Source organism: Pseudarthrobacter sp. PvP004, from assembly GCF_017876035.1.
Taxonomy (GTDB): domain Bacteria; phylum Actinomycetota; class Actinomycetes; order Actinomycetales; family Micrococcaceae; genus Arthrobacter; species Arthrobacter aurescens_A.
Genome location: NZ_JAGINL010000001.1, coordinates 3,781,009 through 3,836,387, shown reverse-complemented (window position 1 = coordinate 3,836,387; position 55,379 = coordinate 3,781,009). Strand labels below are relative to the sequence as shown.

The following is a 55,379-nucleotide window of genomic DNA, read 5'->3' as shown; positions in this document are numbered from 1 at the left end:
TCGCCTCTGGTACGAGCTCCTGTCCTCCTCTCAACTGCCTGCTGACGATAACGGCCAGAGCCCGCACCGCTTCCTGTACTTCCCGGACGAGAACCACTGGGTGCTGCAGCCACAGCACGCGAAGGTCTGGTACGGCGTCGTGGAGAGCTTCCTGGCAAAGCAGGTGCTGGGCGAGGAGGTTTCCTTGCCGGAGGAGCTGGGAGTGTAGGTCGTTGCTGGCTGCGGCGCTGGACCTGCGCCATTCGCCGCGTGCTCGCTCGTTCCTCGCTTAGACGCACGCTATGCACAAGTCTCAGGTCCAGCGCCTCGCGGGTGGGACTCGCTCACGTCCGGGTGTAAGTAACGGGGCGCATGGCATCTGTTTGCCTCGTTAGGATGGGGGAGTGGATTCGACCTTCAGCCTTCGCCCTGCCCGCACCAGTGATGTGGCGGCTATCAAAAGGCTTGTGGCGCCCTTGGCTGAGGAGCGGATTCTCATGGCCAAGGAGACTGTGGCGTATTACGAGAGCCTCCAGGAATTCCGGATTGCCGAGTCTGACGACGGTGAAGTCATTGGTTGCGGTGCCCTGCATGTGATGTGGGAAGACTTGGCCGAGATCCGCACGCTGGCCGCTGCTGACTCTTGGCGTGGGCGGGGAGTGGGGCATGTTCTGGTCGAAAACCTCTTGGAGGAAGCGCGGGCGCTTGGCGTGAGCCGCGTGTTCTGCCTGACGTTTGAAGTGGACTTCTTCAAGCGCCACGGATTCGAAGTCATGGCTGACCAGTCGGCCGTGGATCCGCAGGTGTACTCCGAGCTGCTGCGCTCGCATGACGAAGGCGTTGCCGAGTTCCTGGACCTTGCCCGCGTGAAGCCCAATACCTTGGGAAACACCCGCATGATCAAGCAGCTCTAGCAGCCTAAACAGCACTCTTACTGCCTTGGGCAGCGTCTATCCAGGTGCGTCGATCAAGCCTGCCCGATTATGAGTGATTTATTAGCTCTTCTCTTATATCCAGTTGATGGATAAACTGATTGAGGCTTGCTGGGGAAGCTTCCACCACATCGGTCAATTGAGAGAAGATCATGCAGTCCCACGCCTCTTTTTCAGATGTTTCAGAACTCCAACTCAGCGTGCGCGGTCCCGTGTTCACGCCTGCCGATCCGGGCTTCGCTCCGGAAGTAGCGGCCTTCAACCTCTCCACACAGCACCAACCTGATCTGGCCTTTGGCGCCCTCGACGCAGAGGACGTTTCCGCGGCTATTCGCTGGGCGGCCGAGCGCGGAATGCCCGTCTCTGTCCAGTCCACCGGACACGGCGCTACCAATGCCATTGAAGGCGGCCTGCTCATCAGCACCCGCCGGATGTTGGAACTCAGCATCGATCCCCTTGAGAAGACGGCCCGCGTCGGTGCAGGCGTCCGGTGGAAGGCCGTGGTGGAACTCGCCGCGACGTTCGGCTTGATGGGACTTTGCGGTTCAACCACCGATGTCGGCGTGGTGGGTTACACGCTGGGAGGCGGCTTGCCGATCCTGGGGCGCAAGTACGGCTTCGCATCAGACCACGTGATTGCTTTCGAGCTCGTCACCGCCGACGGCACACAGCGCCGGGTGACCAAGGACGAGAATTCGGAGCTGTTCTACCTCCTGCGCGGCGGCAAGGGGAACCTGGGCATCGTCACTGCCATGGAATTCCACCTGTTCCCGGCAGCTGATCTCTACGCAGGCGGAATGTATTTCGACGGCGAGCATGCGCCAGAGGTTCTGCGGGCGTTCAGGGAATGGGTGCCGTCGCTGCCGGTGGACGCATCAGCGTCCATGGCCTTCCTTCGCCTTCCGGATATGGAAATGGTTCCGGAACCACTCCGCGGAAAGTTCGTCATCCATCTCCGCTACGCCTACCAGGGTGATCTGGCAACCGCGGCGGAAGTTCTTGAGCCCATGCGTCACTGTGCCCCGTTCATGATGGACGCCACCGGACCTTTGGACTCCACCCAGTTCGACACGATCCACCAAGACCCGGACCAGCCGGTACCCGTGCGCGAGCACGGTTTCCTGCTTGATCGTTTGGACGACCAAGCCGAAGACGCTTTGCTGCGGCACTTTGGTCCCGGCGTCGAAAGTCCTGTGTTGTTGGCAGAACTTCGACTCCTGGGTGGCGCCTTGGCCAAGAGCACGGACGGGGAGGACATTGTGGGCGGCCGTGACGCGGCGTTCAGCTTCTTCATGGGCGCGATCGCCGTCCCGCCGGTCCTGGACATTCTCCCCGGTGTGTTCAGCGCAGTCCACGAAGACCTCCGACCTGCTGCGAATGCGGGCACGTTCGTGAACCTGCACGGCCATTTTGTGGATGCCGAGGACAGGGAGCGGCCGTGGCTGCCCAGTGCGCGGGAACGGCTCCGGAAGGCGAAAGCCGAGGTGGATCCGAAGAACATGTTCAGCTTCGGGCACGTGGTGGGGCTTCCGGTCATCGATCAGACCGTGTTGCTCGAGGATGTCGTCACGGCCGGCGGCGACGCCGTGCTGAACAACTAAGGAACGCGCCATGCTTGATCGGGTGATGTTTCCGGATTTCTCGGCATTCCAAATAGATATTCCCCACGGATCATGGCCGCACGAAGCGTCATGGCAGGACGCGGGGCACTCGAACCCGGACCTGTACTCAGCCTTCTGGCCCGAGTACCAGGCAAGGAATGAGCCCGAGGCGGTGACAACACAAGCTGCTGAGGAGTGACGGATCACGCGGATCCAGCGGAAGGGACAGTCATTGGGGGCTGTCCCTTCCGCTATTTAAGGACTGCTGCCACTGCAAGGCCTACCGTGGCCACAGTCGCCGGTAGTAGGGTCAGAGCACCAGCCACAGCACGCCCAGGAGCATCACATGAAAAAGCTCATTAATGATCCACGCGCCGTGGTGGACGAGTCCGTTGAAGGTTTCGGCATGGCGCATGCCGACATCGTGGACGTCCATCCCGAGCCTAAATACGTCATCCGGAAAGGCGCTCCGGTAGCGGGCAAAGTCGCCCTGATCTCCGGCGGAGGCAGCGGGCACGAGCCGCTCCATGCGGGCTTCGTTGGGCTCGGAATGCTCGACGCCGCCGTCCCCGGCGCAGTCTTCACCTCGCCTACACCCGACCAGATCATTCCGGCGACTGTCGCAGTGGACTCAGGTGCCGGCGTCGTCCATATCGTGAAGAACTACACCGGCGACGTCCTGAACTTCGAAACCGCGGCGGAGATGGCGCAAGCTGAAGGCGTACACGTGCGTTCGGTGTTGGTGAATGACGACGTCGCGGTGGAGGACTCCTTGTATACGGCCGGCCGACGCGGGGTGGGCGGAACTGTCCTGGTGGAGAAGATCGCAGGTGCATCCGCACAGCGCGGCGACGACCTCGATGCCGTCACGGCCATCGCCGAGCGTGTGGTGGCCAATGTGCGGACCATGGGTGTTGCCCTGTCTGGCTGCACGGTTCCACACGCGGGGACGCCCAGCTTTGAACTCGCGGACGATGAGATCGAGATTGGCATAGGCATTCACGGCGAACCCGGCCGGCACAGGATCGCGATGGAAAGCGCTGACGCCATCACGGATCGCCTGCTGGAGCCAGTACTGGAAGACCTCGCGTTGGCGTCCGGCGACAAGGTGTTGCTGTTCGTCAACGGCATGGGCGGAACTCCACAGAGCGAGCTGTACATCGTGTACCGGCGCGCGGCCCAGGTCCTGGCCGAGCGTGGTGCCACCGTGGAGCGCTCGCTGGTGGGGAACTATGTGACGTCTTTGGAGATGCAGGGCTGCTCAGTGTCCGTGCTGCGGCTCGATGATGAGCTGATCAGGCTCTGGGACGCACCCGTTCACACCGCGGCCTTGCGGTGGGGAGCCTGAGCATGGGGCTGGACGTTGACTGGGCACTGGACTGGTTGAAGCTCTCCGCCAAAGCCATGGCCGAACACCGGGTGGAGCTGATTGAGCTGGACAGGGCAATCGGCGATTCGGATCACGGCGAGAACATGGACCGCGGTTTCCAGGCCGTGCTGCAGAAACTCGATGAGACCCCGCCGGAGACTCCGGGCGCGGCGTTGAAGGCTGCGGCGATGGCGCTCATGTCCAAGGTGGGCGGCGCTGCCGGACCGCTGTACGGCACGGCGTATCTTCGGGCAGCAACCTCCTTGGGGGACGCCGGCGATATTGATGCGGAGGCCCTTGCCGCAGCCCTGGCAGCCGCCCGAGATGGCGTGGTGGCCCGGGGCAAAGCCGAGCTCGGCGACAAGACCATGATCGACGCGTGGACGCCCGCGGTTGAAGCGGCCCAAAAAGCCGCGGCGAGCGGCGCTGATCCGGTTGCTGTGTTGGAAGCGGCTGCGGAAGCTGCCGAAACCGGCGCCATGGCCACGGATCCGTTGGTGGCACGCAAGGGCCGGGCCAGCTACCTGGGGGAGCGCAGTGCAGGGCATCGCGACCCCGGCGCCGCTTCCACCGCGCTTCTCCTGAGAGCGGCCGCAGCAGCTGCTGCCGGTTCCACGGCTGACAAGGGAGCCGACGCCGTATGACAGTGGGGATTGTGGTTGTATCGCACAGCAGCAAGATCGCCGAGGGGGCTGTGGAACTTGCCGCGCAGATGGCTCCCGACGTCGACCTCGTCGCCGCCGGGGGAACTGACGACGACCGCATCGGAACCAGCCTGGAGAAGGTGCTGGCCGCCGTCGAGCAGTCCCTGGTTGATTCCGGGGGCGATGGCGTGGTGGTGCTAACCGATCTGGGTTCAGCTGTGATGACCGCAGAGTCTGCGGTGGAGTTCGCCAGCGATCCGGACGCCGTCCTCCTTGCCGATGCGCCGCTGGTTGAGGGACTCGTGGCCGCAGCCGTCGCCGCCCAAGGAGGTGACGGCGTCGAAGATGTTCGCAAGGCGGCCGAAGCCGTGGCCTTCGGCAACGTACCCGCAGGCGTAGGGGGTCCGGCAATCCCTGAGGATAAGGATGAACCGGACGCAAGCGGAGATTTTGAGCTCATCAATCCTTTGGGAATGCACGCCCGCCCTGCCGCGAAGATCGCCGGGGGCCTATCCGGGCTGGACGCTGAGGTAACCGTCAACGGCGTCGATGGCATGTCCATCATGGCGCTCATGGCGCTCGCCGCGGGTAAAGGCTCTACCCTGCGAATCGAAGCCCGCGGCAAGGATGCGTTGAAGGCCGTTGAGTACGTGGGACGGCTTGTGGAGGAAGGGTTTGGCGAGCTCTAAGTTCCAAATTTCCATCCCAGATATTGCTAAGTATGCTGATTAGTGATGTTGTAGAGGTACAGGTTCACTACAAGGAAGAGGTGCGAAACATGGGTGCTGACGACAAGATGGAGAACGCTGGCGAGAAGCTCGGTGGCAAGGCTAAGGAAGCTGCCGGAAAGCTGACGGACAACGAGCGCCTGGAAGCCGAAGGCAAGGGCGACCAGACCAAAGCCGACCTCAAGGGTGCCGGCGAGAAGTTGAAGGACGCCTTCAAGAAGGAGTAGAAGTCCACACAGGGCCGCTGCATTGCAGCGGCCCTGTCTTGTTTTGACCCTTGCGAGGCGCCCTTCAGGGGCGCGCTATCTTATGGAGGATCTTCGTGAACATACTGGTAAAACTTTTCGGCCTGGCCGTCAGCCTCGGAGCTGGCGCGCTCGCAAACAAAACGCTGGAAGGCCTCTGGGAGAAGAGAACCGGTAAGCCCGCCCCCAAGGACGGTACAGACCTCAACGACTCCCTGCCCGGCGTGCTCGTCTTCGCGGTTGTTTCCGCAGGCGTTGGCGCCGTAGTTCACGTGCTCACCCAACGGGGCACCAAGAGCGCCCTGGCCCGCATGAAGAAGACTGCTGACGAGGTTTAACACATGGCAATAGCTAAATTCCCCAGTGTCGTCATCGATTGTCCGGATGCGGCTGCTTTGGCTGCCTTCTATGGCGAGCTTTTCGGCTGGGAGATCGAGGACAAAGGCGACTGGTTCGACATCCGTCCCAGCGATGGCAGCAACTGCATCTCCTTCCAACAGGTAGAGGTGTACCAGCCGCCCAAATGGCCCGGCCAAACCATCCCGCAGCAAATGCACCTGGACATGGTGGTGGAGGACCTGGACAAGGGCGAAGAAGTTGCCTTGTCCCTTGGGGCAACCAAAGCCGACCATCAGCCCGGCGAGACGTTCAGGGTGTTCCTTGATCCGGCGGGCCACCCGTTCTGCCTCTGCCTGAGCTAAGGCCTCCCGGCACCTAGCCTTGCTTCGCCGCCCATTCGTCCACGCGGCGGTTGCTCTCTTCTTCGGAGAGGTCCTCCACACGGGTCATGATGGACCAGCGAACGCCGAAGGGATCGCGGATGCTTGCGTATCGGTCACCTGAGACGAAAGTGGACAGCGGCTCGCGGATGGTGGCTCCCGCTTGCTCAGCCTTCTTCACGAGTCCGTCCGCGTCCGGGCAGTAAAGGCCGAGGGAATAGCAGTCGTCCTCGCCGCTGGGCGCCGGCACCAAGTGGTACTCCGGGTTGGGCTCGCCAAGTTGGAGGCGGCCATTGCCGAAGTCGAGTTCGGCGTGGACCACCATCCCGCCCATCTCCGTTTCACCTACAACCCGGGCACCGAACACATCGCGGTAGAACGCGATGGCTTCCCTGGCTTTGGGCACGGCGAGGAACGGCGTGAGGCTGGTCAGGCCGTTAGGGATGCCGTGGGTGGTGTGTTCACCGTGGGCTGCGGTGGTGGGCTCTGTGCTTGTAGTATCTGTCATGGTTACGACGCTACGGGCCTTCTGCCGGGTGGCGCTTGGAGATTTGCGACAGCTTTGATCCGCTTGTGGAAAGGCTCCGATGGAGGGTTCGTTCAAGGGCATCCTGTATCCGGCGCGACTCCCCACCTTCCATCGCTTTCCTGCACCGGCGTCCGTTGCAGACCTGGTGCAGTGGTTCTGGATTCCGGAGTGGAACATCGAACCCGGCCGGTCATCCCGGCAACACGTGATCGCCTACCCGGCGTCCAACCTCGTGGTGCAGGGCGACGTCGTCGAGTTCTCCGGGCCGACCACCCGGGCCGCTTACCGCGACCTGACCGGTCAGGGCTGGGCGGTTGGCGCGTTACTGCGCCCCGCGGCTGTGCCGCTCTTTACCGATCATCCGGGGGCCCTCCGTGACCAGGGAGTTGTGATGGCGCTGGAAGGCCTTCAGAGGGCCGTCTCGGCAGCCATGACCACGCCTTCCGTTGAGATCACGCACGACGGCGGCACGCACCGCGAGCGGGCAGTGGAAGCCTTTGTTGCGTGGCTGGTTTCCCTGGAATTTGTTGCCTCCGAGGAGGCGTTGCTCGCGAACCGGATGGTGGACGTGATTACTTCCGAGCCGGACATGATCCTGCTTGAGGACGTGGCATCCCGCCTGGCCGTGTCGCCGAGAACCCTGCAGAGGATCGCCGGAAAGTACGTCGGACTGAGCCCTTCCGCACTGATCCGGCGTAGAAGATTGCAGGACGCCGCCGAGCGTACCCGGTCCAACCCAGCAGCGGACCTTGCCGCGATCGCCGTCGAACTCGGCTATGCAGACCATGCGCACCTGACGAACGACTTCCAGAAGTATCTGGGGTTCACTCCGAGTGGCTACCGGAAGGCCGTTGGGGGAAACCCGGGCTAGCATTCACCCGGTCCCGGCTCGCTCAACCTGCGGTAGCAGGCGGGTTGCGGATCGAAAGATGCCCCTCCATCTACCAGTTGGCGCCGGTCCAAAATAAACTTGTGAGTGGCACCGCACTGGACGCGGGAACCGTGTTCAGCGTGCTTTCGGAACGGAGAGCGCCATGCTCGGCAAGCTGATGTGCAAACTCAATCTTGGCCACAAATGGCATGTGGAGCGCACCGAGGACGGCACCCGCTACAGGCGCTGCACGCGTTGCGGCAAGGACGAAGACGACTCAGGCGGCTCGAGGCTCATTATGGATGCGGGTGGATAGCCACTCCTAGTGCTGCCGCAACCCTTCCTCATCCAGTATCAGGGCCGCAGAAATCATCCGGCCGCACTGTTCGCCGTACGGATAGGCGCCCTTCGGCGTGAAGGTCACCGTCCTCGCGGGTAACGCCGCGCCGGAAGGGGAAGTGCCGGTCGCGGTCGCCTCAAGGGAACTTTCGGAGAGGGCGGGGAGCTCCAGGAAACCCTGAAGAGTTCCATCCGGCGACGACGTCGCTGAGCACACGCCATCCGGAGTGCAACCTTGGTCAACGGCAGTCGCGCCGGGATTCAGCAAGAGGTCTTTTTCGGTGCAGATCCCATCCTGGCAGGCCTTCAACCGAAGCGAAGCAACGTCGTCTGCGTAGCCGGCTGCGACGGTCAGGGAGATGCCGGCTACATGTCCGATCGCTGGGCAGGCCACAGGTTCGGCCAAGCATCCGGGAAGCAGTGCGGCGGTCCCGGCAAGGGTTAGTGCCAATCCGATTCTGCCCATGCTTCAGAGTAGGGCTGCACGCTGCCGGTGTCGCCGGAATGTCGCATCTGCAGGGCAAAAGGCGCCTGCATCGTTATGGATCCGGGAAGGCTGTTGCGGAACCGATACGCGCGTACCGTCGCTACGCTGGAAGCCGCAATCCGCCGTCGTGCATTTCTGCCAAACCGTCCACCAAGAGGCCGTCCAATGCACGCTCGAGCTGCTCAGGTGCCGAGTTGAGCCGGTGCAGGGCAGCGAGCGGTATTCCGACGCCGGACGGTGCGAATCCCAGATCCGCCGGCGCCTGCTCGAACATCTCGCGGGGCACAGGGGTGGCCGCTTCACGGAGGACAGCCATCACGGCACCGCGGACCTGGCGGTCCGTGCCGTGCCAGGACTGGCCCTTTGGGGTGTACGACGGCGGCGGTTCACCGGCCGCGAGCCAGGCGCAACTGGAGCGCACGGGACAGTCAGCGCACTTGGGACTGCGGGCCGCGCAGACCATGGCGCCGAGTTCCATGACGGACGCGTTCCAACGGACTGAAAGTTCCTTGTCGAGCGGCAGGAGGGCGTCAGCCAGCCGCATTTCACCCGCGGTCAAGGCAGGAGCTGGCAGTGCGTCGCCGGATATGAGCCGCGCATGGACGCGCCGGATGTTGGTGTCCACCACGGTTTCGCGGCGTCCGAAAGCAAAAGCTGCGACGGCGGCCGCTGTGTAGTTGCCGACGCCCGGAAGGCCGAGGAGTTCGGGATACGTGTCAGGAACCTTGCCGCCGTGCTGCTCACGGATTGCGACGGCGGCAGCGTGCAGCCGCAGGGCCCGGCGGGGATAGCCGAGGCGGCCCCAATGGCGGACGGCAGCCCCCGACGGCTCATCTGCGAGGTGGGCGGGTGTGGGCCAGCGTTCCATCCAGTCTCGCCACACCGGCAGCACCCGGACAACGGGTGTTTGCTGAAGCATCACTTCGCTGACCAGGATGCCCCAGGGGCTGCAATCCGGCTCGCGCCACGGAAGGTCACGGGCAGTCCGGGCGAACCACTGATCAAGGGCTTGGTGGAGGCCTGCCAATTGGCCTGAATCGGGAAGTGTCATGCTGCCATCCACTGTAGTGGAATTCGGGCGGCCCGCCGCCAAGGAGGTATCCCATGGCCGACGTCACACAGGCCGGCATTAGGCCCTTTCGGCGTGGAGGTTAGGTGCCCAAGCGGCCGCGAGCCTAGCCTAGAACCATGGCCAACAAGGGTAAGCAGCAGTCGACCGCGCGCGCATCAGCGTCGGCGAAGGGTGCTGCCCGTGGCTCATCCCGCGCCGGTGCGGCGGGCAAAAGTACCTCAACGAAAAGGCGTCGACCGAGCCCTGCCGTGTATCGGCGTCGTCGGCAGGTGGTTTTTGGCGCCCTGCTGCTGGTTATCGCTTTGGTGATCGGCGGCGTCGTGGCACTCACCGGCGCATTGGCCGGGAACCCGGAGCCGCAAGCCGTGAGCACTGCCGACGCCTCAACGGCACCCACGCCGGGGACTACGCCCACAGGAACAGCGGCGCCGTCACCGTCGGCCTCGCCCGTGTGCGACCTCAACCTCATGACCGTCGCCGCCAAGACCGACAAGCCCGCCTACGGCGCCGAGGAAAAGCCGCTGCTCACCATGACCATTACCAACGGCGGCACCGCCCCGTGCGAGGTCAACGTGGGCACCTCCCAAATGGAGTACCTGCTGATGAGCGGCTCGGACCGGATTTTCTCGTCAAAGGACTGCCAGACGGGCGGCGAGGACCTCATCAAAACCATCCAACCCGGCAAGAGCGAGACTGCGAACTTCCCGTGGCAGCGCAACCGGACGTTGGAAGGCTGCGCCGCGATCACTGCCAAGCCGGGTGCTGGCGGCGCTTACTACACGTTCGAGGCGAGACTCGGGAACAAGTCGAGCCCCAAGGTCGCCTTCCAGCTGAACTAGCGCTCGCCTTTAGAGGAACCGGTCCAGCAGGCTCGCTTCGGCCATGCGGCTCAATCCTTCGCGGACTGTGCGGGCTCGCTGATCGCCGATGCCGTCCACGGTCATGAGGTCGTCGATGGTGGCTGCCATGAGGTTCTGGAGCCCGCCGAAGTAGTCCACCAAACGGTCGGCCACTGCCTTGGGAACGGACTTCAAACCGGACAGCAGACGGTACCCGCGCGGCTGAACCACGGCGTCCAGCTGCTCTACTCCGCCGGCGAAGCCAATGATGTGGGCAATGCGGCTGAGGTCGATCAATTCTGTGGGGCCAAGGTTGAGGAGAGCCTGGACGGCTTCCTCGATCTGCTCAGGAGTGGCGTCGGGATCGGAGTAGTCGCGGATGATGACTTCGCTCCCCGGGCCGCGGCCTACCGTGAGTTCCTCCACCTGGAGGGAGAGCAGGCGGCCGTCTTCACCGAGTTCCAGCACGTACTGGGCGATTTCCTCGGAGATACGGCGAACCATCTCCTGGCGCTGCAGGGTGACCGCAACGTCCCTGACCGTGACCAGTGCTTCGATCTCCAGGGCCGAAAGTGAGCTGGTGACCTGGTCCAGCCTGGCGCTGTACCGCTCCAAGGTCGCCAAGGCCTGGTTGGCGCGGGCGAGGACCTTTTCAGAGCCCTCCAGAACGTGGCGCAAACCGTTCACATAGAGCGCGATGATTTGCATGGACTGGCTGACCGAAATAACGGGAACGCCGGTCTGGATGGCGACACGCTCGGCCGTGCGGTGCCTGGTGCCTGACTCCTGGGTTTCGATGCTCGAATCGGGCACCAGCTGGACGGCTGCCCGAACAATGTTGCTGGCATCCTTGTCACAAATGATGGCGCCGTCCATCTTGGCCAGTTCGCGCAGACGCGTTGGGGAGAAATCGATGCCGATGTCGAATCCGCCCGAACAGATGGAATCGATGGTGCGATCGTAGCCCAGCACAATCAAGGCGCCGGTGCGTCCACGGAGGATGCGTTCGAGGCCATCGCGCAATGGAGTTCCGGGTGCGACTCTGGCAAGGGTCGCCTTGAGCGACTCTTCCGGGCTCCGGGCCATAGGGTTTCCCTTCGAAGGTGCAAGCCATGGCTCACAGACAAGCTGAATCCGGCGTCAGCGCGCACTACCAAAAATGCCCACATGACGACAAGCACAATGATAGGGCTTCCGGACACCGTTAACCGCACCAGCAAGCCCCAAAGTGGGTCATTTCGTGATGTTCGGTGCTGCCTCGAAAGTGGTTTGGCGGCCGATTGATGAAACCCTATTTCCTTCAACCGACCGCCGACCGCGCTAGCGCTGGCCGCGGCTAAGGCCAGTCAGCAAGGCGCTGCCCGCCTCCCGCCACAGTGGCTGGTTACCGGGGCCGGCGGTACTTTCTTCCAGATATTTAATCCAATCGCCGTATTCGCTGATGTCCCGCGCGCTTGCCGCAGCTACGGCATCACATGCGAATCCCACTGCCGTGCTCCCATCGTCCAAGGTGATGGACCCCAGCAGCATGGGTTCGGGCAAGTCGGCGAGGAAAGACCCCAGGGCGGACTCGGAAAGCAACCACCGCTCTGCAACCAGCCCGGTTCCCTGTTCAGATCGAACCACGCCAGGCTTGGGAGGCATGGTTTCCAAGGCCACCATCCGGTACCGTGACGCAGTGACCACTTGGCCGTCCCAGAAAGCTCCACGCCGCTCAAGTTCGGCGGCCAAGGGCTGGCCTTTCCGGTGGGCGCCCACCACCACCAGCGGAACGACGCCGGCGCCCGCGGCAACCGGCCAGGGAGCCATTGGCGCGGCAGTCCTGGCACCGGCAGCTCCGGCGGCGAACAGTTCGGGGTGCTCGGGGGTCAGCTCGATCCGCCGTGCAATATCCGCCGCCACCCCATCCTGGAACGTCCGACCAACCACCGTCAGGCCGAACTGGGAGATGCCGTCTGTGTCACGAACAGTTCCTGCCGGAACGGCGACGGCACTGAGGTCGAAGAGGTTGCAGAAATTGGTATACGTACCCATCCGGGAATTGACCCCCACGGGATCGGCCGCGACCTCTGCCAGCGTCGGATGGAAAGGTGCGGTTGGCACGATCAGGGCATCGAAGCCGGCCAGCCGCCGCATGGCCTCTTCGCGGAGCCGCTCCAATGCTGCGGAGTCTGCGACGTACTGGTGTGCGGGGACCTTGCCGGCGGCGGTGATGATCCCCGCCACAGTGGGGTCGAGCGTGGCGGAAACCCCTCCGGCTTGCACCGTGTCAACAAAGTTCCCAACGGCGGCGTAGCGTTCGGCCACCAATCCGCCGTCGTACAGCAGCCGTGCAGCCTCAAGGAAAACGTCCAACTCGATGGCTTCGGCCACCACGCCCGTGGAGCGCAGCCGTTCGATCTGCGCCTCGAACTCGAGCGCCCACGCGTCCGGGAGGGCCGGCAGGGTAGCTGGGTAAGCCACCCGCGGCGTGGCAGGCGCAGCGAGCTTGACGTCCGCGGGCCAGCTGCGGCACTCACCGGCCATGATGCCCATGGCGAGTTCCGCAGTGGCGAGGTCGCGCGCGAAAATCGTGGCGGTGTCCCAGGAACGGCACGCCGGAACTACGCCATCGGTGGACACCACGCCCAGGGTTGGTTTGATCCCCACAATTCCTTGCAGCGCCGCGGGAATCCGGCCCGAACCGGCGGTGTCCGTCCCGATGGCAAGGTCCACGAGCCCCAAGGCCACTGCCACGGCAGAACCCGAACTCGAACCGCCGGAAATATGGTCAGGACGCCGCGAATCGCGCACAATTCCGTAAGGGCTGCGGGTACCCACCAGTCCCGTGGCGAACTGGTCCAGGTTGGTGGCCCCCAGCACCAACGCCCCCGCAGCGCGGAGCCTCGCAACCGGCACCGCATCCCGGGCGGGCGCTTCACCAAAGCCGGGGCACGCGGCCGTCGTGATGAGACCGGCCACGTCCACGTTGTTCTTCACGGCGAGCAGCAGACCCGCAAGCGGCAGGTCCTCCCCGGCGGCAGCCGCCGCATCGATCCTGGCCGCCTCTGCGAGTAGTTCCTCCCGCCCGCGCAGATGGATCCAAATTTCAGGACGGTGGACGGCGTCAATCGCCTCAAGAGCGGAGAGGACGCGTTCCACGGTGCGCCCGCTCATGACGCGCTTCCTTCCAGCACGAGTGCGGGTTCCCGGATGTCCACAGGCTCAAGCACCACAAGGGCCTCGCCTGCTACCACCTGAGCACCGGCCGTGGGCAGGACTTGTTGGACCACACCATCCACCGGAGCCTGGATGACCGTCTCCATTTTCATCGCCTCGAGGGAAACCAACGACTGGCCGGCCACCACCAGGTCACCGGGTTCCACGTCCACCTTCCACACACTCGCGGCGAACGGGGACGTGACCAAGGTGCCGCCGTCGGGAACCACTACGTCGTCGGCCGGCGGGGCCAAGGACACAGCCTGCTCGGCACGATCGAACTCGCCGGCTTCCTCCCAGGCATGGCGTTCCACGGCGAAAGCAACGGACTGGGTTTCCCGGAACTCGGCAATGGAGACACTGTTGCGTTCCAGGAATTTCTCATGCTCCGCGAGGGAGAACGTACCTTCCTCAATTTCCACGCCCCGACCCCTGCCAGCAGCCATGTCAGCCCGAAGATCCAGGAGTTCCTCAGGGTTGACCGGGTACCAGGAAATGCGGTCAAAGAACCGGAGAAGCCACGGGGAGCCCGGCTCAAAAGGCGCAGCGTCCGCATAGCGCGACCATACTTGCGTGGTCCGTCCAACAAACTGGTAGCCGCCAGGACCTTCCATGCCGTAAATGCACATGTAGGCACCGCCAATGCCCACGGCGTTCTCCGGGGTCCACGTGCGGGCGGGGTTGTATTTGGTGGTGACCAGCCGGTGCCGCGGATCCAAGGGCGTTGCCACCGGAGCTCCGAGGTATACGTCGCCCAGTCCCAACACGAGGTACTCGGCGTTGAAGACTGTATCGAAGACGTCATTCACGGAGTCCAAGCCGTTGATGCGGCGGATGAACTCGATGTTCCACGGGCACCACGGGGCGTCATCGCGGACACCTGCCATGTAACGCTCGATTGCTTCACGGGTAGCGGGATCGTCCCACGACAACGGGAGGCGGACGCTGCGGCTAGGCACCACCAACTCCGAACTGGCAGGGAGCGAAGCATCCACCTCGCGCACCAGGCCCAAAAGCTTGGGAGTGGGCAGGACGGATGGATCAGCCTTGATCTGCAGGGAACGGATGCCCGGGGTCAGATCCACGATGCCCGGGATGCCCAGACGCTCAAGTTCCTGGTGCAGGGCGTGGACGCGGGCACGGAGGCCCAAGTCCAGCACCATGTCCCCGTACTCCACCAGAAGATTGTCATCACCGGAGCGGCGGAAGGTGACCGCCGGCCGTCCCTCGCCTTCAGGCACCCGGCCAAGCACGCCGTCGTCGCCGTCCCCTCGCAGCAGTCCGGCGGCGCTGCTGCTGAAGTCCGTTCCGCCCGGGAGTATCAGCTGCCGTGCAGCGCCGAGTTCCTTGACGGAAGGTGCCTCAACCGAGCGGATCGGCACGAAGCGGACCTTGTCACCAGGCCGCAACTGCCCCAGCTTCCAGCGCTCGCCGGTCACCACGGTGACGGGGCAGACGAAACCGCCAAGGCTGGGACCATCCGGACCCAGCAGGATAGGGGTATCGCCGGTGAAGTCCAAGGCACCCACCGAATAGGCGGTGTCGTGGATGTTGGAGGGGTGCAGCCCGGCCTCACCGCCATCATTACGCGCCCAGCGCGGCTTGGGCCCGATCAAGCGGACGCCGGTGCGGGCGGAGTTGAAGTGGACCTCGTATTCGGCGGCATAGAGCTCTTCAATGTCTTCGCGTTGGAAGAATTCCGGTGCGCCATGCGGCCCTTCCACCACTTTCAGCTCCCAGTCGGAAGTGAGTGCCGGGCGGCTCTCCTCAGGAACTACGCCGGGGACGGTTTCGGGGAGGTGGTCGCTGACCGTGCGGAGCACATCGCTGGTCCGCAGCACACGGCCGCCGTGGCCGCCGAACTGGCCCAAGGTGAAGGTGGACGCACTGCCGAGGTATCGGGGAACATCCAGCCCGCCTTCAAAGAGAATGTAACCTCGCAGCCCGGATCCGTCTGCTGACCCGACGTCCAGGAGGCCGTTTTCGGGGACTGTGATGGGCTCCCAGGTGTTGGCCGTGTTGCCGTTGACCGTCACGGTAACGTCCGCGCCGGTGACGCACACCGTTGTGGCGTGCGTGAAACGGAGCGCCGGCCCGGCCATGGTGAATTCCAGCCCGGGTGCCCCCTCCGGGTTGCCCAGCGCGGTGTTGCCCAGCCGGAACGACAAATCATCCATGGGTCCGCTGGGGGGCACGCCGATCTGCCAGAGACCCGTCCTGCCCGGCCAGTCCTGCACGCTGGTTTGGAGGCCGGGCCGTTCAACGGTGATCCGGGGCTCAGGATCGCCCACGGTGTTCAAGGTTCCAGTGGAATGTTCTGCTGCGCGGACTACCTCCATCCCGGCCACGGCACGCAGCATGCCCAGATTCGTTTCGATACCGTCGATCCGGGTCTCTGCCAGCGCAGCGGCCAGGGCGTCGAACGCGGCGTCGCGGGTGGTACCGGACGTGATGACCTTGCCCAGCAGGGGATCGTAGCTGGTGGAGACTTCGCTGCCGGTCTCCACCCAGGCGTCAATGCGTACGACGTCGGAGGCCGGGTATTGCGCGTTGGTGACCGTTCCGGCGCTGGGCTGGAAGTTCCGGGCAGGGTCTTCTGCGTAGATGCGGGCTTCCACTGCGTGTCCTGAGACGGGCACACTGTCCGGCACTCCCTGAAGCACTGGCTCCTGCTGGGCCAAATTCAGCATCCACTCCACCAGGTCCACTCCGGTGATGGCTTCGGTGACGGGGTGCTCAACCTGCAGCCGGGCGTTGACTTCCAGGAAGGATGCCTCCCGGCGGACGGGGTCGTAAACGAACTCAACCGTTCCTGCAGAGCGGTAGCCCACGGAGGCGCAAAGCGCACGGGAGCTCCGGTGTAGTTCCTCCCGCAAAGCGTCCGGGAGATCTGGTGCGGGCGCTTCTTCAAGTACTTTCTGGTGGCGTCGTTGCAGTGAGCAGTCGCGGTCGCCGAGGCTTACTACCCGGCCCTCACCGTCCCCGAACACCTGGACTTCCACGTGGCGGGCATGCTCGAGGTACCTTTCAGCGAAGACGCCGGCAGTTCCGAAGCTGGAGCTGGCCAAACGGGCCACCCGGGAGTAATTGTCGCGGAGTTCGGCTTCGTCGCGGCAAACTGCCATTCCGATGCCGCCGCCACCGCCGGTTGCTTTGAGCATGAGCGGGTAGCCGATGGTTTCCGCCGCTGACACGGCTTGGTCCACGTCGTCAAGCAGGCCGGATCCCGCGATCATGGGAACGCCTGCACGTTGCGCTGCATCCCTCGCTGTGTGCTTGGTCCCGAAGATTCGGAGCTGTTCGGGGGTGGGCCCCACAAAGACGAGCCCTGCTGCCTCCACCGCTTCGGCGAAAGCAGCGTCCTCGGACAAGAATCCGTAGCCGGGGTGAATGGCACCGGCACCGGTGGCAGCCGCCGCACTGAGGATGGCCTCTACCTTCAGATAGGACTCCTTGGCGGGTGCAGGTCCCAACAGGACGGCCTCATCTGCGAGCTTCACATGCTTGGCGCCACGGTCAGCCTCGGAGAAAACGGCAACAGTGCGCAGCCCCGCCTTGCGTGCCGATTCGATGATCCGGCAGGCGATCTCGCCGCGGTTGGCAATGAGAAGGGTGTCGAAACGGTTCATGCGCGGGCCTCCGGGCGTGTGACGATCATGCGCACCGGCGTGGGGTTGAAGCCGTTGCAAGGGTTGTTGATTTGGGGGCAATTGGACACCAGCACCAGGGTGTCCACTTCGGCACGGAGTGCCACGCGCTTGCCGGGTGCGGACAACCCGTCCACAATGCCCAGGGCGCCGTCCGGATCCACCGGCACATTCATGAACCAGTTGATGTTGGACACCAGGTCCTTCTTGCCCAATTCCCACTTGGCGCCTTCAATAAGGAAGTTCTCCACGCAGGCGTGCTGTTCATGGGTGTGCTGGCCGTAGCGGAGGGTGTTGGATTCCTGCGAGCAGGCACCGCCAATGGTGTCGTGGACGCCAACCTCATCAGCCACCACGGTCATGAGTTCCCGGCCGCTGTCTGCGCGCAGGATGGAGCCGGTGGTGAGGAAGATCGAGCCCTGACCCGCGATGGTCGCCGCTGCTGAGTACCGTGTCCCAGTGTCATGTGCTGCGTAGAGGATGCAATCCACGGCCTGGTTACCGTCCAGGTCCACAATGGTGAGTACGTCTCCGGCCTCAACCACGGCGGACCACGGGCCGCGTGCTTCCACCAGTTCGTCCAGGACTACTTTCCCGGGGACCAGTGCGGGGCTGTTATCTGCGACTGCATTCATGCTGATGTCCTTGCGTTGTAGTCGAGTTCTGTGTTGTGGAGGGCCAGACGCCCTTCCGGGCCTAGGTCAACAGTGAAGTTTCCGTCTACGAGGGCCGCGAGGTCCTGCGGAGCCCGCCACGCCACGATGTCCACGGCGCTGCCGGTGAAGTCGGGGCGCGGGTCCAGAGGGTGGGCGGTATTGGCCAGTACCAGCACCGCGTCCATGTGGAGGAGAAGTTCGACGGCGGCCCCGGCACCGGCGCTGCCGGCAAACTGCGTGCGGCCATTCCGGTCCACGGTGACGCCCTTGAAAAATGACAACGACGGCGGCAGTTCCCTTTGGCCGACCCCGTGCTTCATGCCGCCAAGAGTGAGGAGTTCGCGGCCTGCCGGTGACGGGCTGTGGGCTGAGCCGGCACCGTACTTAGCCGTGTTACCAGCCAGGTTGGTGGTGCCGGTGAGGGCATCGTGATTGCCGGAGGAATCGGCCACAACGGTTGCCATGAGCCGTCCGGCGTCGGAAAGAAGCGGGTGGCCCGTGGTCATGTAGGCCTGCCAGGGGACTTTGACTGTGTCCGCAACGTTGAGCCGCTCATGCTGGGCACCGCTTCGGATGATGACAGCGTGAACGCAAGCATCGCCGTCGAGGTCCGTGAGCCTCAGGCGCGTCCCGCGGGCCAGTTCCAGATGGGTGTAACGGCCGAAGGCGAGTGTTTCCGCCCAGGTCAGGGAGTCCTTCGCCTCCGCGGGGAGGTTTTGGGTCAAACGTGCAGGGGCCGAAGCTGGCGGGACGTGGATCATGGTTTCGGCTGCGCGCCCGTGCTGGGCCCGTGCATGCAGCTTGGCGCCGGCAGTCGTGGCGGTGCCGGGAGCGCTTTCAAGAGTCTGAGTCATGGCAATCATTTCTGTACTGGTGTTGGACCTGGTGCTGGAGCTGGAACTGGCGGTGGCAGGGGTCAGCCGGCGGTAGCGCCCTTGTTTTCCCGGACCCGGATGTTCCGCCGGACCCAGATGCCCAGGAGGAGGACGGCGCCAACCATGATGGGGGCGGAGAAGAGCAGGATCCCGTGTTCGCCGGAGGGGTCGTACACTTCGGGGCGTGGCCAGGAAAGGTTGACGACCATCAGTGCGCCATACAGCACGGCCAGGATGTTGACCGGCAAGCCCCAACGGCCCAGTGAGAAGAGCCCGCCCGGCATGGTCTGCCCTACCCTGCGCCAATCGCCCCTGAAACGGCTGAGCAACTGCGGCACCGTGACCATCAGGTACGCCAGGTACACCATCACGATGCACACACTGCAGAGGGTGGTGAAGAGTGCTGAGTTGCCGATGTTGATGGCGAGGATGCCCACAGCCAGGGCGCCGATCGCGATGGACGGCCACATCGGGGTTCCGCGCTGGGGGTGGACCCGCGAGAGCAGGGCGGAGGCTGGAAGTTTGCCGTCGCGAGCCATGGAGAACACCAGCCGCGAACCTGCCGTTTGGATGGCCAACGTGCAGACGAAGATGGCGATTGCCACGTCAACCAGCAGCACTTTGCCCCAGAACGTACCCAGCACGGCAGTGAGTACGTAGGGCAGTCCCTCGGTGGCGAGCCGGCCGTCGTCGAGACTTGGCGCTGCCATCAGTGCGGCGATGATCATGAGTCCGCCGCCAATACCGGAGATAATCAGTGCGGAAAGGATGGTGCGCGGGGCCGTCTTGCGGGGGTTCTTGGTTTCCTCCGAGAGTTCGCCGGCGGAGTTGAAGCCCACCATCACGTATGCGGCCATCAACCCGGACACCATGAAGGCACCCACTGCGCCGAGGTCCGAGGTTGTGACAACACTGACGTCCGCTACTACCCCGGGGCCGCGCTGCGCGGCCGAGAACAGGGCAAGGATCACCGCGGCGACGCCCACAATCTCGCAGGTGACGCCGATGGAGTTTACGTGCGACATGAGCTTCACGCCCAGGCAGTTGATCACCGTGGTGATCACCAGGAGTACGGCGCCAAGGATGACTGCGTTCGCCGCACCAGTGGGGGACGTCAGTGAGGGGTCGCCGCCTACCACTTGGAAGCCATCCCACAACTGGGGGAGGACCACCTGGAGCGCGATGGCTGCGGCGGCAGCAGTGATGACCTGGGCGATGGACATGAACCAGCCGGCGAACCAGCCCACCACCTCGCCGCCCATGCGTCGCGACCATTGATAGACGGCCCCGGACAACGGGTAACGGGCGGCGAGCTCCGCGAAGTTCAATGCCACAAGCAATTGGCCCACCAGTACCACCGGCCACGTCCAGAAGAAGGCCGGACCGGCAAAGGAGTAGCCGAAGGCGAAGAGCTGGAAGATGGTGGTGAGGATGGAGACAAACGAAAAACCTGCGGCGAACGATGCGTAGCGGCCCAGCTTGCGGTGCAGGGTGGGCTGGTAGCCAAGTGCTGTCAGGTCTGCATCGTCGGTGCGGCTGGTCGCCGTCGAAAGGGTGGAAGTCATCGGGTTTCTCCGTGTCTGGAACGGGATGTGGAACCAGCCCGGAGAGGTTTCTGACCACCCGTCCGGAATATCGGTCACTTGATAGTTTTCCAGCGCGGTGTCCCCGCAGCGTTTCGCCTATGTAAAGCCTTGGTTACCGCGTATTTCCGGGGTGTAAATGAAAACTCACCATCTTGGGAGCACCTAATGAAGGGGCCCTTTGCAGGCGCCGCGATGCAAGAATGAAGGGTGACTACAGCCGGACCGGGACGCCCCCGCAAGCAGCAGGCGGTGCGCCCTGGAGCCACCGCCCGTGACGAAATACTGGACGCGGCAGCCGAGCTTTTCACGGGGCAAGGGTTCGCGAACACCTCCACGCGGGCCATCGCCGATGCCGTGGGAATCCGGCAATCGTCGCTGTATCACCACTTCTCCACCAAGGACGAGATCCTGGGTGAACTCCTCGGCGGGACGGTATCCACCAGCCTGGACTTCGCGCGGGCGATTCGTCAGCACTCGGCTGACGCTGTGTCGGCTGTGGCACGACTGCACGCGGTGGTGCTGTTCGACGGCTCCCAGCTCTGTAATTCCCGCTGGAACCTCGGGGTGCTCTATCACCTGCCGGAGGCGAGGGCCGAGATCTTTCAGCCGTTCATGGCAGCCCGAAAAGAACTCAGGACCATCTACTCGGAGCTGGGTCGGGAGCTCGCGCGCGTCTCCGATGCCGACCAGGGCCTGGGAGATACCGCATTCCGGCTTGTGGAGTCCCTGATCAACCTCCGCGCGGACGGACTCATCTCAACGGACTCGGCGTCCACCACGGCAGATACGGTCATGATCCTCGCCGGCCTCAAACGGGAGCTTCCGGCCGTGAGGACTGCCAGTAGAGATCTCATCAGCCGGTTTGGAGACGTACCCGAGCGGGTGCCGTCCATGAAAAGCGCCTAGTAATCAACCTGCCGCTTCAACTTGTTCCCCAGCCACAGCATCGCCAAGCTCACCAGCAGGAAGCCGACTGAGATGGCCACGGCAAACACCACCACGCCGCCCCAACCGCCGGCCCGGGCGGGATCGATGAACCAGTACGGGTACCAGTTGACGAACGCACCGCGAATGAGGCTGTAAACCAGGTAGCCAATCGGGTAGAGCAGCCAATACCAAATGTGCTTGGGGCGCAGGGTGGCCCTGGGCGGTTGAAACAGCCAGTCCGCAACCATCACCACGGGCATCAGATAGTGGACCACAAAGTTGACCCAGGGGAGCAGGGATCCAAGGTCTTCGCCAGCCAGAAGGGCACCAAATACCAGGCCCACCACGGCCATGGCGATGGTGGCAGTGCCCCGAGTGACGTCATCAAGCTCGCTGGGGCGCTTCCGGACCAACACCCTGTAGCCGCTGATCAGGAGCACCAACGCGGCGAAGATGTTGGACAGGTTGGTGAAGTAGCTGAAGAAGTTCCAGAAGTCGTAGCCCATGCCCAGATGAACCGTCAGCTGTGTTCCCACCGCCACCAAGGTCAGAAGGCCAAAGAAAAAGCGTCCCCCGATAAGCACATTCCGTTTGGTCATGCCTCTCATCCTCGCTGAACACCCGGCTCTGGAGGCACCCGACACCCCGGCAGGATTACGTGATCAGCAGTTCCAGCGCCTCAGCCAGATGACCCACTTCGCGCACAGAGAATCCCTCCGGGATAACACCGGCACCGGCCGGGCTCGCCGGAACAATGGCGTGCGTGAAGCCAAGCCGGTGTGCTTCCTGGATGCGCTGGTTGATCCCCGGCACGGGACGCACCTCGCCGGCCAAGCCAACCTCGCCGAAAGCAATCAGCCGTTGGGGGAGTGCCTTGCGGGACTTCGCCGACGCCACAGCCAGTGCGACGGCCAGGTCCGTGGCCGGTTCGGTGAGCTTCACGCCGCCCACGGTTGCCACATAGGAATCATCCTTATGAAGCATGCAGCCCGCCCGCTGCTGAAGTACCGCGAGCAACATGGCGACCCGGGAGCTTTCCAGCCCGCTGGTGGCACGGCGCGGCTGCGAGTTGGCGCTTTCGGCAAGGAGGGACTGAACCTCCGCCAGCAGCGGCCTGCGACCCTCCATGGTCACTGTGATGCACGTGCCCGAAACGGGCTCACGCGTGCGTGAGACGAACAGCCCGCTGGGATCAGCCAGTCCCTCGATGCCGGCCTCATTAAGATCAAAGCATCCGACGTCGTCCGTGGCGCCATAGCGGTTCTTGACGGCCCTCAGCAGGCGCAGACGGGAGTGGCGCTCGCCTTCGAACTGGCACACGACGTCCACCAGGTGTTCCAGCAAACGCGGGCCGGCGATGGTGCCTTCCTTGGTCACGTGGCCCACCAGCAGCGTGGTCATGTTGCGTCGCTTGGCTGCGGCAATGATTGAGGCAGCTACCTCGCGCACCTGGGATACACCGCCGGCGCTGCCCTCCACATCCGCGCTGCTCAGCGTTTGCACGGAGTCCACAATCAGCAGCTTGGGTTCCAACTTCTCCACCTGGCCAAGCGCCTGCCCGAGATCAGTTTCGGCAGAAAGATAAAGAGTATGGGCGACGGCGTCGATCCGCTCAGCGCGCAGCTTCACCTGTGCCGCGGATTCTTCGCCGGTGATGTACAGGACATCCTGCCCGGTGCGTGCGAACTTCGCCGCTACATCCAGCAACAGCGTGGACTTCCCGACGCCGGGCTCCCCGGCCAGCAGGATTACGGCACCTGGAACGAGCCCTCCGCCGAGGACGCGGTCCAGTTCGTCCACGCCGGTGGGCAGGAACGCCGCGGTGGTCCCATCCACCTCAGCGATACGGCGGGCCGGCTCCAAAACCGTTGCCGCCGCCGTCGTGCGCGCTACGGTGGCGCCGTACTCCTCAACCGTTCCCCAGGCCTGGCACTCACCGCAACGGCCCACCCACTTGACGGCCGTCCAGCCGCATTCGGCGCACTTGTAAGCGGGTGTTTTGGATGCGCGGGAGGTCTTGGAAGCCATGGGTTCAAGCGTAGTGGCGGGGACTGACAGTATTAGCCGCTAAAGCGCCGGCAGGACCGCCCGGGCCTCTTCCGGCTCCATCCCGCTCGCCTCCAGCAGGTCCACCATGAGCGGACGGAACAGCATGACCACGGTTTCGCCCTCGAGCCTCTGGACGTCGAGCATCTTGGGATGCAACCGGGCAGCGATGTCCGCGAGCTCGTTGCGGGCACGGCGGAGGTGAACCCTGCGTGTCCCTTCGCTCTGCTCGGAGAGGCCGATGGTCATCTCATCGATCGCAGCAGCGGTTTCCTGCAGGACTTCGGAGATACTGTCGATCGCTTCGTCGGACAACGCGGCATGGTTGATCGCACTGGTGAGGCGCCGCGCAAACACGCGGCTGTTACGCAGCGCAAGATCGATGTACTCCAGCGAATGCTCCAAACCGGCGAGTTCGTCGCGATGCCTCCTGTGGGCTGGTGCCAGCGTCGCAACTTCACCGGAAGCCCGCAAAGTCTGCCGCATCCGGTCCACCAGCGGCTGGCAGTTTCGGCCACGGATCAGGGCATGCCAGGCCTGGGTGGAATCGCTGTCGATCATGGCCTTGGCACATTCACGCAGCACTTCCGCGAGCTCATACAAGATTTTCTGTACGTCCTTGCGGGGCTCCCGCCGCGGATCCTTCGGCACCAGAATGGTCACCAGCAACGCAAAAACGCCGCCGATCACGGCGTCCAAACTTCGCGTGAAAGGCCCGCCGGCCGGCGCCGGCAGCAGCACCACCAGCAACGACTGCAAACCCAGTTGGGTGGTGAAGATCGTGCCGCTGTCCAGGAACCTGGCCAACAGGATAGAGAAGAGAAGAACGACGGCGGCCTGCCAGATCCCGGCGCCCAGCCAGTGAAGCAGCAGGTCGCCCACCACGATGCCCAGTGTGCAGCCAAGGCCTACCTCGATCACGCGACGCAGACGCGGATCGCGGGAGAAGCCGAGCGCTATCAAGGATGAAGTAGCTGCGAACAGCGGCCCTTGATGACCGAGCACGTACTCAGCGAAAGCGTAGGCGCCCACAGCACACACCGTCATCTGGATGGCCGGCGTCAGGGAATTGCGGCTACGGACCAGGCCCGTCCGGACTCTGGCACGCAGGAACCTCTTGCTTGCAGAAAATCCCTTCGCGGCGGCCATGCGTTCCAGTCTATTTGCCCGGCTGGCGTTCCCACGAAGTGCAACTACCGCAGGGCATGTTCCGCTCAAGGTGGCGCGCGCCGCATAACCCAATGGTCCGCCGTCGTTCACCTTCCGTTCACCTTTCACCGCAGGTCCCGTTACCTGCGCTCCTTACCTTCAGTAAAGGAACACATTGGTCCACAGCTCGCGCACGCCGAAATCTCCGTTCGGCCCGCATCGAAGAATCCCTGGAAGGGGCACATCCAAGTGAAGGCAACTCACTTCGGCCGCAACGCGGCAATCGCGGTCATCGCAGCCGGCGCTCTCGCGCTCACTGCTTGCGGTTCAGACAACGCAACGGGCACCACTGGCGGCACCCAGTCGGCAGCCTCCGGCCCCAAGGTCACCGGCACCCTGACCGGCATTGGCGCCTCCTCCACCGGCGCAGCAATGGACGCCTGGAAGGCCGGCTTCTCCGCCGCAAACTCCGGCGCAACAGTTCAGTACTCCCCGGACGGCTCCGGCGCAGGCCGCAAGGCCATCATCGATGGCTCGGCGCAGTTCGCCGGCTCGGACGCCTACCTGAAGGACGAGGAGCTCGAAAGCTCCAAGGCCAAGTGCGGCCCCGAAGGCGCCATCAACATCCCGGTGTACATCTCCCCGATCGCTGTTGCCTTCAACGTCCCCGGCGTCACGGACCTGAAGCTCGACGCCGTCACCGTGGCAAAGATCTTCCGCGGCGAAATCGCCAACTGGAACGATCCCGCAATCGCCGCCCTCAACGAAGGCGTCACCCTGCCGGACCTCAAGGTCACCCCCGTAAACCGCTCTGACGACTCCGGCACCACCACCAACTTCACCGACTACCTCGCAGCTGCTGCTCCCGAGGTTTGGACGGATAAGGCCGCCGGCATCTGGCCTGCAACACTTCCGGGCGAAAACGCCAAGGGCACTTCCGGTGTCGTCAAGGTTGTCACCGACACCCCGGGTGCCGTGACCTACGCCGATGACTCCGCTGTTTCCGGCAAGCTGGGCACCGCGTCCATCAAGGTTGGCGACGAGTTCGTCAAGATCTCCGCCGAAGCCGCTGCCAAGGCCGTCGAAGCCGGCAAGCCCGTTGACGGCCGCGCCGCCAACGACGTCGCCATCAAGCTGGACCGCAAGACCACGGCATCGGGCGCCTACCCCGTAGTCCTCGTTTCGTACCACGTTGTCTGCACCACGTACGAGACCAAGGAAGTTGCTGACCTGGTCAAGGGCTTCGAAACCTACGTCGTTTCCGACGAAGGACAGAAGACCGCAGCTGACGCCGCCAAGTCCGCACCGCTCTCCAAGACGCTGCAGGACAAGGCAAAGGCCGCTATCGAAACCATCAAGGCCAAGGCCTAAGGTTTCCCGGCGGGTTTGCTGAGCCCGGCTGAACACTGAAGTTCCCTGTCCCGCGCGGGGTGGCCGCAGAGCCGCTCCGCGCAGGGCAGGGAACTTAGCCATGTAAGACCAGTTCACTGAGACTGAAGGATCGTGAAGTGACCACCAACTCCCTGACAACCTCCCAAGGCGCAGGACGCGCCGGGGACAAGGTTTTCTCCGGGGCCGCCATGGCCGCAGGGTGCCTGATTCTCGCGGTCCTCTTCGGAGTCGCGTTGTTCCTTGTGGTGCAGGCAATCCCTGCCCTGACCGCTCCGGCTGAGGACATCCAGGGCGGCAACGGCTTCTTCGCCTACATCGCCCCGATTGTGGTGGGCACACTGATTGCCGCCGTGATCGCCCTCGTCATCGCCACCCCCGTGGCAATCGGCGTGGCCCTGTTCATTTCGCACTACGCCCCCCGCCGGCTCGCTTCCGGTTTGGGCTACGTGGTGGACCTCCTCGCCGCCATCCCCTCCGTGGTCTACGGCGCCTGGGGTGCGGCTTTCCTGGCCAAGGAAATCTCCCCGGCCTACGACTGGCTGGCCACCTACCTCGGTTGGATCCCGATCTTCGAGGGACCGGCATCCGCCACCGGCAAGACCATCCTGACCGCAGGCATCGTCCTCTCCGTCATGGTCCTGCCCATCATTACCTCCCTGTCCCGCGAAATCTTCCTGCAGACCCCCAAGCTGCACGAGGAAGCAGCGCTCGCACTCGGAGCTACCCGCTGGGAAATGATCAAAATGGCCGTGCTGCCCTTCGGCCGCCCGGGCATTATCAGCGCCATCATGCTGGGCCTCGGGCGAGCACTAGGTGAGACCATGGCCGTTGCCCTGGTGCTCTCCTCCGGTGTCCTCACCGCGAGCCTCATCCAGTCCGGCAACCAGACCATCGCCGCGGAAATCGCCCTGAACTTCCCGGAAGCCAGCGGTATCAAGGTCAACACGTTGATCGCCGCCGGTCTGGTGCTGTTCGTCATCACCCTGGGCGTGAACATGATCGCCCGCTGGATCATCACCCGGCACAAAGAATTCTCGGGAGCCAACTAAATGTCCGCCACAGTAGTCCGCAAGCGCTCAGCGCTCACCAAGGGCCAACTGCCCAAGTTCGCGCCCTACATTGTCCTGGCCGTCGCACTGATCGTCGGCGCGGCCATCCTGGCGCTCATCGGCTTCAATGCCTTCGGGTGGGGCATTGTCTCCGCCATCCTGTTCGCCGTGGGCCTGGTCTCCTGGAGCGGTGCCGTTGAAGGTGCCCGCAAGGCCAAGGACAAGCTCGCCACGTGCCTGGTGGTTGGTGCCTTCCTGGTTGCGTTGCTGCCCCTGATCTCGGTCATCGTCACAGTGCTGGTCAACGGCATCCCCGGCCTCATCACTCCCGGCTTCCTGGGCACCTCCATGAACGGTGTCACGGGTGCTTTCGACAACAAGGCAGTGGAGGAAGGCGCCCCCGTCCTGGGCGGCATCTACCACGCACTGTTGGGCACCATCCAGATCACACTCCTTGCTACGGTCATCTCAGTGCCCGTAGGCCTCCTCACCGCGATCTACCTCGTGGAATACGGCAACGATCGTCCGCTGGCCCGCGCCATCACGTTCTTCGTGGATGTCATGACCGGCATCCCGTCCATCGTGGCCGGCCTCTTCGCGGCAGCGTTCTTCTTCGCCATCGTGGGCCCCGGCACCAAGACCGGTGCGGTAGCCGCCGTCGCGCTTTCCGTCCTGATGATCCCTGTTGTGGTTCGCTCCAGCGAGGAAATGCTGAAGATCGTCCCGAACGAGCTCCGCGAGGCCTCCTACGCGCTGGGCGTCCGTAAGTGGCGCACCATCACCAAAGTGGTTATTCCGACGGCGATCTCCGGTATCGCTTCCGGCGTCACCTTGGCGATCGCCCGCGTTATCGGCGAAACCGCGCCGATCCTGGTGACCGCAGGCTTCGCCACCACCATCAACAACAATGTGTTCGGTGGTTGGATGGCCTCGCTGCCCACGTTCATTTACACGCAGATCCTCAACCCGACGTCGCCGTCCAACCCTGCTCCCTCGGACCAGCGTGCCTGGGGCGCCGCGCTGGTGCTGATCATCCTGGTGATGCTCCTGAATCTGGGAGCCCGCCTCATCGCCCGTCTGTTCGCACCCAAAACGGGACGCTAGCCGGGCCGACCGCCAGTCATCGGGCGGCACCTTCAAACTTCCACACCCCAAGGAACAAAGGAACACCATGTCTAAGCGCATCGACGTCAAAGACCTGAATGTCTACTACGGCAACTTCCTGGCCGTCGAGGACGTCAACATCAACATCCAAGCCAAGTCCGTCACGGCCTTCATCGGCCCGTCCGGCTGCGGCAAGTCCACCTTCCTCCGTACGCTGAACCGTATGCACGAGGTCCTTCCCGGCGCACGCGTCGAAGGCGAAGTACTTCTGGACGGCGACAACCTCTACGGTCCCGGCGTGGACCCCGTAACCGTCCGCACGCAGGTGGGCATGGTCTTCCAGCGCCCCAACCCGTTCCCCACCATGTCCATCCGAGACAACGTGCTGGCCGGCGTGAAGCTGAACAACAAGAAGATCTCCAAGGGCGCAGCCGATGCCCTCGTTGAGAAGTCCCTGGTGGGCGCCAACCTGTGGAACGAGGTCAAAGACCGCTTGGACAAGCCGGGCTCCGGCCTTTCCGGCGGCCAGCAGCAGCGCCTGTGCATTGCCCGCGCCATCGCCGTGGAACCCCAGGTGATCCTCATGGACGAGCCCTGCTCCGCGCTGGACCCCATCTCCACACTGGCCGTTGAGGACCTCATCAACGAGCTCAAGGACCAGTACACCGTGGTGATCGTGACCCACAACATGCAGCAGGCCGCGCGTGTGTCCGACAAGACCGCGTTCTTCAACATCGCAGGCACCGGCAAGCCCGGCAAACTGATCGAGTTCGCTGACACCACCAGCATCTTCAACAACCCTGGCCAGAAGGCAACGGAAGACTACGTCTCCGGCCGCTTCGGATAAGGGTTCTGCAGGTTCCGGCTTCTATGGGGGGAGTCGGCACAGAACGACGGCGGCCGTCGCCTTGGGGGTACGGCCGCCGTCGTTCTTTCTTGGGTTTACAGGTCCGCGAGGGGCGAGAACGCCAGCTCCAGGATGAAGGCCGCGGCTGCCGTGATCAACGGTGTGGCCACCCAGAACAACAGCACCCTCCTGACCAGGCGCCTGTTGACGGTGTGGAATCGCTGATTCACGCCCGAACCCAGCACGGAGGCGGTCAACGTGTGGGTGGTGGAAAGCGGCAGGTGAAATCCGATGGCGCCGATGAAGAGCATTACGGACGTCAGAGTCTGCGCCACGAAACCGCGCAGCGGATCCACACGAATAAGTTTGTGGCCGAGGGTGTGGGAGATTCGCCAGCCGCCGAACATGGTGCCCGCAGTGAGCATGATGGCGGTGACCAGCAGGATCCACAGAGGCACGTCGCTGCCGCTGGACAGGCCCGCGGCCACCATGGCCAACACCATGACAGCGGCCGTGCGCTGACCGTCCTGGAGCCCGTGGCCGAATGCCACAGCCGCAGTCGAGATGGCCTGTGCCCGCCGGAACCGCCGGTTCACCACGTTGGGTTGGGTGTAGCGGGCAGCCCACGTGACAGGCCACACCAGCAGGTATGCGGCCACGAAGGCGATGACGGGGGAGAGCACCAGGGGCAGGGCCACCTGGGTCAGCAGGACATTGTCCATGCCTCCCACAGCGTTGCCGCCCACAAGGACACTCGCGGCCCCGGCGCCGATGAGGCCGCCGATCAATGAGTTCGTGGAGGATAAGGGAATTCCCCGCCACCACGCGTACACGCCCCACAAGATGGCGGCGGTAAGCGCGGACGCCAGCATGGTGAGCCCACTGGCGCCCTCCGGCAACGTGATCCACGATTGCGTGAAGGCGAGGATAAAGGTGCCGCTGAGCATGGCACCCACAAAGTTGAAGATGGCAGCCAGGAGCACCGCGATTGACGGCGTGAGGGCACGGGTCCGCGTGGACAGCGCGACGGCGTTGGAGACGTCGCGGAAGCCGTTGAGGAACGCGAACCCGGAGGCCAAAGCAACGACGAGGACCAGGAAGGCGATGGTCACGTCATGATTCCTTGACGATGATGCTGCCTACCTGCGTGGCGACCTTCCGCATGTCCTTGGTAACTTCCACCAGCTGGTTGGCGATGTCCCGGTGCCGCGCGTACTGCGTGGACTTCATATCCTTGAGCATCTCGGCCACCCAGATCCGGTGCGACCGCTCTGCACGCTTGGCCAGGCGAAGGATCTCGATCCAGTAGTCCTCAAGTTCGTCCAGGTCCTCGAGTTTCCGCATGGCATCCACGGTGAGCTCAGCTTGGCGGCTGATGATCTCCAGCTGGTCTGCAGCACGCTTGGGCAGGCGATCCAGTTTGTAGAGCGCCACGAGGTCTCCGGCAGCATCAAGCTTCTCCATGGCCTCATTGAGGTGGCGGGACAGTGTGTACATGTCCTCGCGGGGGAGGGGGTTCACGAAGCTGGTGCGCATGTGAGTCAGCAGCGCGAAGTGGAGGTCCAGGGACTTGGACTCGTGCTCGTGCAGTTCTTCTGCGAGGCGCTGGTGCTCACTGGCAGGCGCGCCAAGGATTTCGGAGAGCGTTCCAGTAGCGGCAACAATGACGCCGGCCATCTGCGCGAGCAGTACGAGCCCGGCAGGTTCCTGGGGAAAAAGGCGCAGCTTCATTTCGCTTCCGGGCTGGGGACGGGCGGGCGGCGGGCGGCTTGACTTGACGCAGCCCATTTCGATCCCAACTTTACCGGTCCGGCGACGACGCTTGGAAAGCGACCGGGAGCGTGGCGGGCAGTTGTCCCCATCGCTGAGCGTGGGGAATCGTGCAATGCTGGTCACACACCGAATTAATCCAATCAATGGGGGAATTGTGCGTCTCAACAATGTAGTGAAAATCACCAGCCTCGCGGCGGCTGGCCTGCTGGCACTGACCGCCTGTGGCGGAGCAACGGCGGGCTCGACGACGGGTGGTTCCGAGTCGTCGTCGTCTTCGTCTGCGTCAGCATCGCCCTCAGCGTCCGCCTCCCCGTTGGCCTCGACGTCGTCGGAAGGTGCCGGGACCTCCTCGGGCTCGTACAAGGTGGCGGCCTGGGCGTTGCCCATCTCTGAGGCGGGGGACAAGCTGGGCAGCCTCAAGGGCGAGAGCTTCAGCGTGGACATCTACCAGGTGGCCACCGACGTGGCGTCCAAGGACAGCATGTTCGTGGACAAGGAAACCAAGGAAAACCTGCTCAAGAAGGGCGACCCCGTGGTGTACCTGAACTACGTGGTCACCAACACCTCGTCCGCAGACATTCCCCTGAGCCACTCGCTGGTCACTCCAAAGGCCAAGTACTTGGACTGGAAGTACCTCGGCGGCATGCCCTCGGATTCCAGCAGCGACGGGTACAAGAAGCACGGGCTGAGCAGCACCGGAACCAAGCTCAAGGAGAAGGCCCCGTTCGTGCTGAAGCCGGGTGAGTCCTTCAATATCGCTGAAAACTTCGGCTATACCGCGGGCAAGGAAACTGAAATCTCGGCCACCATGACGCCCCAGGATGCCGCCGGCGACCTTGATCACGACAAGAAGGACAAGGCGGAAACCACTGTCACGCTGAAGTAGTCCTGCTGGTCTGCCCGGGTCCGCCTCAGCGCCGGCCCGGGCAAACTGCGTCAGGGCATAAAAATGGTGCCGAACCGGATACGCCTCTCGGCGGTAGGCCGCTCGAAGCGGCTGTAAGTTGAAGCCCGGGGGTTTCGCGGTTCGACACCAGTTTTAGTTTTCACCGTCAGGCGGGCTAAGTCAACATTGACAGGCCGGGCCCAACGTGGGTACGTTTCGCCTCTTTTGCTGCTTAGTCGAGCTCTCCCAGGCGCCACGCGTTGGCCGCATGCTCGAGGTCTTCGGCCGTCTTCACCAGCTGGTGCGAATTGCGTGTGAGCTTGCTGGCGTGGCCTTCATTGCTGTGTTCAGCACCGTCGGCGAGGGTCGCCTGGCCGAGCGCCACTACCCGGCAGAATGCGGCGGAACGTTCCAGCGCGACGTCGAACTCGCCGTCGAAGGCGCCGGACAAAATGGCGTCGGCCATGGTCTTCATTTCATCTGCTCCCGGCGGCTCAGCTGCGCCGGCCACCACGTTGGAAACCTGCGCGGTGTCGCGTCCGGCCCTGAAATAGACCGAGATTTTCTCGGGGTTCTGGATGGTGGCGGCGCGGAGGGCGTAAAGCCTCCAGAGCGCGCCCGGAAGGCTTCGCGCGGGGCTCTCAGCCCACATCTCGGCGATGGCTTCAAGGCCCTGTTCGTCGGCCAGTTTCACCAGCCGGCGCGTGACCTTGGGGTCGTCGCTGTCGCGGCCCCGTCTGACGAGGGCTTGTGCCGCGAGGTGCGCGGCCTCGGAAACGCGCGCGGGGTCAGCCCCACCTGCGAACGGTTCGAAATCGATGGGCGCGAAGGGCTTGGGCTTGTGGTGCCTGTTTGCTCCGCCGTACGCACGTGATCCTGGCTGTTCGCTCATGACTTCACCGTACTCCTGTGCTCTGGTGGGGTCGAGTAACGGTTGCCGGGCCGGTTGTTCCTGTACCTCTGTGCCGCCACCACTTACTTTGCCGCCGCATCACGCGCGACACGCCGCTACGGCCGCGCGTCGCCGTCGAACCTGTTCCCAAAGTGGGTGACGACGGCGCATGTCACCTTGAGTTCCTTGTCTGCCTTGACGTTGGGGTACAGTATTCATGGCTGTTTCTACAGCTGGAGGGGCCTTTAGCTCAGTTGGTAGAGCATCGGACTTTTAATCCGTGGGTCGTGGGTTCGATCCCCACAGGGCCCACCCTCCTAGGCAGGCCGGAGACGTTGAGTCTCCGGCCTGTTTTTTGTTTTGGCCCGGACCCCCGGACGCCCCGACCCCCGTCAACGGACAATTCACCTCCGCACGCAGGGGTGAATTGTCCGTTGGGCGGGGTTCCCCGAAAAAACTTCTTGACTCGCACCCCTCGACCCCGCCAGCATGGTTTCTATAACGTTGTAGAAATCGGCAAAGAACCAGCAGAAAAGGACCCCACCCTTTGGGAAACCAAGAAAACCCCACGGCTAAAATCACCATCGACCCCGCCTTCGTCGTCGGGCCTGTCAGGAGGAAGACTTTCGGCGCTTTCGTGGAGCACCTGGGCCGCTGCGTCTACACGGGCATCTTTGAGCCGGAGCACCCCAAGGCCGACGAGGACGGGTTCCGCACGGACGTCCTTGAGCTCACCAAGGAACTCGGCGTCTCCACGGTCCGCTACCCGGGCGGCAACTTCGTCTCGGGCTATCGCTGGGAAGACGGGGTAGGGCCCAAGGGGGACCGCCCCACGCGCCTCGACCTCGCCTGGCACTCCAGCGACCCCAATCTGGTGGGCGTGGACGAGTTCGCCAAATGGTCGGAGAAAGCCGGGGTTGAGCCCATGATGGCCGTCAACCTCGGCACAAGAGGAACCCAGGAAGCCCTTGACCTGCTGGAATACTCCAATATCAAGGGTGGAACGGCCCTGTCCGAACAGCGCAAGGCGAATGGCGCCGTCGAACCTCACAACATCAAGATGTGGTGCCTCGGGAACGAGATGGACGGCTTCTGGCAGATCGGCCACAAGAAGGCCGGCGAGTATGCACGGGTCGCCGCCGAAACCGCGCGGGCCATGCGCATGGTCAACCCGGATCTGGAGCTGGTGGCGTGCGGAAGCTCGGCACCCACCATGCCCACGTTCGGCGAATGGGAACGCGTGGTCCTCAACGAGACCTACGAACTGGTGGACCTGATTTCGGCGCACCAGTACTTCGAGGACTTCGGAGACCTGCAGGAGCACTTGTCCGCAGGGCACCGCATGGAGGCGTTCATCAAGGATCTGGTGTCGCACATTGACCATGTGAAGTCGGCCATCAAGTCACAAAAGCAGGTCAACATTTCCTTCGATGAATGGAATGTCTGGCACATGTCCCGCGACGAGTCCAAGGCGCCCACGGGGGATGACTGGCCGGTGGCGCCGGTGCTCCTCGAGGACCGCTACACGGTGGCTGACGCCGTGGTGGTGGGCGACCTGCTGATCACGCTGCTGCGGAACACGGACCGCGTCCACTCCGCCAGCCTCGCGCAGCTGGTCAACGTCATAGCACCGATCATGACCGAGCCGGGCGGCCGCGCGTGGAAGCAGACCACGTTCCACCCGTTCGCGCTCACCTCGCAGCACGCCGCAGGCACGGTGCTCAATCTCGCCGTCGAGTCCCCGCAGCTGGACAGCGAAAAGACGTCTGGCTTCACCGCGTTGTCAGCGGTGGCGACCTACGACGCAGAAGCCAACGAGGCCGTGGTCTTCGCCGTGAACCGTTCAGCGACGGACGCGCTGACGCTGGATGCCGCCGTCGGAAGCTTGAACCCGGCGCGCGTGATCGAGGCCGTCACCTACACGAACAAGGACCCCTACTGGCAGGCAACCGCTGACGATTCGACGTCGGTCCTGCCGTCCGAAAACGTCAGTGTAAAGCTCGACGGCGGCCGCCTCACCACCGAGCTTCCGGCCGTGAGCTGGAGCATGATCCGCCTGGCTCTCAACTCCTAGGCAATAGCCTGCGAACCGTCCCGGAAGATCGGAAACGCCGACATTGGTGTGACGGTGGCTGCCGTGGTCGGTTCCGGTGCCTGCGTTGCAGGTGCCGGAGCCGGCTCGTCGAGCGTCACGATCTCCATTGACTCCATGTCCAGCAGCCGGCGGCTTCCTGTTTCATCCTGGAGCCAGAACAACTCGGTGCCCGCCACTGTCTTGACCACGGTGCCCCGGTGATAGAGGCGGCCGTTGTGCCACGCCTCGATGTACTGGCCCGGGTTCAGCGCGTGCGGCTCATCTTGGCTGCCAGGCAAAGTACCGAAAGCCTGCGCCAGGCTGGCCTGTGTTTTCAACGCCTGAAAAAGATCCCTGTTTGCGATGGTCATATCTGCCCCCTCTACTCTCGCCGTCCTTGGCCCCAGCATTGCGCATCTTTGTTGCGGGGCTGTTGCAAGGGGATGAGCGATGTGTGACGGCATGCGGGGCACTCGGGCTCAGGGTGTTTCAGGGTCCTCAGATGCCGGGGGATCATCCTGGGGGAGCTCATCCGCGTAGGGTGCGCGTGGGCCGCCGTGGTTGTTCAGGAGATCATTGGCGGCCATGGCCAGCAGGTCGCGTTCGAGTTCCGGGATGGAGAGCATGCCCTGCAGGTAGGCCTCCACCTCGTACTCACCCACGGACCCGCCGATACTGAAGTAATACAGCCAGAGGTTGCCGATGTTGATGCCCGCAGCATCGATCGCGGCTCGGAGTTTGCTCCGTTGCTCGGGTTCGTTGATGTCGAAGCCCATGTCCGGCGCCCTAGTTCTTGTCTGCCGGGATCCCGGCGACCATCTCGGCGCTGATGTGGTGCAGTGAACTGCCGTGATCGCGGGTGTGTTTCAGGAGGCGCTGGAGAGCAAGCTCGTGGGGGATCCCGTGACGTTCCATGAGCATGCCACAAGCACGGTTGACCAGGTCCCGGCTTTGGAGGGCTGACTGCAGGCCCTCGCTGATGCGCTTGGGAGTCTCGGCACTTTGGATATGGGACAGAAGGGTGGCCGCGGGGGAAGCGAAGAGTTCCAAGAGGTTGGCGGTTTCGGTGTCATAAGCAGCCGGCTCCGGTGAATAGACCTTGATGGTGCCAAAGCTCTGTCCGCCTGCCATAAGGGGAGCGCTGATCACTGACCTGATGGGGAGGCTGCTCACTGCCGCACTCCACTGGGCCCAACGGGAATCATCGCTGAGATCGTGGACCAACACCGTCTCTTCGGTGGCCCACGCCGTCAGGCAAGGACCTTCGCCCAACTCGTACTGGAGGAAATCCGCCTGTTCCACTACGGAGTCCGTGAAACCCCGGCTGGTCCGGCGGCCCTGGGAATCGAGGATGGACACCCCGGCGCCAATGGTTCCGGGAACGGACTCCCTGATGGCCTGGGAAAGGTTTTGGACAGCGTGGTCCACCTTTTCCTCGGTCAGGAGGAGGCCCAGGATCCTGCCAATGGCGGTGGAGAGTTCGTCCAGAGGAAGTTGCTTCTTCGTCATGGTTTTCTCTCCGGCCCTTCGTGTCGGCTGGCCGACATGACAATTTCAGCGGTCCTTTGAAGTCCGCCTCAGGCTTCCAGCCTAGTGGTTCCCGCCAAGCAAAGATCGGACCAAATGGGGGATCTTATTCCTCAAATGAGATCAAAGTCTCTTGGTCGCCCGCGACACCTGCGATGACAGTTGCCGCCACACTGCGGAGCTTGATATTCCGGTGGCTCGAAGCTTTGACCAGGATCTGGAACGCGGCTTCACGGCTACAGCGGTTCTGCCCCATGATGATTCCGACGGCGGTATCGATCGTGGTGCGGGACTCCAACGCCGCGGTGAGGTTCTCACGCGCATCCCGCAGCTGGGCCATCTTCAACGCGAGGCGAAGCGACTTTGCAGCTGTAGCGGTGACGCGTTCAGCGGCTTGGATGTCCTCCTGGGAGAACCCGTGAGGACGCGTGGAATACAGGTTCACAACGGCTTCGCCGGTGCCCTGCAGTTCCATGGGAAGCGCCAGGATTGATCGCACTTTCATGGCCCTAACAGCCGTCATATAGGAGTGCCAGCGTTCCTCCGTGTTTACGTCAGGGACGTGCGAGACGGTGCGGGTCCGCAGAGCGGTGAGGCAGGGGCCGTCACCGAAGCTGTTCTGCATCTTGTCCAACTTCCGCGCCAAGGCGTCGCTGTCCGCGATGGTTACGGGTTTTTTCTGCCGGACAACGGTGACTCCGCAAGCGATAGTGTTCCCGATCCTGGTCAACTTCGCAGCAGTCATTTCGGCAAGGTCCTGAAGGAACTCACGGATATCCTCGTTTTCCACGAGGATATCCTGCAAACGCACCAGAAAGTCCGTCAGATCCGCGGTGTCCTGCTGGCGCTGCCCGTTGGGAGGGCTTCCGATGTGGTGCGATGGCTGAGTCTCAGTCATTTCCCGTCCTTCTACCAACTCGCCGATCGTCCCGGGCTCTCATTGCCGAGCTCTTCGAGGGCGGTGTCCACCAGAGCCATTTGGGCCTGATCGAGCGTTGTTAGACCGTTGAGGTATCCGTCGAGGTCGAATTCGTCAGCGTTCCCTCCGATGCCGTAATAATAGGCCCACAAACCGTTGAGGCTCAGGCCTGCGTCCCTGAATCGCTCGCCCGCAAACTTGCGCGGCGGATCCGGCGCGGCATCTGCGGAATTAAGGGGTCCAGTCATGCTTCCCCGTTCCCTGCTCAGGGTCTCCTGACCGTGTCAGCATGTCCCTGGCAATCTCGTGGAGTCTACGATCGGTATTTCTGGAAGCCAGGTGGAGAAGCTTCATGGCCGACTCACGGCTGCACCGGTTCTGCATCATGATCAGGGAGATCGCCGCGTCCACAACAGCGCGCGACTCCAGCACTGACCTCAGCCCGGCAGGATAGGGATCAGACGAATGCATGCGGAGGGCCAACCGCAAGGTCCTGGACAGGGAATCTGCATACCTCTGAACTGCGACCACGGTGTCCGGATCAAAAGCTCCCACTTCATTGGAATAGCAATTCAGCGCCGCACCGGACCCGTTGTCCGTGCTGATGGGAACGGCGAGCATGCTGCGGACATGCGCCCCTGATATCGCGTTGGCGTACCCCCGCCAGCGAATGTCGGAGTGCAGGTCTGGAATCTGCACCATCTGCCCGGTGCGCAGCGCAGTGAGGCAAGGGCCGTCGTCGAATTCGTACTGCTTTTCGTCCAGCACACGGGCCGCTTCAGTGCTGCTGGCCACAGTGGTAGGACCGCCGTCGCGCTCCACGGTGATGGCACAGAGCATGGGTGTTTCCCCGCCCAAAAGGGAAGTAGAAATGGTTGTCAGTCCAAGGAGGAACTCTGAGAAGCCAGGACTTTCGAGGAGCAGGTCCTGCAATTCTTCGGCTGTGGGTACTGCGTTGTACTGGGCCATGCGGCCTCATTCCAGCAACGCCGGAGTCCACACACCTCCAGCTGGCGGCTGTGCGCTCGTGATCGCGCAAAACCCGGATATCCAACTCCGGACTCCACCCGAAATCTCCTACCTCAAACACTACGCTTGTGCCCTGCAACAAGATACAGAAAGCCCTTCGACAAAGGACCTCCATGCCGAGTGCAGTCACCCTCATTCTCTCCGATCAGCTCAGCTCCGTGCCCCAATACGCCTACGCGGCTTCCGTGCCCGCAAATGCCCGGCTGATTTTCCTGGCAGGCTCCTGTCCCTTGAACGAAGACGGCTCCACTGCCGGAATCGGGGATTTCAAGGCCCAGGCAGAAAAAGCGATCGACAACATGCAGCTGGCCTTGGAATCTGCCGGAGCGGGAATCCAGGACGTCGTTTCCACTCGCGTCCTGGTCGCCTCGACCCAGCAGGCGGATTTGGTCACAGCATGGGAAGCGGTGCGCGCGGCCTTCGGCGATCATGATGTCCCCAGTACCCTCATGGGCGTCACCGTCCTGGGCTATGACCATCAGCTCGTGGAGATCGAGGCCGTCGCCGCCGTGCTGGAGCCCGCCGTGCCGGACTCCGCTAGGCGCATCTGCAACGATGTATACCAACGTAAAGAAGGAGTACCTGCATGGCCGTCACCATGAACGACGTCGCACGAGCGGCTGGAGTGTCGTTGAAGACAGTCTCCAATGTCATCAACAACTACGAGTTCATCCGGCCAGCCACTAAGCAGCGCGTCCTTGATGCCATTGACGAGCTCGGCTACGAAACCAACCTGACGGCCCGCAGCCTCCGATCCGGGAAAACCAGCATGCTCGGCTTAGTGCTGGCCGACCTTTCCATCCCTTACTACGCCGAACTGGCCTCGGACATCATGAAAGCGGCCTGGGCCCGCGGTTACCGTGTTTTGGTGGAGCAATCCGGCAACGAGGCAGAGCATGAGCAGGCTGCGCTTCAAGGCCAGTTCCGTAGCCTCACCGACGGGCTCCTCTTCATCCCGCTCGCGCTCGACGCCGAGCAGATCATCGCCGCGGCCGGCAAAAAACCGCTGGTTCTCCTGGGCGAGTTCGTGCAGGATCCGCGACTGGACATGGTCCTCATCCAAAACCAGGAGGCTGCGGCCGCCGTCACCACGCACCTGCTGGAAGGTGGCCGCCGTCGTATAGCCGTCCTTGGCGCGCACGACGGCGACGAAGCCGGGAGCAACGGCCTCCGCCTCCGCGGGTACAGGGCGGCGCTCGCTGCCGCTGGTGTGGCATATGATCCGGCGTTGGTGGTCCCCTGCGATTGGCGGCGCGACGCCGGTGCTGACGCCACCGCGAGGTTGCTGGACAGCGGCGTGGAATTCGACGCCGTTTTCGGGCTCAATGATGCCCTCGCTTTGGGGGCGCTCCACGAGCTCCTGGTCCGCGGACGAAAAGTTCCGGAGGAGATTGCCGTGGCCGGCTTCGATGACATTGATGAGTCGCGGTTCGCATCGCCGTCGTTAACCACGGTGGCGCCGGGGCGGGCGGAAATTGCGGAGCGCGCCGTCGAACTCCTCATCCAGCGGATTGAAAGCAAAGACGCCGTGGCCAACGTTGAGCAGCCGGAGGCGGTGTTCGAGCTGCGTATCAGGCAGTCCGCGCCTTAGGGCCTTCAGTGTTCAGGACGTTAGTCTTCTATGAATGAACGTGATCCCCGCTGAAGTCATCACCCCTGCCGTCCTGATCGACGTCGATGTCCTGGATCGGAACATCGAACGGATGGCGGGGAACATGCGTGGACGCGGGCTCCAGCTCCGTCCGCACGTGAAGACACATAAGACGCTGGAGATCGCCCGCAAGCAGCTCGCGGCGGGAGCCCTTGGTATCACTGTGGCCACCATCGGCGAGGCCGAGGTATTCGCGGCGGACGGCGTGAAGGACATCTTCATTGCCTTCCCGCTCTGGGTTGAAGCGCCGCACGCGGAACGCCTTCGCGCATTGACGGCCAAGTGCCGCCTCGCAGTCGGCGTGGATTCGGCTGAAAGCGCGACGGCGATGGGTCGCCAACTCGGGGTCGACGCAGGAAGCGTTGAGGTGCTGATCGAAGTGGACAGCGGACACCACCGTAGCGGCGTGCTGCCGGACGAAGTGGTGGATGTTGCCGAAGCAGCGGCTGCCGCCGGACTGAGCGTGCAGGGTGTCTTCACGTTCCCCGGCCACAGCTACAAGCCCGGCATGCCCACTGGCGCGGCGAGCAACGAGAATGAGGCACTTGGCCTGGCTGCGACGGCGCTGACATCGGCAGGCTTCGAAGTGACCACCATCAGCGGAGGCTCCACACCGACGGCACTGATTGACGGCGAAACGGTGGCAACCGAGCTGCGTCCCGGCGTCTACGTGTTCGGCGACGCCCAGCAACTGGAACTCGAACGCTGCAGCTGGGACGACATCGCGCTAAGCGTGGCCGCCACGGTGGTCAGCAGGCACGAAGCCCGCGGCGGGAACGTGCGCCGCGTGGTGCTGGACGCCGGAAGCAAGATCCTGGGCAGCGACCGCCCTGACTGGGCCACCGGATACGGGCGGCTTCCCGAATACCCCGAAGCCAAAGTGACTGCGCTGTCCGAGCACCACGCCACGGTTGTATGGCCGGATTCGTCGGAGTTGCCGCCCTTGGGCACCCGACTCCGGGTCATCCCCAACCATGTGTGCCTCACCATGAACCTCGTGGACCAAGTCATTGTGGTGCACGGCGGGGCCGTGGCGGAGCGGTGGACTGTGGCAGCCCGGGGCCGGAACAACTAAGTACCAATGTGGTCCCATGGTTCATGGCCATAATTTGCGTGTCCCGTTGGGTCAATGGTTACAGGCAGGACGTCACTACAAATCAAGGCTTACGCGATTCCGCCGCCGGGATTTCTCGGCACTTGGTGCCTCGCTAGCCCAAAGCAAACGCCAGCGCAGTTAGCCCAGCGCCGGAACGCTCTCAAGCAGGGTGTGGAACTCCCTGTTGTGGTAGACCAGCGGAGCTGAATCTGACGGGTTGGACCGGATCTCCACAACCCTGGCTGCCAGCAGCACCGAGCCGCCCAGCGGTGCCCGGTGGATAATCTCGCAACGCAACGCCCAATCGGCCTCCCTGAGAAGGGGCTCGCCTGTGGGCAGGACCTCCCAGTCCATGGCGTCCGTGAAGCGCGGGGCCGATGGGTCCGCGAAGGCACGTACCAGCTCCAGCTGATCGGCACCGACGAGGTGGACCACTATTGTCTGCGCCGCTGCGATGACGGAGGCTGATCGCCCACTTGTCACGGAGAACGCGAGCGTCGCCGGTTCCACTGCCACCGATGCCACCGAGGAGGCCGTCAGCCCCACCGCGCCTTCCGGTCCCGCTGCGGTGACAATTGCGACTCCCGCCGGATGAGCGCGAAACGCAGCCCTGAAAAGCTCGCCGACTGGTTCGGATGGCACGGGTATGTGGTGGGTCATTCATGCACCTTCGTGGGACTGGTTCGGTAAGGCGCCCTTCGCGGGCACACACCTGACTGATGCTAGGACCTCAACTTAAGTTGAGGTCAATTCCTGAGAAACCGACCCTCGACTGAGACGATTTGGAAACGTAGCCGAAACTTCCGCTCCCTACGCTGGTCACAATCTGACCAAGTGCCCGGCGTCCAAGGAGTAACCATGCATCTTTTGCCCCGTGAGCAGGAGAAACTCATGATCGTGGTGGCTGCCGACCTCGCGCGGCGTCGCCAGGCACGAGGACTCAAACTGAACTACCCGGAAGCCGTGGCGATCATCAGCTACGAACTCATCGAAGGTGCGCGCGACGGCCGGACAGTGGCTGAACTCATGAGCTACGGAACCACCCTGCTCCGCCGCGAAGACGTGATGGAAGGCGTGCCGGAGATGATCCACGACGTCCAGATCGAAGCCACCTTCCCCGACGGCACCAAGCTTGTTACCGTCCACAACCCCATCCGTTAGGAGCCCCCATGATCCCCGGTGAATACAGGCTCCAGCCCGGTTCCATCGCATGCAACAGCGGCCGTGACGCGATGGTCGTCGAGGTTGTGAACCGCGGCGACCGCCCAGTCCAGATCGGTTCGCACTACCACTTCGCCGAGGCGAACCGCGCCCTCGAATTCGACCGCGAAGCCGCCTACGGCCGCCGCCTGGACATCCCCGCGGGTACAGCCGCAAGGTTCGAGCCGGGGGACAGGAAGACGGTCCAACTGATCGAACTCGCGGGGACGCGCGAGGTGCACGGCCTCAGCAACGCAGTCAACGGAAAGCTCGACGGCGGCACTGCCGTAGCCGGGGAACCCCGCCCGGGCATCGCAGCGGAAAGGGACCACCAGTGAGCTTCGAGATACCCCGCAAGCAGTACGCCGAACTGTACGGACCGACCACCGGCGACTCGATCCGCCTGGCCGACACCGAACTGTTCCTCGAAATCGAGAAGGACTACACGGTCTACGGCGAAGAAGTGGTCTTCGGCGGCGGCAAGGTGATCCGCGACGGCATGGGCCAGAACGGTCAGCTCACCCGCGCCGAGGACATTCCGGACACCGTCATCACCAACGTCATCGTGCTGGACTACACCGGCATCTACAAAGCCGATATTGCCCTGAAGGACGGGCATATCTTCAAGATCGGCAAGGCTGGAAACCCGCAAATAACTGATGGCGTGGACATCGTGATCGGTGCCAGCACAGAGATCATCGCCGGCGAACGAAAGATCCTCACCGCCGGCGGCATCGACACCCACATCCACTTCATCTCCCCGGAACAGGTCCCAGCGGCACTGTGCAACGGCATCACCACCATGGTGGGCGGCGGCACCGGCCCGGCCGAAGGGACCAAAGCCACCACCATCACACCCGGCGCCTGGCACATCTCCCGGATGCTGCAAGCCGCTGAAGGACTCCCCATCAACATCGGCCTGTTCGGCAAGGGCCACGCGTCCGCCGTCGAGCCCCTCGCAGAGCAGATCCGCGCCGGTGCCGTCGGGCTCAAAGTCCACGAGGACTGGGGCTCCACCACGTCCTCCATCGACACGTCCCTGCGGGTCGCCGACGAATACGACATCCAAGTGGCCATCCACACTGACACCCTCAACGAATGCGGCTTCGTAGAAGACACCATCCGGGCGATCGACGGGCGCGTCATCCACACCTTCCACACCGAAGGCGCAGGCGGCGGGCACGCCCCCGACATCATCAAAATCGCCGGCCTGCCCAACGTGCTCCCGGCCTCCACCAACCCCACCCTGCCCTACACACGCAACACCATCGAAGAGCACCTGGACATGCTCATGGTCTGCCACCACCTCAACCCCGACATCCCTGAAGACGTGGCCTTCGCCGACTCCCGCATCCGCGCCGAAACCATCGCCGCCGAAGACGTCCTCCACGATCTCGGCATCTTCGCCATCACCTCCTCCGACTCCCAAGCCATGGGCCGCGTCGGGGAAGTAGTCACCCGCACCTGGCAAGTAGCGGACGCCATGAAACGCCAACGCGGAGCCCTCCATGACCCATCCGGCGCTCCGCACGGTTCCGCCGAATCCGACAACTTCCGCCTCAAGCGCTACATCGCCAAATACACCATCAACGCGGCCATCGCCCAAGGCATGGCAGACGTCATCGGCTCAGTGGAAGAGGGCAAATTCGCGGACCTGGTGCTGTGGGATCCCGCGTTCTTCGGAGTGAAACCCGAGCTGGTCATCAAAGGCGGCCAAATCGCCTACGCACTCATGGGCGACGCCAACGCCTCCATCCCCACGCCACAGCCACGCACCATGCGGCCCATGTTCGCCACCTACGGCAAAGCCCTCCAACAAACATCCATCACGTTCCTGTCCCAAGCCGCCATCGACGCCGGCGTGCCCGCCGAGCTGGGCCTCCAACGCATCATCAAACCCGTCAGCGGCATCCGCAACCTCACCAAAGCGGACCTGAAATACAACGGCGAAACCCCGGACATCGCCGTCGACCCCGAAACGTACAAAGTGACAGTCGACGGCGTCGAAGTCACCTCCCAGCCCTCCGACGTGCTGCCCATGGCGCAGCGCTACTTCCTCTTCTAGGAGCACCCATGATCATCGAAAAAATCCTGGGCAACCTGCACCAACAGCCCGACGCCTACGCTAGCCACCACAAAGAAAAAGTAGTCCTGCCCAGCACCCTCCTCGTCAAACGCATCCAACGCGTCACCACCGACCACGGCAAAGAACTCGGCATCCGCCTACCCGCAGGAACCGGAGACCTCCGCGACGGCGACATCCTCGCCATCGACCACCACAACATCATCGTCGTCTCCGTGCTGCCCACCGACGTCCTGGTGATAAAGGCGCGGACAATCCACGAAATGGGCGTCGTGGCACATTCGCTCGGCAACCGGCACCTGCAGGCACAATTCTTTGACGGCTCATCCGAGTACGGGGCCGAAGTTATGGTGTGCCAGTACGACCACACGGTCGAAGACTATCTGAAGAGCGTCGGCGTCCCCTACGACAGGCAAGAGCGGGTCATGCCGGTGCCGTTCCGCCATGCTGAGCATTCGCACTAAAGCCGTGTGCCGCGTCAGGTTGGGTTCGCACGCTTGCGCTTCGCTGGGAAGGGGGCCGTGCCCGTCCCCAGCCGCTCCCAACCTTCGCAAGCTCAGGTCGGGGCCCTCGCGGCAGTGGGCCCCCCACGTGGCCCACCACACCGCGGCCCCCTTCCCAGCTCCGCTCAATCGCGCCATCCTCACCTCCGGCGGTGTGCTTTGAGTGCGACATATCAGCTTGCTCTTCAACAGTTGACCGACTCCGCGTTGCCTACGGGGGCGTTTGCTCATTCTCTTGGGTTTGAGAGCTATATCGAGCGTGGGCTTGTGCGTGATGAGAGCACCTTCAGCACTTGGCTTCAGGCCTTCGTTTCCCAGCAGTTGAGCTATTCCGATGGGTTGGCTTTGCGGTTCTTGTTTGAGGGGGTGGATGTTGGCTTGTTGGATGGGGTGTTGTCTGCGCAGTTGTTGGCTCGGGAGGTTCGGGAGGCCTCTTTGAAAATGGGGGGACGGCTGCTGGAGATTGGTGGGGAAGTGTTCCCTTCGGGGGAGTTGGAGGCTTATCGGGGGCTTGTCCGGGCGGGGTTGGCTTCGGGCCACCAACCGTTGGCATTTGGTGTCATTGCGAGGTCTCTGGGGGTGCCTTTTGAGCAGGCGCTTTCCGCCTATCTGTTTGCCACCGTTACTTCGCTGACGCAGAACGCCGTGCGGGCCATACCGCTCGGGCAGAACGCCGGGCAGCGGGTACTACGCCAAGCGCACGACGCCGTCGCTGCCGCCATCCACGTTGTAGCACAGCTGTGCTGGGACGACTTCGGGGCCGTCAGCCCCGGCCTCGAAATTTCACAAATGCGGCACGAACGGCAACGCGCCCGCATGTTCATGAGCTAGTTAGTGCAAAGGACAAAAAACATGACAGAACCCATCAAAATCGGCGTCGGCGGACCCGTCGGAGCAGGCAAAACCCAGCTCGTTGAACGCATCACCCGGCACATGAGCCGCGACATCTCCATGGCCGCCATCACCAACGACATCTACACCATCGAAGACGCCAAAATCCTCGCCGCCAACGGCATCCTCCCCGAAAACCGCATCATCGGCGTCGAAACGGGCGGCTGCCCCCACACCGCCATCCGCGAAGACACCTCCATGAACACCGCAGCCATCGAAGAACTCAAAACCCGGCACCCCGATCTCCAAATCATCTTCGTCGAATCCGGCGGCGACAACCTCTCCGCCACCTTCAGCCCCGAACTCGTAGACTTCTCCATCTACATCATCGACGTCGCCCAAGGCGAAAAAATCCCCCGCAAAGCCGGCCAAGGCATGATCAAATCCGACCTGTTCATCATCAACAAAACAGACCTGGCACCCCATGTAGGAGCAGACCTCGCCGTCATGGAACGGGACTCCAAGGAATTCCGCGGCAACAAGCCGTTCTGCTTCACGAACCTGAAGACCGACGAAGGCCTGGACGAGGTCCTCAACTGGATCCGCCGCGACGTCCTGATGCTCGACTTGGCCCAATGAACCGATGCGAGTTGGCGGTTAGGTCACCTTGGGCGGCGAACGCGGATGAAGGGGGCCGTGCCCGTCCCCAGCCGCTCCCAACTCTCGCAAGCTCGAGTCGGGTCCCTCGCGGCAGTGGGCCCCCCGCGCGGCCCGCCACGCCGCGGCCCCTTATCCCCGGCTTCGCCGCAGCGATCCAGTCACCTTGCGTGGGTGACGTGTGAGCACGCACGTAGTGGTCCCGAGCATCGACTCCATTCCTTGGGGGAACGTGGGGCCCGACTCCACGTTGGCTTTGGGTGAAGGGGCGGTTCGGGGGCGGTTGGAGCTTGGGGTCTGTTTGCGTGGGGGGCGGTCCGTTGCTTCGCGGCAGTTTCATGAGGGTGCCTTGCGGGTTTTGCGGCCGCATTACTTGGATGAGTCCGGGCAGGTTGGCTATGTGATGGTCAATCCGGGCGGGGCATATCTCGGGGCGGATTTGTTCCTCATTGATGTGACGGTTGAAAACAATGCCGCGCTGTTGCTGACCACGCAGTCGGCAACTAAGGTTTATCGGACTCCGGGGTCATTTGCTGAGCAGCGAATGAGTGTGCGGCTGGGGGAGGGCTCGCGGTTGGAGCTCATGCCCGACCAGTTGATCGCCTACCGGGAAGCGAGCTACCGGCAGAATTCGCGCATCAGTCTCCACCCGACGTCGAGCCTAATCATGGCCGAAGTCATCACGCCAGGCTGGTCCCCGGACGGGGCGTCCTTCAAGTACCTAGAGGTGCGGCTGCGGAACGAGATCTGGATCGATGACGAAAACGGAGCCAAGTTGCTGGCGCTCGACAACCTCCTGATCCGGCCCCCGCTGGGAGACGTTACCGGGATGGGGTTCATGGAGGGATTCAGCCACCTGGGGTCGTTGGTGGTGGTGGATCCGCGGGTGAATCAGGGGCTTGCCGATGAGCTGGACCTTATAGCCCGTGACTTTGACGCTTATACCGGTATGTCTTTGACCGCGACTATTGCCGGGAGCACGGGGCTTGTGCTGCGATCGTTGTCGAACAGCACTGAGGAACTCAACAATTTGCTGGGTGCCTGCGCCGGCGTTCTGCGGGAACGTTGGTATGGGCAGGCGCCCTTGAACCTGAGGAAGTACTAATGACTGCGCTGACCGAGTTCGCCACCATGTACCGGGAGCGGGAGACGTTGTCCCTGCGGACCCGGCTGCTGTTCACGTTCGGTGCCGTCGCCGCTTTGCACCTTGCCGCCGTCGTGCTGTTGCTTGCTGGTACCGCGGGTGGCGCGCAGCCGCTTGCACTCGGGCTGGTGATCACCGCGTACGTGGCCGGTATCAAGCACAGTTACGACTGGGACCACATCGCCGCGATCGACAACTCCACCCGTAAATTCGTGGCGCAGCACAAAGACCCCGTGAGTGTGGGCTTTGCATTCAGCCTGGGCCACAGCTCCGTGGTGATCCTCGCCGGACTCCTGGTGGTGGCGGGTGCCACCTTGATCGGGCAGTTCATGGAGGACGGCACCACCGGCAACAAGGTGCTGGGCCTGATCGGCAGTGGAGTGTCGGGGTTGTTCCTACTGGCGATGGGTCTGTTCAACGGCTCCGCGTTTGTGCGCGCGAGCAGTGTGTACCGGCAGGTGCAGCGCGGCGGTGACGTCCGTCCGGAGGACTTGGAAGCCAAGGGCTTCGTCGCCCGGCTGCTCGCCAAGCCGCTGTCCAAGGTGGAGCGGCCGCGGAACATCTACGTGATCGGCTTCCTGTTCGGCCTCGGGTTCGATACCGCCACCACCATCGGGCTTCTGGTCATCACCACGACGGCGTCACTCGCCGGTGCCTCGCCCCTCGCCTTGATGGCCCTCCCTCTTGCGTTCACCGCCGCCATGACCTTGTGTGATTCCGCCAATGGCGTGGCCATGATGAAGATGTACAAATCAGCCATTCACAACCCGAGGCGCAAGCTTGGCTTCAATGCCCTGATCACTGGCATCTCGGCGGTCTCGGCGTTGTTCATCTCCGTGATCACGCTCGGTGGATTCGCGAATTCTGCGTTTGAGCTTCAGGATCCCCTGACCACGTGGCTCGGCAGCCTTGACCTTGGCGACGCCGGCCTGATCCTGGTGGGACTGTTCGTGATCGTCTGGGCCGTCGCCTCCTTGCGGGGCCGGGGCGCCGGAAGCGGGACCTAGGAGACCGCCACTGCGTTGAAAAGCTCGTTGGTGTCCACGCCGAGGTCCGGAGTGTCCAGCACGTTGGTCAGAAACACCACGCAGCGGTCCTGCTCGGGGAACATCCACCACTCCGTACCGGACCAGCCCGGATGCCCATAAATACCCTGCGCGAACAGCTCGGACTCGTTGGCGGGCATCTGGAATCCCAGCCCGGTGTGGCGGATGGGCTTGGGCCGGGTGGTGATGTGCGAAACCTCGGTGGTTCGGGGGCGACGCATGGCTGCAAGGGTCGCGGGCCGGACGGCTTTCCCGGAACCCCGCAGGAGCTCGGAACCGAGATTGAGCAGGTCTGCGGCCGTGCCGAACAGGCCTGCTCCGGGATGCCTGTTCTTGTACATGGCCTGGACATCAAGGCCAGCTGCATCGGCGCCGTGGACCGTGTGCGGGTCGCACTCCGTGTCGAACGTGAGCCCCTGCGCGCCGGTGTCCGCCGCCAAGGACAGAAGCTGGTCCTCGAACGGAACCCCGCCTGCCCACTCGGCCATCGCCGCTGCACCTTCGAAAGCGATGTTGCAGTACTGGACCAGGGATCCGGCGTAAAAGGCTTGCTCCGCGGAGGTGAGCGTTTCGCGGAGGGGAGTACCGCCGTCGAGCACTGGGTCTGAGATTCCCGAGCGGTGGCTCAGCAACTGCTCGAGGGTCACGGTGTCCGTGCGCCCGGCGCCAAAGCCCGGCAGGGCGTCACCAAGCGAGGCTCCAAGTGAGAGTTTCCCCAGTTCAACCTGCCGCATGACCGTGAGGGCACTGATCGGTTTGGTGACCGAGAACAGCGCAAAGTGGTCATCGGCTGTCGCCGGCCTGCCGTCGTCGGTCCCGAACGCCACGATGTCCTCGATGCCTTGGCTGGAAGCGATGCCCAGCACCGCCACCGGCACCCGTTTGAGGTCTACCTGTTTACGGGCCCAGTCTGCAGCGGGTCCTGTTTCCACCATTGCTATGTCACGCCTTCGTTCGGAGTTCGGGGTTCCTGAATTGAATCTATCGTGCGGCCCGAAAAAAGATTCTTGCCGCGTGTAACCCTGGCCGCCCGGCCGGAAACTATACAAGTATCCTGCAGTTCAGCGCTCTATTTTTCAGGGGGAACCATCGTGCTTTCAGAGCGCGAATTGGCGTTCATCGCCATTCACAAAGACAGCTACCCATCCGTGTTCAAGTTCGTCTGCCGACGTGTTGAATCCGCGGAAGTAGCTGAGGAGATCGCGGCCGACGTTTTCCGCGTCGTATGGCAAAAATGGACGGACGATTCCCGACCGGATCTTCCGTACCTCCTGACGGTTGCCAGGAACCTCGTGGGAAATGCGTACAGGAGCCGCGACAGGCGCTTGGCGCTGCAGGAAAAACTGCGGACGACGGCGGTCCAGCGCTTTGGCGACGACTCCGAGAACGTTGCTGTCCAGGACGCCCTGGAATCACTGCGGGAAAAGGACCGCGACATTTTGCAGATGGCTTACTGGGACGGTCTGGGGACCGCCGACATTGCGAAGGTGCTGCAGTGCAGCGAATCGGCGGCCAAAGTCCGCCTTCACCGGGCCCGTACAGCATTTCGGAAACAACTGCCTGCAGGGGCCAACTCGACTACACAGAAGATGGGGGTCTGAAGACAATGGATCCGATCAAGAACCAGATATCAGCGATTGACCCGCTCACTATCGATCCCGTGGCGGAACCCAACGGCGAAGAAGCGCTGCACAAAATCCTTTCCGGCACCACCGTGTTCAGCGACAGCCGCCCGATCGCGGCAGTGACTTCCCTGGAACAGCGCAGGCGCCGCAAGGCCCAAATCGCCGGTGGGCTGTTGCTTGGTGCTGCGGCCGTGACGGTGGGGGTGCTTGTTGCCTCGAGCTTCGAAACAGTCAGTTCCAATCCCTTGCCCGCTGTGACACTCCAAACCTCAACGCCCACGCCTACCGCTTCCGCCACCCCAACGCCCACGCCCACTGTGACGCCCACGGCTACGCCATCGGCAACGCCCACAGTGGCCGCGCCGGTAACCACCCCGCCCGCACCCACCACACCTCCAGCAGTCGCCTCGGCGCCAGTGGTGCCACCCGTGCAGGCGCCGACCACCCAGACCTACACTTTTCCGGACGGCCATCTTTCCTTCACGTACCCGGTCGGCTGGAGTATCCGGGCGGACCAAGGACCATTCGATCCTCCCGGGACTGCGGAAGCCTCGCGCATTGTGACTGTCTTCGATGCCGCTGGGGCAGAGGTAGCCCGCATTTTCAATGGAAACTACGCGGATGGGACTGCTGGTTTGGTGGACCGAACCATTCTGGACCGGGCTGTAGTGCCCGGCGTTCGCGACAACTCGGGTGAGCTGGTGGAGTTCGGTTTCTCCTCGAACCAGTCACAGTACATTCCCTACGAAGGGCCCCCCTACGAGGGAATGCCCTCACCCCGAACGGGACCTGTCGAAGGACCTCCGACATACATCATGGATGTACGGGTGTCCTCCGAGCTCCAAGCCGGAGTAAGTTCCTCCGGGACCAACCAGGTCCGCGTACCAAACGGCATCATGAGTGCTTACGCGGTTTTCGATCCCAGCAAGAACCCCGCCTTCGCGACTCCTGATGCAGCCAAGGCTTGGATGGGCAGCACGCAGTACGCCCAGCTGAAGGCGATGTTCCTGAGCCTGAGCTACAAGTAACCCATCTGAGTAGCAGTTGAGGCCGTTCTGAGCGCTCAAAACGGCCTCAACTGCTAGCTACTTGGATTAGCGGACAGTAACCAGATGGCTGGCGGGGTCGTACCGGAAGGTGATCGGGCCGCCGTCGTGTTTCAACGCGATGTTGCTGCCGTTGGCGGCGCCGGCCAAACCGTAGTTCTCAGCCCAAGACCCGTTGATGGCGGCCTTGAACTCGTAGCTGCCGGCAGCGAGATTGGGCACGGAGAGCTTCCACAGTCCGTCGGCGGCATCCAATGACAGCTGGGCTTGGGCGCAATCCGGCATCCAATCGCCAGCGCAGCCGAGCTCGGAGTTCAGGCTTCCCGGCACGGAAACGGCTGCAGGCTGCTGGCCCGCGGTGACTGCGCTGATGAGATTGGTGGCGTGGTCGTACAGGAACGTGACTGCGCCGCCCGAGTGCGTGAACGCCACGTTGGGGCCGTCGAGCTCACCGCCCGCGCCGTAGTTTTCGTCCCAGGTGCCATTGAGCGCAGCCTTGAACTCGTACGTTCCGGCGGGAAGGTTGGGGACGCTCAGCTGCCAGAGCCGATGCATCGGCTCGTAGCTCATGAGTCCCTGCTCGCAGCTGGGCTGCCAGTCCTCGGTACAACCCAACTCGGTGTTGAGGCTGCCGACCACAGTGACGGTTTCGGGCTGGGTGGGCTCACCCACCACGCCGCTCTTCGGCTCACTCGCCAACGTCTGCCCGCGGTTGTCCAACACCACCGCCCGATATTCCACCGACGTGCCAGTCTCAACGGACGACACGTCATGGAACACCTGGTACGGAGCGTTGTCGTCGGTGCCGATCGCCGTCCACTCGCCACCTGGCGTGCGCGACTGGAAGGTGACCTCATAGAACGAGTTACCGTCGACGTCGGCCGTCACCTTCAGGCGGCTGGCGTCACCAGCCGCGGTGACCGGCTTCTTAAGCACGACGGCGGGCGCTGCCGTCGACTTGGCCAGGCGCCCCGCCGCTTCATAAACCACAGCGGAAAGCGGCGGTACGGTGACGGTCAGTTTGGCGTCCTGTCCGGTCTTGGCGTGCTTGGCGGCGTCACCATAAACCAGCTTGAACGGCTGTTTCGCTTCATACGTGGGGATGGCCGCGGTCTGCGCTGTCTCGCTGTTGTTCACTGCCACGATGTACTCGCGCTGCTCTTTGGCATCAATGCGTGAGAACGCGTAGATCCCGGCGCCGTCGGCTGCGTAGCGGTTTTGCTGGGCACCGCTGCGGAGTGTGGGATGTTCTGCCGCGAGGGCCGCGAGCTCACTGATTTTCTTGTACAACGGGTGCTGGGTGTCGAAGTTGTCCGTGGCGTGGGTGGAGCTGGTGCCCAGGAGATCGTCGTCCAGGTATTCCTGTACCTTGCTCGCGAACATCGTCTGGCGCGAGTCCTGGTCTCCGCCGGCGCCGGTGAAGCCTTGCTCGTCGCCGTAGTAGATCACGGGGTTGCCGCGCGAGAAGTACATCAGCTCATGGGCGAGCTCGTCGCGTTCCACCAGTTCGGAGTCGGACGCTCCCGGGTTGTCTTGGGCGATGAAGGTGCCGATGCGGCCCATGTCGTGGTTACCCAGGAAGGTGGGCAGTTGGTAAACGTTCGAGTCAGCGTCCGTGTACCAGTCATCCCCGTTGAAGAAGTCCGCCAAGCCGGTGGCTTTACTGCTCTGGGACGCGAAGCTGCGGGCTGCGCCTTGGAAGCCGAAATCCAGCACGGCCTGCATCTGGTTCTTGGTGGTGAACTTGGACGTCACGGTCTTGGAGGTATCGAAGACCTCGCCGAACATGAAGAACTCGTCCTTGCCCTGTTCCTTGGCGTAGCTGAGGACCTGGGGTCCGAACTGCTGCCAGAATTCGTCGTTGACGTGCTTCATGGTGTCGATGCGGAAACCGTCAATCCCGAAGTCGCGGATCCAGGTTTTGTAGACGTCCATCATGCCGTTGACCACTTTTGGGTTCTCGGTGAAGAGGTCGTCCAGTCCGAAGAAGTCGCCGTACAGGGAGTCCTCACCGGCAAAGTTGGTGTTGCCCCGGTTGTGATAGAGCGTGGGGTCGTTGAGCCACGATGGGACCTTCACGTCCTTCTCCGCGTCAGGGACCACAGGGGTGTACGGGAAGGACGTCGCGGCATCCAGGGGCGGGAAGTCCTGCGTTCCGGCGTAGTCGCGGTCATCGAAGACCTCGCCAGCAGCGGTTCGGTAGGGCTCGGTTTCCTTGGAGATGTACGGCGCTGAGGCGGTTTCCTGGTACTGGATGACGTCCGCGGTGTGGTTGGTGATGATGTCGAAATACACCTTCATGCCACGGGCGTGGGCGGCGTCGATGAGGGTCTTCAGCTCGGCATTGGTGCCCAGATGGGGGTCGATCTGTGTGAAGTCCGTGACCCAGTACCCGTGATAGCCGGCCGAGCTGTTCGCCAGGGTGCCGTCACCCTGGACCGCCTTGTTCTTGAAGCTCGGTGTGAGCCAGAGGGAGTTGGTGCCCAGCCCCTGGATGTAGTCCAGCTGGTCTTGGAGACCCTTCAAATCCCCGCCATTGAAGAATCCCTTGCGGGTGGGATCGAAGCCGGACACCATCGGATCGGCACCCAGCCCGCCGTCGTCGTTGGCTGTTGTGCCGTTACTGAAGCGGTCGGCCATGACGAAGTAGAAGTTCTGATCGCTGATGCCTCCGCGGATGGAGTGCTGGGCAGCGGCGTCGGGAGTGGTGGCGGGCGCGGCGCTTGCGGGGAGGATGGCCGAGGCGGTGAGTACCGCCGTCGTCATGACGACGGCGGCGATCCGGTTGAGTGGTGGGCGCTGAGGGCAGTTGTTGGGTCTATAGCTGCGAGATAACACGTGATGGAACCTTCCGCTAAGCGACAGTGCTGTGGCATGTAGGTGCTGTGTGACAAGTCACAACTGTAAGCGCTTCCGTAGGGTTAATCCACGGCTTCTGGGTGTTGAGAATTATGAAGAGCCTCGGATGAACTCCCGCGCTGGAAGCGTTTGCATGTGCCCTACCCGAAATTGCGCGGGATTTTCACTGTGCCTTTGCATTGCCTCATCCCGAAACGCTATGCATCTGTCCATAACGAAGCCCGTGTGACTTGCATAGGGTTGAAGAGATCTGCTTCACAAAACGCCCCCCGATCTATCCCCAAGGATGAGTTTCAACGATGAAGAGCATCGCCCTCCTGCGCGAACGAGCCACCCGCGTCATGCCTACCGGTTCCCACTGCCCGGCGTCGGGTCTCTGGAGCCCGGACTCCGATCCTGACGCCGTCCAGGTTTTCGCGGAAGGCCACATCCTCCCGGCTCACGATGGTGTGCCCACCGTCTGGCGGCGCCGCACCGCCGCTGAAGTGTCGGCATGACCAGCACCATCCTGAACAGGCCCGCCGACTACCGCCACGTGCCGGCGGCCGAGTGGACTGAACTCACCTCCGGCGATCCCGTGTGGATTTACGACGTCGCGTGGGGCGCCGGGACCGGCCGCGTGGACGATGTTTCCAAGCACCAGGAACTGCTCTGGGTCATCCTCGAGCCGACCGGCCGCAGGCTCATTTGCGGAACGGACGACGTCGAGGTCTGGACAGCCTGAAAAAACTCGCCGAGGTGGCAAATAATGACAATTTCTGAGCGGATGATTGTCATTAAGTGCCATCTCGGCGTCAGTTAAACGGCGGGGACCAGAACGCTGGGAGAGCCCGTCTCCACTCGGCTCACCGGACCGTCCGGCAGGCCGGTTTCGGAGTCCAGCTTGAAGCTCACGACGTCGTCCGAGCCTTCGTTGGCGACGTACAGCCAGCCTTCGCGGACCAGGTGGTGGCGCGGCCACTCGCCGCCGCACGGCACCTCCGCGACGGGCTCGAGCTCGCTACCGCTGTGCGACACCTTGAGGATACAAATCCGGTTGGACCCCCGCACACCCACATACGCGAAGCGGCCATCGGGCGATAACGCAATCTCCGCACCGGCGTCGCCGTCTTTTGCCCCTGTAGCACTCGCCGGAACCATGGTTGTCAGCTCGTAAGTGCCGTCCGGTTCCATCCGAATCGCTGCCACTTCCACCGAGTATTCGGTGTCCACAAAGACAGTTCCGCTGTGATGGCGGGCCATGTGCCGGGGACCGGAGCCCTTCGGCAGGATCACCTGATGATCCGTTTGAAGGCCAACACCTGGCGAGTACTGCCACACCCTGACCAGGTCATGTCCCAAGTCCGTGGTCATCACGCGGCCGTCCGGCAGCATCAGGCTTGAGTGCGCACGGCTGGGCCGCTCCCCGTCCGGAGACGTTGCTGTGTGGGGGTCGACGGCGGCGGCCGCGCTGGTGCGCGAGGTGATGGCGCCGTCGTGGTCCAGTTCATACAGGATGACCTGGCCGTCGCCCCAGCAGGTGGCCACAATAAAGCGTCCCTGCGGATCGGCCGCTACGTGGCACGTAGCTTCACCGGCCGGCCAAGGATCGCCGAAGGCCTCCAGTCCAGAGTCGCCTGTCCGGCGATACGCCCGCACCGTCTTCCCTTCCTCGGCCACGGCGTAGACCACCGGGAGCGAAGGGTGCAGGGCAAGGAACGATGGCGAA

At 63.3% G+C, this 55,379-nt stretch carries 59 protein-coding genes, 1 tRNA gene and 1 pseudogene (2 of these 61 only partly in view); 36 read left to right on the top strand and 25 right to left on the bottom strand.

Features of this window, described 5'->3' with window-relative positions; translation table 11 throughout:
- The 10 genes from J3A64_RS17400 to J3A64_RS17355 all read left to right on the top strand — a co-directional run.
- Positions 1-208 carry the 3' end of a prolyl oligopeptidase family serine peptidase gene (locus tag J3A64_RS17400; protein ID WP_210065112.1) on the top strand. It extends 1,895 nt beyond the left edge of the window, so only the last 208 of its 2,103 coding nucleotides appear in the window; its start codon lies off the left edge, out of view; it ends in the stop codon at positions 206-208.
- A gap of 175 nt (positions 209-383) precedes the next feature.
- Positions 384-893, top strand: a complete 510-nt coding sequence (locus J3A64_RS17395) for an amino-acid N-acetyltransferase (protein ID WP_011772940.1) — start codon at positions 384-386, stop codon at positions 891-893.
- Between the two features lie 170 nt (positions 894-1,063).
- Complete coding sequence (locus tag J3A64_RS17390; protein WP_011772941.1) at positions 1,064-2,512, top strand: FAD-binding oxidoreductase; 1,449 nt, start codon at positions 1,064-1,066, stop codon at positions 2,510-2,512.
- A gap of 10 nt (positions 2,513-2,522) precedes the next feature.
- Positions 2,523-2,711, top strand: coding sequence for a hypothetical protein (locus J3A64_RS17385; protein WP_210065110.1), 189 nt, complete (start codon positions 2,523-2,525; stop codon positions 2,709-2,711).
- A gap of 147 nt (positions 2,712-2,858) precedes the next feature.
- Positions 2,859-3,860: a dihydroxyacetone kinase subunit DhaK gene (gene dhaK / locus J3A64_RS17380; RefSeq protein WP_210065108.1), complete on the top strand. Its 1,002-nt coding sequence runs from the start codon at positions 2,859-2,861 to the stop codon at positions 3,858-3,860.
- Positions 3,861-3,862: 2 nt separating this feature from the next.
- Positions 3,863-4,525 (top strand): dihydroxyacetone kinase subunit DhaL, encoded by a 663-nt coding sequence (dhaL, locus tag J3A64_RS17375; protein WP_210065106.1) that lies wholly within the window; start codon positions 3,863-3,865, stop codon positions 4,523-4,525.
- The gene (dhaM, locus tag J3A64_RS17370; RefSeq protein ID WP_210065104.1) at positions 4,522-5,214 is read left to right on the top strand and encodes a dihydroxyacetone kinase phosphoryl donor subunit DhaM; all 693 of its coding nucleotides are present in this window, start codon (positions 4,522-4,524) and stop codon (positions 5,212-5,214) included. Before dhaL ends, dhaM begins: the two co-directional genes overlap by 4 nt.
- Before the next feature lie 89 nt (positions 5,215-5,303).
- Positions 5,304-5,480, top strand: coding sequence for a CsbD family protein (locus J3A64_RS17365; protein WP_210066221.1), 177 nt, complete (start codon positions 5,304-5,306; stop codon positions 5,478-5,480).
- Between the two features lie 95 nt (positions 5,481-5,575).
- On the top strand, positions 5,576-5,836 hold the full coding sequence (locus J3A64_RS17360; RefSeq protein ID WP_011772947.1) for a DUF4235 domain-containing protein: 261 nt from the start codon (positions 5,576-5,578) through the stop codon (positions 5,834-5,836).
- A 3-nt stretch (positions 5,837-5,839) separates the two neighbouring features.
- Positions 5,840-6,199, top strand: coding sequence for a VOC family protein (locus J3A64_RS17355; RefSeq protein ID WP_011772948.1), 360 nt, complete (start codon positions 5,840-5,842; stop codon positions 6,197-6,199).
- 13 nt (positions 6,200-6,212) lie between these two features.
- Here the strand turns inward: J3A64_RS17355 and J3A64_RS17350 are convergent, their stop codons facing one another.
- Positions 6,213-6,725, bottom strand: coding sequence for a glyoxalase/bleomycin resistance/extradiol dioxygenase family protein (locus J3A64_RS17350; RefSeq protein WP_210065102.1), 513 nt, complete (start codon positions 6,723-6,725; stop codon positions 6,213-6,215).
- A gap of 79 nt (positions 6,726-6,804) precedes the next feature.
- Here J3A64_RS17350 and J3A64_RS17345 point away from each other — a divergent pair, with 79 nt between their 5' ends.
- Together J3A64_RS17345 and J3A64_RS17340 are read left to right on the top strand one after the other, a co-directional pair.
- Positions 6,805-7,617, top strand: a complete 813-nt coding sequence (locus tag J3A64_RS17345) for a helix-turn-helix transcriptional regulator (RefSeq protein WP_210065100.1) — start codon at positions 6,805-6,807, stop codon at positions 7,615-7,617.
- Positions 7,618-7,795: 178 nt separating this feature from the next.
- Positions 7,796-7,933: a DUF1660 family phage protein gene (locus tag J3A64_RS17340; RefSeq protein ID WP_286176379.1), complete on the top strand. Its 138-nt coding sequence runs from the start codon at positions 7,796-7,798 to the stop codon at positions 7,931-7,933.
- Positions 7,934-7,939: 6 nt separating this feature from the next.
- On the opposite strand, the gene J3A64_RS17335 is transcribed toward J3A64_RS17340, so the two are convergent.
- Together J3A64_RS17335 and J3A64_RS17330 are read right to left on the bottom strand one after the other, a co-directional pair.
- A complete protein-coding gene (locus J3A64_RS17335) occupies positions 7,940-8,422 on the bottom strand; it encodes a hypothetical protein (RefSeq protein ID WP_210065098.1) in 483 nt (160 codons plus the stop codon).
- 121 nt (positions 8,423-8,543) lie between these two features.
- Positions 8,544-9,494 carry an A/G-specific adenine glycosylase gene (locus tag J3A64_RS17330; protein WP_286176378.1) on the bottom strand — a complete coding sequence of 317 codons (951 nt, stop codon included), beginning with the start codon at positions 9,492-9,494 and terminating at the stop codon, positions 8,544-8,546.
- A gap of 137 nt (positions 9,495-9,631) precedes the next feature.
- Here J3A64_RS17330 and J3A64_RS17325 point away from each other — a divergent pair, with 137 nt between their 5' ends.
- The gene (locus tag J3A64_RS17325) at positions 9,632-10,354 is read left to right on the top strand and encodes a hypothetical protein (RefSeq protein ID WP_011772954.1); all 723 of its coding nucleotides are present in this window, start codon (positions 9,632-9,634) and stop codon (positions 10,352-10,354) included.
- A gap of 9 nt (positions 10,355-10,363) precedes the next feature.
- On the opposite strand, the gene disA is transcribed toward J3A64_RS17325, so the two are convergent.
- The 6 genes from disA to J3A64_RS17295 all read right to left on the bottom strand — a co-directional run bounded on the left by disA (position 10,364) and on the right by J3A64_RS17295 (position 20,295).
- Positions 10,364-11,440: a DNA integrity scanning diadenylate cyclase DisA gene (gene disA, locus J3A64_RS17320; protein ID WP_011772955.1), complete on the bottom strand. Its 1,077-nt coding sequence runs from the start codon at positions 11,438-11,440 to the stop codon at positions 10,364-10,366.
- A 234-nt stretch (positions 11,441-11,674) separates the two neighbouring features.
- The gene (gene atzF, locus J3A64_RS17315) at positions 11,675-13,510 is read right to left on the bottom strand and encodes an allophanate hydrolase (RefSeq protein WP_210065095.1); all 1,836 of its coding nucleotides are present in this window, start codon (positions 13,508-13,510) and stop codon (positions 11,675-11,677) included.
- Entirely contained in the window at positions 13,507-17,181 is a 3,675-nt protein-coding gene (gene uca, locus J3A64_RS17310; protein WP_210065093.1) for an urea carboxylase, read from the bottom strand. The genes atzF and uca overlap by 4 nt, the downstream gene beginning before the upstream one ends.
- Entirely contained in the window at positions 17,178-17,834 is a 657-nt protein-coding gene (locus tag J3A64_RS17305; RefSeq protein ID WP_210065091.1) for an urea amidolyase associated protein UAAP2, read from the bottom strand. Before J3A64_RS17305 ends, uca begins: the two co-directional genes overlap by 4 nt.
- Positions 17,831-18,718 (bottom strand): urea amidolyase associated protein UAAP1, encoded by an 888-nt coding sequence (locus tag J3A64_RS17300; protein ID WP_210065090.1) that lies wholly within the window; start codon positions 18,716-18,718, stop codon positions 17,831-17,833. Before J3A64_RS17300 ends, J3A64_RS17305 begins: the two co-directional genes overlap by 4 nt.
- A gap of 53 nt (positions 18,719-18,771) precedes the next feature.
- Positions 18,772-20,295, bottom strand: coding sequence for an amino acid permease (locus J3A64_RS17295; protein WP_210065087.1), 1,524 nt, complete (start codon positions 20,293-20,295; stop codon positions 18,772-18,774).
- Between the two features lie 228 nt (positions 20,296-20,523).
- Between J3A64_RS17295 and J3A64_RS17290 the strand changes: the two genes are divergently transcribed.
- Positions 20,524-21,222: a TetR/AcrR family transcriptional regulator gene (locus tag J3A64_RS17290; protein ID WP_210065085.1), complete on the top strand. Its 699-nt coding sequence runs from the start codon at positions 20,524-20,526 to the stop codon at positions 21,220-21,222.
- On the opposite strand, the gene J3A64_RS17285 is transcribed toward J3A64_RS17290, so the two are convergent.
- Genes J3A64_RS17285 through J3A64_RS17275 form a run of 3 tightly spaced genes read right to left on the bottom strand, consistent with a single transcriptional unit; the run spans position 21,219 to position 24,438 of the window.
- Entirely contained in the window at positions 21,219-21,842 is a 624-nt protein-coding gene (locus tag J3A64_RS17285) for a Pr6Pr family membrane protein (protein WP_011772962.1), read from the bottom strand. The two genes, J3A64_RS17290 and J3A64_RS17285, sit on opposite strands and share 4 nt — an antisense overlap.
- Before the next feature lie 55 nt (positions 21,843-21,897).
- Positions 21,898-23,271, bottom strand: a complete 1,374-nt coding sequence (gene radA, locus J3A64_RS17280) for a DNA repair protein RadA (RefSeq protein ID WP_210065084.1) — start codon at positions 23,269-23,271, stop codon at positions 21,898-21,900.
- Positions 23,272-23,310: 39 nt separating this feature from the next.
- The gene (locus J3A64_RS17275; protein WP_043469597.1) at positions 23,311-24,438 is read right to left on the bottom strand and encodes an aromatic acid exporter family protein; all 1,128 of its coding nucleotides are present in this window, start codon (positions 24,436-24,438) and stop codon (positions 23,311-23,313) included.
- A gap of 249 nt (positions 24,439-24,687) precedes the next feature.
- On the opposite strand from J3A64_RS17275, the gene pstS reads away from it, so the two are divergent.
- The 4 genes from pstS (at position 24,688) to pstB (ending at position 28,830) form a co-directional block, all read left to right on the top strand.
- On the top strand, positions 24,688-25,809 hold the full coding sequence (gene pstS / locus J3A64_RS17270) for a phosphate ABC transporter substrate-binding protein PstS (protein ID WP_011772965.1): 1,122 nt from the start codon (positions 24,688-24,690) through the stop codon (positions 25,807-25,809).
- A gap of 137 nt (positions 25,810-25,946) precedes the next feature.
- The gene (gene pstC, locus J3A64_RS17265; RefSeq protein WP_017197022.1) at positions 25,947-26,879 is read left to right on the top strand and encodes a phosphate ABC transporter permease subunit PstC; all 933 of its coding nucleotides are present in this window, start codon (positions 25,947-25,949) and stop codon (positions 26,877-26,879) included.
- Positions 26,880-27,983, top strand: a complete 1,104-nt coding sequence (gene pstA / locus J3A64_RS17260) for a phosphate ABC transporter permease PstA (protein ID WP_011772967.1) — start codon at positions 26,880-26,882, stop codon at positions 27,981-27,983.
- A 67-nt stretch (positions 27,984-28,050) separates the two neighbouring features.
- Positions 28,051-28,830: a phosphate ABC transporter ATP-binding protein PstB gene (pstB, locus tag J3A64_RS17255; protein WP_011772968.1), complete on the top strand. Its 780-nt coding sequence runs from the start codon at positions 28,051-28,053 to the stop codon at positions 28,828-28,830.
- Positions 28,831-28,925: 95 nt separating this feature from the next.
- Here pstB and J3A64_RS17250 read toward each other — a convergent pair whose 3' ends face one another.
- Positions 28,926-29,942, bottom strand: a complete 1,017-nt coding sequence (locus tag J3A64_RS17250) for an inorganic phosphate transporter (protein ID WP_014920402.1) — start codon at positions 29,940-29,942, stop codon at positions 28,926-28,928.
- Between the two features lies 1 nt (position 29,943).
- Entirely contained in the window at positions 29,944-30,561 is a 618-nt protein-coding gene (locus tag J3A64_RS17245; RefSeq protein WP_043469600.1) for a DUF47 domain-containing protein, read from the bottom strand.
- 196 nt (positions 30,562-30,757) lie between these two features.
- On the opposite strand from J3A64_RS17245, the gene J3A64_RS17240 reads away from it, so the two are divergent.
- A complete protein-coding gene (locus J3A64_RS17240) occupies positions 30,758-31,489 on the top strand; it encodes a hypothetical protein (RefSeq protein WP_043805676.1) in 732 nt (243 codons plus the stop codon).
- Between the two features lie 232 nt (positions 31,490-31,721).
- Here the strand turns inward: J3A64_RS17240 and J3A64_RS17235 are convergent, their stop codons facing one another.
- The gene (locus J3A64_RS17235) at positions 31,722-32,381 is read right to left on the bottom strand and encodes a hypothetical protein (RefSeq protein WP_011772972.1); all 660 of its coding nucleotides are present in this window, start codon (positions 32,379-32,381) and stop codon (positions 31,722-31,724) included.
- 239 nt (positions 32,382-32,620) lie between these two features.
- Between J3A64_RS17235 and J3A64_RS17230 the strand changes: the two genes are divergently transcribed.
- Positions 32,621-32,693 (top strand) — tRNA-Lys (locus J3A64_RS17230).
- Between the two features lie 235 nt (positions 32,694-32,928).
- Entirely contained in the window at positions 32,929-34,455 is a 1,527-nt protein-coding gene (locus J3A64_RS17225; RefSeq protein ID WP_210065082.1) for an alpha-N-arabinofuranosidase, read from the top strand.
- On the opposite strand, the gene J3A64_RS17220 is transcribed toward J3A64_RS17225, so the two are convergent.
- From J3A64_RS17220 to J3A64_RS17195, 6 genes are all read right to left on the bottom strand, one after another.
- Positions 34,452-34,826, bottom strand: coding sequence for a hypothetical protein (locus tag J3A64_RS17220; protein WP_011772974.1), 375 nt, complete (start codon positions 34,824-34,826; stop codon positions 34,452-34,454). The two genes, J3A64_RS17225 and J3A64_RS17220, sit on opposite strands and share 4 nt — an antisense overlap.
- Positions 34,827-34,934: 108 nt before the next feature.
- Positions 34,935-35,231: a hypothetical protein gene (locus J3A64_RS17215; RefSeq protein ID WP_011772975.1), complete on the bottom strand. Its 297-nt coding sequence runs from the start codon at positions 35,229-35,231 to the stop codon at positions 34,935-34,937.
- A 10-nt stretch (positions 35,232-35,241) separates the two neighbouring features.
- Positions 35,242-35,964, bottom strand: a complete 723-nt coding sequence (locus J3A64_RS17210; RefSeq protein ID WP_210065080.1) for a GAF and ANTAR domain-containing protein — start codon at positions 35,962-35,964, stop codon at positions 35,242-35,244.
- 124 nt (positions 35,965-36,088) lie between these two features.
- The gene (locus J3A64_RS17205) at positions 36,089-36,880 is read right to left on the bottom strand and encodes a GAF and ANTAR domain-containing protein (protein WP_210065078.1); all 792 of its coding nucleotides are present in this window, start codon (positions 36,878-36,880) and stop codon (positions 36,089-36,091) included.
- A gap of 11 nt (positions 36,881-36,891) precedes the next feature.
- Positions 36,892-37,149 carry a hypothetical protein gene (locus J3A64_RS17200; RefSeq protein WP_011772978.1) on the bottom strand — a complete coding sequence of 86 codons (258 nt, stop codon included), beginning with the start codon at positions 37,147-37,149 and terminating at the stop codon, positions 36,892-36,894.
- Positions 37,133-37,870 (bottom strand): GAF and ANTAR domain-containing protein, encoded by a 738-nt coding sequence (locus tag J3A64_RS17195; RefSeq protein WP_210065076.1) that lies wholly within the window; start codon positions 37,868-37,870, stop codon positions 37,133-37,135. Before J3A64_RS17195 ends, J3A64_RS17200 begins: the two co-directional genes overlap by 17 nt.
- 173 nt (positions 37,871-38,043) lie before the next feature.
- On the opposite strand from J3A64_RS17195, the pseudogene J3A64_RS17190 reads away from it, so the two are divergent.
- The 3 genes and pseudogenes from J3A64_RS17190 to J3A64_RS17180 form a co-directional block, all read left to right on the top strand.
- Positions 38,044-38,448 (top strand): annotated as a pseudogene (locus tag J3A64_RS17190) (RidA family protein); the annotation flags it as partial.
- Between the two features lie 68 nt (positions 38,449-38,516).
- A complete protein-coding gene (locus J3A64_RS17185) occupies positions 38,517-39,521 on the top strand; it encodes a LacI family DNA-binding transcriptional regulator (RefSeq protein ID WP_014920409.1) in 1,005 nt (334 codons plus the stop codon).
- 34 nt (positions 39,522-39,555) lie between these two features.
- Complete coding sequence (locus tag J3A64_RS17180) at positions 39,556-40,656, top strand: D-TA family PLP-dependent enzyme (protein WP_011772981.1); 1,101 nt, start codon at positions 39,556-39,558, stop codon at positions 40,654-40,656.
- 159 nt (positions 40,657-40,815) lie between these two features.
- Here J3A64_RS17180 and J3A64_RS17175 read toward each other — a convergent pair whose 3' ends face one another.
- A complete protein-coding gene (locus J3A64_RS17175; RefSeq protein WP_011772982.1) occupies positions 40,816-41,337 on the bottom strand; it encodes a flavin reductase family protein in 522 nt (173 codons plus the stop codon).
- A 198-nt stretch (positions 41,338-41,535) separates the two neighbouring features.
- Between J3A64_RS17175 and J3A64_RS17170 the strand changes: the two genes are divergently transcribed.
- The 8 genes from J3A64_RS17170 (at position 41,536) to J3A64_RS17135 (ending at position 48,102) form a co-directional block, all read left to right on the top strand.
- The gene (locus tag J3A64_RS17170; RefSeq protein ID WP_011772983.1) at positions 41,536-41,838 is read left to right on the top strand and encodes an urease subunit gamma; all 303 of its coding nucleotides are present in this window, start codon (positions 41,536-41,538) and stop codon (positions 41,836-41,838) included.
- Between the two features lie 8 nt (positions 41,839-41,846).
- Complete coding sequence (locus tag J3A64_RS17165; RefSeq protein ID WP_011772984.1) at positions 41,847-42,215, top strand: urease subunit beta; 369 nt, start codon at positions 41,847-41,849, stop codon at positions 42,213-42,215.
- Complete coding sequence (ureC, locus tag J3A64_RS17160; protein WP_210065071.1) at positions 42,212-43,942, top strand: urease subunit alpha; 1,731 nt, start codon at positions 42,212-42,214, stop codon at positions 43,940-43,942. The genes J3A64_RS17165 and ureC overlap by 4 nt, the downstream gene beginning before the upstream one ends.
- An 8-nt stretch (positions 43,943-43,950) precedes the next feature.
- Positions 43,951-44,424: an urease accessory protein UreE gene (gene ureE, locus J3A64_RS17155; protein ID WP_210065069.1), complete on the top strand. Its 474-nt coding sequence runs from the start codon at positions 43,951-43,953 to the stop codon at positions 44,422-44,424.
- Positions 44,425-44,622: 198 nt separating this feature from the next.
- Positions 44,623-45,294, top strand: a complete 672-nt coding sequence (locus J3A64_RS17150) for an urease accessory protein UreF (RefSeq protein WP_210065067.1) — start codon at positions 44,623-44,625, stop codon at positions 45,292-45,294.
- Between the two features lie 21 nt (positions 45,295-45,315).
- Entirely contained in the window at positions 45,316-45,933 is a 618-nt protein-coding gene (ureG, locus tag J3A64_RS17145) for an urease accessory protein UreG (protein ID WP_014920412.1), read from the top strand.
- Positions 45,934-46,183: 250 nt separating this feature from the next.
- On the top strand, positions 46,184-47,056 hold the full coding sequence (locus J3A64_RS17140; protein WP_210066217.1) for an urease accessory protein UreD: 873 nt from the start codon (positions 46,184-46,186) through the stop codon (positions 47,054-47,056).
- A complete protein-coding gene (locus tag J3A64_RS17135) occupies positions 47,056-48,102 on the top strand; it encodes a HoxN/HupN/NixA family nickel/cobalt transporter (protein WP_210065064.1) in 1,047 nt (348 codons plus the stop codon). Before J3A64_RS17140 ends, J3A64_RS17135 begins: the two co-directional genes overlap by 1 nt.
- Here J3A64_RS17135 and J3A64_RS17130 read toward each other — a convergent pair.
- Complete coding sequence (locus J3A64_RS17130; protein WP_210065062.1) at positions 48,099-49,076, bottom strand: serine hydrolase; 978 nt, start codon at positions 49,074-49,076, stop codon at positions 48,099-48,101. The two genes, J3A64_RS17135 and J3A64_RS17130, sit on opposite strands and share 4 nt — an antisense overlap.
- Before the next feature lie 156 nt (positions 49,077-49,232).
- On the opposite strand from J3A64_RS17130, the gene J3A64_RS17125 reads away from it, so the two are divergent.
- Entirely contained in the window at positions 49,233-49,742 is a 510-nt protein-coding gene (locus tag J3A64_RS17125) for an RNA polymerase sigma factor (RefSeq protein ID WP_210065061.1), read from the top strand.
- A gap of 5 nt (positions 49,743-49,747) precedes the next feature.
- Entirely contained in the window at positions 49,748-50,794 is a 1,047-nt protein-coding gene (locus J3A64_RS17120; RefSeq protein WP_210065059.1) for a hypothetical protein, read from the top strand.
- 66 nt (positions 50,795-50,860) lie between these two features.
- Here the strand turns inward: J3A64_RS17120 and J3A64_RS17115 are convergent, their stop codons facing one another.
- A complete protein-coding gene (locus J3A64_RS17115) occupies positions 50,861-53,578 on the bottom strand; it encodes an alpha-amylase family glycosyl hydrolase (RefSeq protein WP_286363852.1) in 2,718 nt (905 codons plus the stop codon).
- 392 nt (positions 53,579-53,970) lie between these two features.
- On the opposite strand from J3A64_RS17115, the gene J3A64_RS17110 reads away from it, so the two are divergent.
- Both J3A64_RS17110 and J3A64_RS17105 read left to right on the top strand, forming a co-directional pair.
- The gene (locus tag J3A64_RS17110; RefSeq protein ID WP_011772994.1) at positions 53,971-54,168 is read left to right on the top strand and encodes a hypothetical protein; all 198 of its coding nucleotides are present in this window, start codon (positions 53,971-53,973) and stop codon (positions 54,166-54,168) included.
- The gene (locus J3A64_RS17105; protein ID WP_011772995.1) at positions 54,165-54,395 is read left to right on the top strand and encodes a hypothetical protein; all 231 of its coding nucleotides are present in this window, start codon (positions 54,165-54,167) and stop codon (positions 54,393-54,395) included. The genes J3A64_RS17110 and J3A64_RS17105 overlap by 4 nt, the downstream gene beginning before the upstream one ends.
- Positions 54,396-54,469: 74 nt before the next feature.
- Here J3A64_RS17105 and J3A64_RS17100 read toward each other — a convergent pair whose 3' ends face one another.
- Positions 54,470-55,379, bottom strand: the 3' portion of a protein-coding gene (locus J3A64_RS17100) for a beta-propeller fold lactonase family protein (RefSeq protein ID WP_210066215.1). The gene runs 113 nt beyond the window's last position; the window shows 910 of its 1,023 coding nt (coding positions 114-1,023); the start codon falls outside the window, past its right edge; its stop codon occupies positions 54,470-54,472.

Bases quoted from the DNA above. Each gene is read 5' to 3' on its own strand.
- J3A64_RS17385 (WP_210065110.1), top strand. From the start codon at position 2,523: ATGCTTGATCGGGTGATGTTTCCGGATTTCTCGGCATTCCAAATAGAT.
- J3A64_RS17180 (WP_011772981.1), top strand. From the start codon at position 39,556: ATGAACGTGATCCCCGCTGAAGTCATCACCCCTGCCGTCCTGATCGAC.
- J3A64_RS17110 (WP_011772994.1), top strand. From the start codon at position 53,971: ATGAAGAGCATCGCCCTCCTGCGCGAACGAGCCACCCGCGTCATGCCT.
- atzF (WP_210065095.1), bottom strand. From the start codon at position 13,510: ATGAGCGGGCGCACCGTGGAACGCGTCCTCTCCGCTCTTGAGGCGATT.
- J3A64_RS17135 (WP_210065064.1), top strand. From the start codon at position 47,056: ATGACTGCGCTGACCGAGTTCGCCACCATGTACCGGGAGCGGGAGACG.
- J3A64_RS17115 (WP_286363852.1), bottom strand. From the start codon at position 53,578: ATGACGACGGCGGTACTCACCGCCTCGGCCATCCTCCCCGCAAGCGCC.
- J3A64_RS17335 (WP_210065098.1), bottom strand. From the start codon at position 8,422: ATGGGCAGAATCGGATTGGCACTAACCCTTGCCGGGACCGCCGCACTG.
- J3A64_RS17345 (WP_210065100.1), top strand. From the start codon at position 6,805: ATGGAGGGTTCGTTCAAGGGCATCCTGTATCCGGCGCGACTCCCCACC.
- J3A64_RS17185 (WP_014920409.1), top strand. From the start codon at position 38,517: ATGGCCGTCACCATGAACGACGTCGCACGAGCGGCTGGAGTGTCGTTG.
- pstB (WP_011772968.1), top strand. From the start codon at position 28,051: ATGTCTAAGCGCATCGACGTCAAAGACCTGAATGTCTACTACGGCAAC.
- J3A64_RS17120 (WP_210065059.1), top strand. From the start codon at position 49,748: ATGGATCCGATCAAGAACCAGATATCAGCGATTGACCCGCTCACTATC.
- J3A64_RS17210 (WP_210065080.1), bottom strand. From the start codon at position 35,964: ATGACGAAGAAGCAACTTCCTCTGGACGAACTCTCCACCGCCATTGGC.
- J3A64_RS17175 (WP_011772982.1), bottom strand. From the start codon at position 41,337: ATGACCCACCACATACCCGTGCCATCCGAACCAGTCGGCGAGCTTTTC.
- J3A64_RS17165 (WP_011772984.1), top strand. From the start codon at position 41,847: ATGATCCCCGGTGAATACAGGCTCCAGCCCGGTTCCATCGCATGCAAC.
- J3A64_RS17390 (WP_011772941.1), top strand. From the start codon at position 1,064: ATGCAGTCCCACGCCTCTTTTTCAGATGTTTCAGAACTCCAACTCAGC.
- J3A64_RS17340 (WP_286176379.1), top strand. From the start codon at position 7,796: ATGTGCAAACTCAATCTTGGCCACAAATGGCATGTGGAGCGCACCGAG.
- J3A64_RS17305 (WP_210065091.1), bottom strand. From the start codon at position 17,834: ATGAATGCAGTCGCAGATAACAGCCCCGCACTGGTCCCCGGGAAAGTA.
- J3A64_RS17300 (WP_210065090.1), bottom strand. From the start codon at position 18,718: ATGATTGCCATGACTCAGACTCTTGAAAGCGCTCCCGGCACCGCCACG.
- J3A64_RS17295 (WP_210065087.1), bottom strand. From the start codon at position 20,295: ATGACTTCCACCCTTTCGACGGCGACCAGCCGCACCGACGATGCAGAC.
- J3A64_RS17130 (WP_210065062.1), bottom strand. From the start codon at position 49,076: ATGGTGGAAACAGGACCCGCTGCAGACTGGGCCCGTAAACAGGTAGAC.
- ureG (WP_014920412.1), top strand. From the start codon at position 45,316: ATGACAGAACCCATCAAAATCGGCGTCGGCGGACCCGTCGGAGCAGGC.
- J3A64_RS17330 (WP_286176378.1), bottom strand. From the start codon at position 9,494: ATGACACTTCCCGATTCAGGCCAATTGGCAGGCCTCCACCAAGCCCTT.
- uca (WP_210065093.1), bottom strand. From the start codon at position 17,181: ATGAACCGTTTCGACACCCTTCTCATTGCCAACCGCGGCGAGATCGCC.
- J3A64_RS17275 (WP_043469597.1), bottom strand. From the start codon at position 24,438: ATGGCCGCCGCGAAGGGATTTTCTGCAAGCAAGAGGTTCCTGCGTGCC.
- disA (WP_011772955.1), bottom strand. From the start codon at position 11,440: ATGGCCCGGAGCCCGGAAGAGTCGCTCAAGGCGACCCTTGCCAGAGTC.
- J3A64_RS17215 (WP_011772975.1), bottom strand. From the start codon at position 35,231: ATGGGCTTCGACATCAACGAACCCGAGCAACGGAGCAAACTCCGAGCC.
- dhaM (WP_210065104.1), top strand. From the start codon at position 4,522: ATGACAGTGGGGATTGTGGTTGTATCGCACAGCAGCAAGATCGCCGAG.
- J3A64_RS17285 (WP_011772962.1), bottom strand. From the start codon at position 21,842: ATGACCAAACGGAATGTGCTTATCGGGGGACGCTTTTTCTTTGGCCTT.
- dhaK (WP_210065108.1), top strand. From the start codon at position 2,859: ATGAAAAAGCTCATTAATGATCCACGCGCCGTGGTGGACGAGTCCGTT.
- ureE (WP_210065069.1), top strand. From the start codon at position 43,951: ATGATCATCGAAAAAATCCTGGGCAACCTGCACCAACAGCCCGACGCC.
- J3A64_RS17235 (WP_011772972.1), bottom strand. From the start codon at position 32,381: ATGAGCGAACAGCCAGGATCACGTGCGTACGGCGGAGCAAACAGGCAC.
- radA (WP_210065084.1), bottom strand. From the start codon at position 23,271: ATGGCTTCCAAGACCTCCCGCGCATCCAAAACACCCGCTTACAAGTGC.
- J3A64_RS17355 (WP_011772948.1), top strand. From the start codon at position 5,840: ATGGCAATAGCTAAATTCCCCAGTGTCGTCATCGATTGTCCGGATGCG.
- J3A64_RS17245 (WP_043469600.1), bottom strand. From the start codon at position 30,561: ATGAAGCTGCGCCTTTTTCCCCAGGAACCTGCCGGGCTCGTACTGCTC.
- J3A64_RS17220 (WP_011772974.1), bottom strand. From the start codon at position 34,826: ATGACCATCGCAAACAGGGATCTTTTTCAGGCGTTGAAAACACAGGCC.
- dhaL (WP_210065106.1), top strand. From the start codon at position 3,863: ATGGGGCTGGACGTTGACTGGGCACTGGACTGGTTGAAGCTCTCCGCC.
- J3A64_RS17200 (WP_011772978.1), bottom strand. From the start codon at position 37,149: ATGACTGGACCCCTTAATTCCGCAGATGCCGCGCCGGATCCGCCGCGC.
- J3A64_RS17325 (WP_011772954.1), top strand. From the start codon at position 9,632: ATGGCCAACAAGGGTAAGCAGCAGTCGACCGCGCGCGCATCAGCGTCG.
- J3A64_RS17350 (WP_210065102.1), bottom strand. From the start codon at position 6,725: ATGACAGATACTACAAGCACAGAGCCCACCACCGCAGCCCACGGTGAA.
- J3A64_RS17205 (WP_210065078.1), bottom strand. From the start codon at position 36,880: ATGACTGAGACTCAGCCATCGCACCACATCGGAAGCCCTCCCAACGGG.
- J3A64_RS17105 (WP_011772995.1), top strand. From the start codon at position 54,165: ATGACCAGCACCATCCTGAACAGGCCCGCCGACTACCGCCACGTGCCG.
- pstA (WP_011772967.1), top strand. From the start codon at position 26,880: ATGTCCGCCACAGTAGTCCGCAAGCGCTCAGCGCTCACCAAGGGCCAA.
- J3A64_RS17365 (WP_210066221.1), top strand. From the start codon at position 5,304: ATGGGTGCTGACGACAAGATGGAGAACGCTGGCGAGAAGCTCGGTGGC.
- J3A64_RS17195 (WP_210065076.1), bottom strand. From the start codon at position 37,870: ATGGCCCAGTACAACGCAGTACCCACAGCCGAAGAATTGCAGGACCTG.
- J3A64_RS17170 (WP_011772983.1), top strand. From the start codon at position 41,536: ATGCATCTTTTGCCCCGTGAGCAGGAGAAACTCATGATCGTGGTGGCT.